The organism is Compostibacter hankyongensis, assembly GCF_039541075.1.
Taxonomy (GTDB): Bacteria; Bacteroidota; Bacteroidia; order Chitinophagales; family Chitinophagaceae; genus Compostibacter; species Compostibacter hankyongensis.
Genome location: NZ_BAABFN010000020.1, coordinates 1 through 57,070 on the forward strand (window position 1 = coordinate 1; position 57,070 = coordinate 57,070).

Consider the following 57,070-nt stretch of genomic DNA (forward strand, 5'->3'; position numbering starts at 1 on the left):
CTCCAGTTTATCAATTTCAAAAATGGACTCAAAATTTCAAAGATCAAACACGCATTATGTTTTTAATAGCACAAGACGTTAATATTTGATATCGGAATGATTTAGGTCGGTTCTTAGTATTTAGTAGATATTGACGATTGATTAAAAATCGATTTAACTGGTTTTTTCTATAAAGATTTTAAATGAAATGCTATTTTTTTTGGCTATTGATTCTCTAATCATAGAAAATAACTCGGGACCATGTGAGGTTTCAGAATAACTATAATTTCTCTTAAATAACTTTCTTAATTCATCTTTTCCATGTTTTCCTTCATAACTTTTTTGCTTAAGACGGTCTTTTATATATTCTTTCCTTTGTGATAAGTATTCAATATCCGCTAGGTACCAATTTTCAATCATTTTATTAGAGACAACTATATCTGTTATGAGGGGGAGATCCTGTTTTTCTATTTCTGTTTTTAAATCTTTAACAAAACTAGTAATAGACTCCTTTCTGCATTCAAAATCTAAAAGAATAATAGCTCTTTTGCAATTCAATGCTTTTAACATTGATACCTGTTTACGTGACTTTGAAATTATGTCACAAACCTGTGAACAATGGCCTCTAGGGCCGTCTGTTTTTAATACTTTAAATTTACCGGGATATCTTTTCTTTATAGAAAGTAAATCAGCGGCTCCATCAACTATTATACCGAGTTTCTTCATGGCTTAATAATATTATTATTGGGGGACAGCACCAATCCCTCCACTAACCCATAAATCCCCTAATCTAAAATCAGAATTTTTTAAAAATCCAGTTATCTCCTCTTCTTCTTCAATTGACTTTATTTTGGTGCCATCCTTTGTAGATTCAACTATTCTTATTTCGTTTGGATTACATCCATTAAGGAGCGTAATTGAATGGGATGTTAAAAGGAAGATTGTATCGCTCTCATGTGCTTGATCTCGCATGATTTGTATAAGTTTTTGTTGCATCCAAGGATGTAAAAAGTTTTCTGGTTCCTCAAGTAAATAGATATTTGAGAAACCAACATAAATACTTGTTACAATGCATAACCATTTTATAGTCCCATCCGATACCTCGTCGGGATAAAAAGTATTTTTACTTGTGTTGAAAACGACATATCGCCGACCGGTTGAGTTATCTATTTTTACAGAAACATTGGAGATTGGTTTAACAGCGGCAGAGAGTTCTCTATTAATTCTTCCAAAGGCAGACTCAATATTTTTCCGATCTTTTCTGGTCATAAAGCCGCTACCAAAATAGTAATCTCTAAAAATTGGGAATTCGTAATCATCAATATCATAAATTTCATTTACTATCGAAAGTTTGTGGAAATTCCTTTTCTCAAGAGCATATATTACTTCACTTATTCCAAAGCCATTCGATTCCATTTTTGAATATGGAAGTTGTTCTGTTGCTTGTCGTGCTCTTTCAGGGATGATATTATATTCATTAAGAGAAGAAAAGAAAGAAAAGAGCTTTGCTAATGATCTATCTTCGAGCCATAATATTGACAGCAAACTTTTATCTCCATTTTTTTTTAACTTAGCTAAAATTCCTTCAATATGGACTCTCATATTTTCAAATAGATATTCTTTTTTCCTATCAAATCTATTTCGTCGAATATCTAAGATGTCCTTTCCAGCGACGGTCGTGTTTAGTTTGAAGTTTGAGATAGGTTTGTCAACATTTTTTCTGTCGATTTCAATATTAAGTACATTTTCTATATTGCCCCCTATTTCGCAATCAATTGAAATTCCTTCATAGGAAATTGTGGCAATTTTCTCCCGCCCCTTTTGTTCAACAGAGAGAGTCCAATAACATGTAGTATCCCGTTTACGGCTATTTATTACTCGTTCCCCATAATCTAGTTTAATTCGGAAGGTGATTTTTCTTTTTCCCCTATGATAAATTCTGGATGGCCCGCCTCCACGTGCCATAGCTAAGCCAACTCCTTTTGTCAAAATGTCTTTTATGAATTTGAGGCTGTATAGAGTACAGGTTTTTCCGGCACCATTTTGACCAATTAAAATATTGAGACCTTTTTGGAGTTCCAGTTTAGTTGAAACTATGGACTTGAAGTTTTCTATTTCAATATTTATATACATACATTGATTGTTACTGATAGTTTCAAATGTTCAATTTCAATAGACATCGTAACTTTATTTGAAACCCTTGTTTCTTGTGGTTAAACGTTTATGTCAACTCGCTTCTCTGTTTTAAAGCTTTGGAACCTTACAGTTTACAATTATGACCGCTTATCAATTGCATTAAGTGAGGAGTATATGTCAAAAGTTTTATCACATCAACATAATAGATCTGCCTTGTATTGACTTTGTTTTAAGAAGTATAAAATTTGATGAATTATTAGAGTGGTGATCCATATTGAGAAGGACCTAATACTCATTGTAAAGGGATGTCTGGCTGTCAGAGAAAATTTAGGTTTATAAATAAGTTAAGAATTACGTCGCTCTAATATAAAATCGTTTCTTCATTTATGCAATATATTAATTCTATTAATTAATAATTAGTTGATGATTAATGTATTTTATAAATCAGGATACTTTTGCCCGCCTATTAGGAAAAGTAGCTTAATCCACTTACCCTGCCTTAATGGCCGACCCCATTCCTTAACGGCCTGGTTGCCTTACATTTGCGTAGCCTTGAGATGCTGTCCCGAAGGCCCGGCTGATTTTTCGAAAAACAAGCAAAAAGCTCACCATTATGGCCAAACTGCTCAGCTTCCTACTCTTTCTCCTATCCATAGGCCTCCATACGAAGGGGAGCGCCCAGGACATCGACACCTTGATCGACGTGGGAGGCTACAAGCTGCATTTTAAGGTGGTTGAAGGGCGGGGCACACCCATCCTTTTTGAATCCGGGGCAGGCAATGACGGCAGTGTCTGGAAGGACCTGTTAAAGCCCTTGGATGACTCCTTAGGGGCGCCTTTGATCACGTATGACCGGGAGGGGTTTGGGAAGAGCGGGATCGACACGGCCGGCTTGAGTGTCATCAATGAGGTCAAGGGGCTGGAGGCCGGGCTGAGGAAGTTAGGATACGGCAAGGGCTGCTTTGTGGTGGCGCATTCTTTGGGCGGGGCGTATGCCATGGTCTTTTCATCCAGGAATGAGGATAGGGTTCAGGGTGGGGTGTTTATAGACAATGTATCGCCCTGCTTTATGACCGCGGAGAAGGCGCATGAAGTCAGGATGTTCTTTAGCGACAGCCTGGAAAGCATAAAAAGGCAAAGCCTGGGTTTTTATTTCATCGCGCGCAATTATGAATATACCAGCAGGGTGATGCGGGAGGCCGCCCCTGCATGGGATGCTCCTCTGACGGTTATCTGCTCTGACGATACACCCTTCGAAGGAGCGGATAGCATAAGGTGGAAGCGGTGTATGCAGGAGTTTGCCCGGGTGCGGCCGAACCGTAAATATATCTTTGCGAAGGGTTGCAGCCATTATGTTTTTGATGATAACCCCGGACTGGTGATAAAGGCGATAGTGGATCAATACCGGGCCGTTGATCACGTGCTATAGATGAAGATTAACTATGAATAATTTGCCCTAATTTTATAGAAATTGCAATATGGAAATCGCCGTTTTATTATTTGAAGACTTTGAAACCTTAGATGTTTTCGGGCCGGTTGAGATCTTTGGCCGGTTGGATGGCTTGTATACCCTTAGATTTTTCTCCCTACCTGGCGGCGCGATAAGGAACAAGGACGGTGTAGCTATTTTGACGGAGGAGTTATCGGCTATCCCTGACCGCGTGGACATTTTTCTGATCCCCGGCGGCCTGGGGACGCGCAAAGAAGTCAATAACGAGCCGCTCATTGACAAGATCAGGGCGATATCCGGCATCAGCGCGTATGTATTGACCGTTTGCACGGGGAGCGCCCTACTGGCAAAGACGGGTTTGTTGGATGGAAAAGGCGCAACGACCAATAAGCGCGCTTTTGATTGGGTCATTACCAACGGCCCCAATGTACTATGGAACAAGAAAGCGAGGTGGGTGGTCGACGGAAAGTTCTATACCTCCTCCGGCGTGAGCGCAGGAATGGATATGGCGTTGGGGTTTTTAGGCGATCGCCACGGCGTTGATGTTGCGAGAAAAGTTGCGGTTGGAATTGAATATAACTGGACGGAAGACAAAGATAACGATACATTCCAAGCCTCTTGATGAAGCCAATTTAACATTAAGCCCTTTAAGGCAAGTCCACGAAAGTCTAAATTTGTGGGGAAGGGGATGGTTAAATTGTAGTCCCTAAAAAAATAGATGTCATGAATATGAAATTATGGCTTGGGACCTGTCTGATGTTTCTGTCCACCATCGTACAGGCACAGACGAAAAGCACTATTTATCCGGGTGCTATATGGCAAGACAATGAAGGCAATCATATTCAGGCACATGGTGGCGGCATTATTAAGCTGGGTAAAGATTATTACTGGTATGGTGAGCAACGTGCCAAGGGATTGGATACGGGCTACCGCTATGTAAGCTGCTATAAATCCCGGGATCTGGTTAACTGGGAGTTTAAAGGGAATGCGCTGCAATTGTCAGATCCTGAAAACCTGGGGAACCGGTGGGTATTGGAGCGGCCCAAGGTTTTCTATAATAAGAAAACCAAAACCTACGTAATGTATTTTCACCTGGATGATGCCCGGTATCGGTTTGCGCGTGTGGGGGTAGCTACCAGTAAAAAGCCCGAAGGCCCTTTTGAATATGCGCATAGTTTTCGCCCCTTGGGGAAAGAAAGCCGGGATATTGGTCAATTTATTGACGATGACGGCACGCCTTATCTCATCTTTGAAAGCAGGCCCACCAAAGGGTTTTTTATCGCAAGCCTTACTGCTGATTATCTGAACGTGGATAAAAAGGTTTGCCTGGTGCAGGCGCCCCTGGAGGGCGGCGCTATTGTAAATTATAATGGATTGTATTACGCGATAGGCTCTGCCTTAACGGGTTGGCGACCCAATCCTAATAAATATGCCACTGCAAAGTCGCTATCCGGCCCCTGGTCAGCGTTTAAAGACATTGCTCCGCCGGAGGCCAATACTTATGGCTCGCAATCTACCATGATGGTTAAAGTTGTCGGAAGTAAAAAAACCACTGTACTGTTTTTAGCAGATCAGTGGAAGCCTGCTCAACAATGGGATTCAAGGTATTTGTGGATGCCGCTGGAAATCGGTAATGGCAAATTGCGGCTACCCAAACCCTCACCTTTTTCTTTGAACGTCAAAACAGGAGAAACCCAACTCCTACACTAAAAGGAATTAAGTCTATTAATAAAGAAGCCCCATTTTTAGAGAATGAAAAATAAGGGCTATCTCGATAAGTGTGTAAACTTTAACCGGCTCGTATTGCGTCATAGCCTTATGCTATTATCAAAAATAGTTACGTAAATTCTGCGGAATCCGACCCGGTATTCCGGGTGATGTCGCCTCCTAGTTAGCTTGGGGATTCTTCTTCAGGGCCTTTAAAATAAAATGCATAAAACGACTAATTTTATTGTATAAATTTGTTTTTATGCAAGACATAGAAATTATAACGCAACGTCTCCTGGAATTCAGGGATGCTCGGGACTGGGACCAGTTTCATAATCCTAAAGACTTGGCCGTGGCCTTAAGTGTAGAGGCCGGGGAGCTGCTGGAGATCTTCCTCTGGAAGCAGCCGGAAGTGGCTGATCGGGATAAGGTAAAGGAGGAACTGGCAGATGTGCTGGCTTATGCCTTTTTGCTGGCCAATAAATACGGGTTTGATATAAAGGAAATATTGTTGGAAAAAATAACCGACAACGCAAAAAAATACCCTGTGGATAAGGCTAAAGGCAATGCCAAAAAATATAATGAACTGTAATGAGTGAGCCGGAACTGGAAATAAAAGAGATTGCTTTTAATAAAGCCATCTTTTTACAATTGGAAACACTTTCACAGGCGCGGAACTTTTGGCCGATTGTGTATATTTTGAATGACGGTACCCTAAGAGAAGCCTACGTAGGGGAGACCACGGACCTACTAGCGCGCATGGCCACGCACCTGAGCAATGGAGAAAAAAGCAGATTAACTGAGGCTCATTTTATTACGAGTAATCGGTTTAATAAATCTGCTACGCTGGATATTGAAAGTAACCTTATAAAATATATTGCTGCAGACGGGAAATTCCGGTTATTAAATTGCAATGTCGGGCTGTCAAATCACAATTACTACCAAAAGCAGTGGTATTGGGAGTTGTTTAAAGATATTTGGAGCCGGTTAAGGGGCTTAGGTATTGCCCGGCACTCTATTAAGGATATTGATAATTCTGCTCTCTTTAAGTATTCGCCCTATAAGAGCCTTACAAAAGACCAGAAGCGAGGTATTATTCTTATCCTGCAAATGCTGCTCAACCCGTACAAAAGAAATATTGTATTGGAAGGAGGGGCCGGAACAGGAAAGACGGTTTTGGCTTTGTTTTTATTTAAGCTGTTACATACGCCACTTGAAGAGTTTAATTTTGCAACGTTTGGCGAATATGAGGAAAAAATACTGGATCTGACAAGGGCTGTAAAAGGAAAGTACCCCGATCCTCAAATGGCATTAGTGGTGCCAATGACTTCTTTTAGGGCTACCCTGACGCGTGTTTTTAAAAATGTTAAAGGGTTAAAACCGAGCATGGTTGTCGGACCTTCTGATATCGCAAAAAAGCATTTTGATATTATTATAGTAGATGAGGCGCACCGGTTGAGGTGGAGAAAATCACTTACCAATTACCTCAGCTTTGATACTGCAAGCCGGCAGTTGGGCTTTGACAAGCATCGGCATACCGAGCTGGACTGGGTGCTGAAACAATCAGATAAGACGGTACTTTTTTATGACAAAGAACAGTCTATAAAACCCGCCGATGTACCTGCTGAACAATTTACGTCATTAAAAGCACGATCGGATACAATTGTAACACCCTTGGTTTCTCAACTGAGGGTAAAAGGTGGTAATGACTATGTATCTTTTGTGCACCGGTTATTGCATACACAATTACCGAAGGAATATGGTAGATTTTACTCAAAAAGATACATATTACGGCTTTGTAATTCAATTGAGGAGCTAATACAGCATGTAAAGCAGCATGATGATGAATCCAGTTTGTCGCGCATGATAGCGGGGTTCTCCTGGCCCTGGAGATCTAAAACCAATCCGATGCAGGCGGATATTGAAATTGAGGGAAAATGGCTGAAATGGAATGTAACCAATAGCGACTGGATAAACTCTGCTAATGCAGTTAATGAAGTAGGTTGTATTCATACTACGCAGGGCTACGATCTGAATTTTGCAGGGATTATTTTGGGGAAGGAAATTTCCTATAATGAGAAAACAAATGAAATTGTTATTTTAAAACAACATTACTATGATAGTAATGGTAAAAAAGGCGTTGAGGACGATGCGGAATTAAAAGAATATATCATCCATATCTACAAAACATTGCTGTTGCGCGCCATTGAGGGATGTTATGTATATGTAGTGGATGATAAACTACGTGCTTATTTTGAGAAGCACTTGCCGTATATTGAACCACAGCCAAATGAAGCTTCAGATCCGGCGGATACCATAGCCGATAAAAGTATACTGCGAATACCTTTATATAACCTACAGGCTGCTGCCGGAGCTTTCAGCAATGAACAGCAGGTAGATAATGTGGATACGGTTCCCTTGCCCTCCAAATACAAATCGACCGAAGGGTTGTTTGCGTGTGCTGTAGTTGGCGAGTCTATGAATAAAGTAATTCCTAATGGATCTATTTGTTTATTTAGAAGAGACGATGGCGGGTCGAGAAACGGCAAAATTGTGTTGGTAGAGCTGACGGATATGCAGGACCCAGATTCCGGTTCTTATTATACGGTAAAGGAATATCACAGTACAAAAAACACTACTCCTGAAGGCTGGCAGCATGCCACGATTACTTTGAAACCTTTAACCCATGCTGAAGGTTATAAGGTGATAAAGCTCACAGGTAACGAAGCTAAGAACTTACGTGTGATTGGTCTATTTGAGCAGGTATTGTGACTATCTTTTTGTGAAGGATTAGGGGCTATTGCGAGCAGCATTTATTTTTTATCTCCCTTCTTCTGCAAGCACGTATTCAATCCGGCTTCATTCCCTTATAATGTGTATTGTCCGGCAGAGGGCCGTCATAATCGAAAAGATCAGCAAGCGGTATTTCCAAAGCGGTGGCAAACCTGACAAGGGTGGAAAAGACGATATTTATTTGTCCGCTTTCATAACGGCTTATTTCTCCGGAGTCTATATCGGTCAAGACGTTCAGATCCAGCTGACTCAGCTTCCGGTGCTTTCTTACCTCATACAAACGCAGGCCCAGCGCTTTCTTTTCAAAAGCCAGCCGCTTTGGCATACTCCGCTTCTGTTTTACGGGAACCACAGCGGCGTCTTCTGCAGCAAAGAAAGTATGCAGCTCAGCTTTGAAGGCCATGCCCAAGCGGGTAAGGGTCAGCAGTTCCACATTATTCTTGCCGTGTTCGATCCGGCTCACCTCCGTGCGGGAGATGCCGCAAAGCGCTTTCAGGTCTTCCTGCTTTAAGCCGAGGGATTTTCTGATCCAGCGGATCCGTTCTCCAAACAGTTGAATTTCTTCATTGTAGCGCTGCTCCCAAACCATAAAACTGACTTTCAGGAAAAGTCAGCCAAATCAGAAAAAATAAAATTGTGTTATACCTCACATGATTAAAAATATTTCCTTACCTTTAGGACAGCATTTCCGGAGATACTCATCCGGTAGTGCCGAAATGACTAAATTTGCGATTCTTCAAAAACTGATTTGAAGCCATTCGCTTAGAGTCTCAACTGGAAACTAGCACTTTTCAATTGTCATGGGACGATAAGTGGATAGCTCACGACCCGGGCGTGGGCTAAACTTATCATGACAAGGGTGTGCTAGCCCTCCAGTTGATAGGTGGATGCCTGCGCCCTCTTATTTCCGCAAGTTCCCAGGCGCCGCTTATCCGCAGACTTCTTAAGCAGCTTCATTATTTCAATATTGGCTTAATGGAGTTGATCTATCAGAACATAGAACTTTACTTATTACAGACTAAGTTTTGTGTTAAGCCCAAAAATCCGGTATAGTTTATTATTTCTCTTCACGCTCGAAGCCGTGTCTTACTGGTTTTCCTAAGTAAGATATAGCCGTTTGCCGGAGCTGACCTGCACTTTATTGTTTCACGAACACGTAGTACATGAAGAAATTTACCCTGCTGTGGGCAGGCCTGATGGGCTTGTCTTTTACTGTACAGGCCCAGCGTCCTTCAGGCCGGAGTATCTCCGGCGGGATATATGACAGTCGGAACGGTCAGCCCCTGGCCGGGGCTACTGTGCATCTCTTGCATGGCGCCCGTGGCGTCCTTACGGATGCCTCAGGCCATTTCACATTGCCCGGTATTTCTCCGGGTGATACCCTGCTCATATCCTCGGTAGGCTACCGCCCGGAAAAAATAGTACCGGGGGAGAGGACTATGCTGGAGATCCGCCTCCAACCCGCCCTCAATACGCTGGATGAAACGGTCGTCATGGCCTACGGCACCACCACCCGCCGCCTCAACACCGGCTCCATCAGCAGGATCACAGCCGAAGAGATCGGGAAGCAACCGGTGACGAATGTGCTGGCAGCGCTCTCCGGCCGTATGCCTGGGGTGTTTGTACAGACCACCAACGGGCTGCCGGGTGGGAATATAAAGATACAGGTGAGAGGGCGGGGATCTATTGCCGCCGGCACGGATCCGCTATACATCATAGACGGAGTGCCCGTCACTTCAACGCCTTTAAATTCGCTGGCCAGTAATTTTCAGAATATCAACGGCTTGGTCAGTCCCTTAAACAGCATCACGCCGGATAATATTGAATCCATAGAGATCCTGAAAGACGCCGATGCTACCGCTATATACGGCTCCCGGGGTGCAAATGGTGTTGTCCTGATCACGACAAAGAAGGGGACGTCCGGTAAAACCGAGGGGCATGTCAATGTATACTATGGATTTAATAAATCCGTAAGGCTTCCCCAAATGCTTGGCTTAAACGACTACCTGCAATTAAGAAAAGAAGCATATGTCAATGACAATAAGGAGCCTTCCCCAGCAGATGCGCCTGATCTTTTGGTATGGGATCAGCGTCACTATACGGATTGGGGCCGGTATCTCCTGGGAGGAACCGGGCGCGTTATCAATACCGAGGTGACGCTTTCCGGAGGGTCCATGAATACCCATTTCCGATTAGGGCTAAGCTATCGCCGGGAAGGGACCATATTGCCCGGAGATCAGCGATATGATCGCGGGTCCGGATATTTCAATCTCGATCATTCTTCTGCAAACAAGAAATTCTCTGTTCAGTTATCAAGCCGCTATAGTTCGGATAAAAATAACCTGATCAAATCAATCGATTTTGCAGGCTTATATGGGTTGCCGCCTAATTATCCTATATACAATAAAGACGGTAGCTATAATTGGACGCTGACCAATCCGGTCGCCTGGCTGGGGCAGGAGTCAAAAAGTAAAACTGAAAACTTCATCGCTAACGGGGTTTTTCGTTACACGCTGATAAAGGGGCTTGATCTTAAAACCAGTATCGGCTATACCAAGATAAATATGGACATGTTTTCTTCTTTGCCGGCATCCACGCAAAATCCGGCCTTTAGCCCGGTAAGCTCTGCCAATTTCGGCAATAATTATAATGAAACTTACCTCGTAGAGCCTCAGATCGAATATCGGCGTTCGGTAGGGAAGAGTAAATTTTCTGTCTTATTAGGGGGAACCTGGCAAAAAGTCACCACAGAGGGATATTACATTTTTGCTACGGATTATACCAACGAAGAGCTGCTTGAAAGCCTGGCTGCGGCTGGGACCATAAGCGCCAAAGGGAGTAGTTATTCAGAATATAAGTATGCGTCGATGTTCGGGCGTATAAACGTGGTCAACAGGCAAAAATACTTGCTTAACATGACCTTTAGACGGGATGGCTCGTCCAAGTTTGGCCCCGGCCGGCAGTTCGGCAATTTTGGAGCAGTAGGGGTGGGATGGATATTCAGTGAAGAACCGTTCTTCAAAAACAGATTGCCGTTTTTAAGCTTTGGGAAATTAAGAGGCAGCTACGGCATAACCGGAAATGACCAGATCAGTAATTATCAATATTTATCTTCTTACAAAAATGGCAATGTATACCAGGGCATTGCTACGCTGCGGCCTTCCATATTGGCCAATGATGCATTCGGATGGGAGACCACGAAAAAGTTGGAGTCGGCCCTCGAGCTGAATTTCCTTAAGGACAGAATTGCCTTAACAGCGGCTTATTTTTATAACCGTAGTGGGAATCAGCTCATAGCCTATAAGATTCCATATATAAGTGGACCGTTCGGCAGCTATCAGGCCAATTTTCCGGGCGTCGTTCAAAACACCGGTTGGGAACTAAGCTTAAATACCGAGAACATAACGGGCCAGGCAATAACCTGGCAGACTTCGTTCAATATCACATTCCCGCATAACAAATTGATCAGCTTCCCTGGTCTTGCACAATCGAGCTATGCCAATACTTATGAAGTAGGGGAGGATTTGAGCATAGTAAAGGGATATCGTTTCCTGGGAATAGATGCCGGTACGGGCGTCGCCCGATTTCAGGATATCGATAAAGACGGCAGCCTGACCTATGGATTGGATTATGTAGTTATCGGAAAGACAAGCCCGGATATTTTCGGGGGATTACAGAATAGTTTGTCCTTGGGATCTTTTTCCATAGACCTCTTCTTTCAGTTTGTAAAGCAACAATCCAGGATCAATCCCCGGTTGTATTCGATTGCCTCACAAAGCAATGTGCTTCAATACGGGCTTAACCGGTGGAAAGAACCGGGCGATATCACGAACGTTCAGAAGCCAACGGCCACCTACGGCACGCCGGCCTTTGCTGCTATGCAGAATTTAACAAACTCAAGTGCCGGATTGATAGATGGATCCTATATACGTTGTAAAAATGTCAGCCTCCGGTATTTGATAAGCAAACCGCTTTTGAAGAAACTGCATCTAAAGCAAGCGATGATTTACCTACAAATGCAGAACATATTTACCTTATCTGATCCTGAATTTTCCGGATTAGATCCGGAGACGGTGAATGGAATATCTGCCTCAGTCCCTCAGATGAAGTCTTATGTCTTGGGTATTCAATTATCATTTTAATTCTTTGAGATATGAAAAGTGCAATGCAATCAAAAATATTCTCGTTGATATTGTTTTGCTGCTTTAGTTTTTCCTGCAGAAAAATGATAGAAGTATCTCCGCCTAAAATGTCTATTCCGACAAGTAGCATATTTACGAATGCTAAATTGTTGGAATCGGCGTTGCTTAACTGTTGTTATACTTTGGACTATGAAGGCTCCTTCTTGAACTATCTGGGTTTATATGTAGACGAGCTTTCTACATCTTCCTTGAGCACAAATATTCCTGATTATCTGAATGGCGAAATAAATAGCGAGGTGGTTAGCGGAAATTATACGGTTTGGAAAAGTTTATACTCGGTCATTTATCAGACCAATTTAATAATAAACGGACTGCCTTTTGCTGATATAGCAGATTCGATTAAAGCAGGGGCAGAAGGAGAATCCCGGTTTTTAAGGGCCTATTGCTATTTCTATCTTGTCAATATCTGGGGTGGAGTTCCGCTGATTACTACAGCGGAGGTTGATATAACCTCCCATCAGCCAAGAAATACTCCCGATGAGATATATGAACAGATTGTCAGTGACCTGAAGGAAGCAAGGGGCAAACTTAAGGGGGTTAATAATACCGGAGAAAAGATAAGGGCCTCTGAGTACGCAGCCCTGGCCATGCTGTCAAGGGTATATTTATATAATAAGAGGTGGGGAGAAGCGATAACCGCTTCGACTGAAATAATTAATTCAGGACTTTTTACTGTAAATGCCAGTCTTCCTGATATAGAGGGGGTATTTAACTCAGACTCAAAAGGAGCCATATTCCAGCTATGGAATCAGAATGGCTATTCAAAGATCGGGCTCACCTTTGCTGCCAATTCAACAACCTCTCCCCCTTCATATTACATTTCAAATGATCTCTATAATTCTTTTGAACAAAACGACAGAAGGAGGTCATATTGGTTAAAGCCGGTCATCATTGATGATAGTTCCTACAATGCGGTTTATAAATATAAGCTAAGTACAGCAGGTGCCTTTAAAGAATTTAGTACGCTTTTAAGGATAGCGGAGCAGTACCTGATAAGAGCCGAGGCCCGTGCAGAAACCGGGGATTTGAAAGGGGCAGTTCAGGATGTCAATATGGTTCGGGAAAGGGCCGGGTTGGCCCCGCTATCAGAATCGCTTGATGAAGAGGAGGTCGTGGATGCTATTCTTCATGAAAGACGCATAGAATTTTTTTGTGAAGGAGGACATCGGTTTTTTGACCTTAAGCGAATAGGAAAAATAAATGCCGTGATGAAATCTTTAAAGCCGGCCTGGAAAGCAACGGCTGCCTTGTTTCCTGTTCCCCAGGGTGAGATTGATGCAAATCCCTTTCTTACTCAGAATCCCGGGTATAATTGATTTACTAAAAACTTTCTTTTATGAAATATAATATCGGAATATATAGTCTCTGCTTGCTGATGTGGTTGATCCCGTCGTCATTAATTGCCCAGGATAGGAAAACTTTGAAGATAGGAGATCATCTGCCGGATATATCTGTATATATTGATGGTGATGCTGTAAAGCTATCTTCCTTCTATGAAGGGAAAGTACTTATATTGGATTTCTGGGCAACCTGGTGCGCACCTTGTATTAAAGCATTGCCCAAATTAGCGGCATTAAAGTCGGAGTTCCCGGATAAGTTGTCGGTATTGCCGTTGACCTATGAACGAAGAAATACGGTTGAAACATTCTTTACGAAGCATGAGGATCTAAGGCGGTTGGATTTACCTTATTTGTTTCATGATTCCGTTCTGCATGCATTATTTCCCCATAGGACGATCCCTCATGAAGTTTGGGTGAATTCAGCGGGCGTGGTTATCGCGATTACCGGGAGCGACGATATCACAAAGGAAAATATAAAAGCAGCAATTCTTAATGATAAAGTGGACTTACATGTTAAGCGGGATGTAATGAATTTTAATGCGCAAGAACCTTTCAAAACGGGAGACAGCGACTTCATATTCAGATCCGTATTAACCGGTTACCGGCCGGGACTCCCGGGGGGAGGTTCGGCTGATATTAAATATAATGGGCTTCCTATGCTTTCGCATTTATCAGGAGACTATAAAATCAGAAGGATATTCCGGTTTAATAATCTTCTTTCCGGACTTTTCTTATGGGCTGCCTTCGAGGGCAAAGTAGCTTATGCCAACAGAAATAGGATTGTTTTTGAGGTAAAGGATTCTGCTGATTGGGTGCCGCCCAATATATATAAAGGATCTCCTTACAAAACGATGGATGAATTTTCACTCAAAGGGAAAGGGACATATTGCTATGAATTGTCGCTTCCTGGCTATGTATCCCCCGAGGAATTTTATTCCCGTATGCTCAATGATCTGAATAAAGCTTTGGATGTTACTGGGCGCATAGAAAGTCGTGAAATGGATTGTTATGTGCTGGTTAATAAAAGGGAGGTCAGCAGACATCTCAAGAGTCATACTGCACAGAAGGATATATTGGCGAAGTTTGGCGTTGTTAACGGGTTCAGAAAAATGACTATTCAGGAGATTGTTGATTTTATTAATTTTGATAACTTTTATGACCCGATCTTGAATGAAACCGTGAATTCTGAGCCGGTGGATATAGATATTAACTACAATATAGACTCGCAACATGGAGTTCTGAATATAAAACGGCTCCAGGAAGGTTTTGCCAGGCTTGGGTTTGAATTGATTAAAGCCAGGCGAAAGGTTGAAGTAGTAGTCATTCGGGACAAATAACTTTTGCTGAACGAATGAAAAGGCCGGTTCATAGCAACCGGCCTTTTTCCTTCGACTTTCTTAATACTAATCGTTAAGAAAGATGTCCTGGCTTGGTTGTCTGTGATTTCCATCGCCGGCAAATCCGGGATCATATGCCAAAGCACATATATTGGTCTGGCCATGGCAATCATAATTGTCCTGTGCTTGTTCCCTGGTTCCCGTAAAATTAGGGCTTCCGGATTTTACATAGGAGAACTCATCCAGCTGACCAATGGGCTGGCTTGATGTGGCGGCAAATGCCCCGGCAACTCCGGCCGTCAGGGCCAGTGCAGTGAGGCTTACTTTTAACTTTTTCATAATAAATGGATTTAAAGTGAAATGATGGAATGAATAACCCCGCTTTTACAGGAGCGGTACCTGTTACGCGCGCGAAAAAGGTGATGCTTTATCGAAAGGGGAAACAAACGCTCCTTGTCGTTTTATTTTTTGGTGTAATAAGATGGCCGTCAGGCTGATCAGGATAAAGAAAGCATTGAATATTAGATGCTGGGGCCAGCTCATACGGGAAATCAATCCCCCGCAGGTACAGGGAAGGTCCAGACCGGATAACAGCATTGTAGTGATATATCCCTCGAAGATGATCATCAGGCATAAAGAAGCGTATAACCCTGTCACCCGCAGACGTGGGATCAGGAGGAGCGCTACAATGCCTAATTCTGTGATGGGGACCAGCCACCCCAGTACAGGAGCGTATGTTTTCAGCATATGCCAGGGAGATAATTGCATCTGGAATACGAACTTGTCGTAATCCAGCATTTTGCTCAGTGCCGCGTAGGAGAATAACAATAAGAGTGCTGCGATGATGGCTTCTATGATCCAGGAACGTTTCATAAGGGCACAGGTTAAAAAACAGGAAATAAAGCTTGCTTTAAAGGATGAATACCGATTTGGATTGGAGCCGGTCTGAAGCGTGAAAGCCGTAGCGGAGGAAAAGCCTGTCTGGCGTCTGCGGTAAAGGTAAGGCCGGAGAGGCCCTGCTGCCAAGGGAATTCGCTTGTCGAAAAGAGAAGGATTTGTTTAAACGGACGGATCGTTGTTCAAACCGGTGGATCGTTGTTCAAACGAAAGATCATTTTCCGCCTTTGTCGCGATAGACGCTGGGGATACAGCCGTATGCTTTCCGGAAAGCATGGTTGAAGCTGCTAAACGAATGAAAACCTACCCGCAGGGCGATGTTCTTCAACGGCAGGGGGGTACGCCGCATCATCCGGGCCGCCTTCCGCAATCGCATCCTGCGGATAAAGACGTGCACGGAAAGGCCCGTAGCCGCACGGAAGGATTGCTGCAGCAGGTAGGGGCTTACCGCCTGCATCCGGCACAGGGAATCGATGCTGAGCCGCTCGTCCAGGTGAGTAAGGATATAGCTGCTGGCGCTATCGTAAATTTTTTTCCATCGGTAAGGTAAAGACATGACGGAGTAACAAAGGGTGTCAGTGTGCCATAACGGCGTATACCCAATATACAGCCTTATGCCCGCATCAGCAATAAAAAAATGCATTTGAATAAAAAAATATTTGTCCGGAGCACAAAAAAGTTGTTCAAAAAGCAAAATCGTTGTTCAAAAGGAAGATGATTTTTTCGGGGCGGCTCATTTTTTCTTTTCGAGGCTGAGCTGCGTCACGATGGGATAGTGGTCGGAAAGCCTGCGGGGCACCCGGTGAAAGGCCTCCACCCGGAAGCGGGCGTCCGCAAAGATATAGTCGATGCGCAGCGTGGGCGAGATGTAGGCATAGGTGGGCCCGATGCCCCAGCCTTTCTTCAGGAAAGCGTCCTGCAGCTTGCCGCGGATCTTGAAGTAGGCGTATGAGTTAGGCGTGTCGTTGAAATCCCCGCAGAGGATCACGGGGTAAGGGCTCTTGGCGATCTCCTCCGCCACTGTCCGCGCCTGCTGCTGCCGCTTCAGGAATGCCCGGCTCAGCTTTTCGAGGATGGGCCGCGAGGCGGCCAGCGAGGTGTCCTGCCGCTTCAGCTGCTCGATGCGCTGCCGGTCCTCGTGGCTGAGGTAAACGGACTGCAGGTGCATGGTGAACACCCGCAGCGTATCGCTGCCCCGCACCACATCGGCATATACCACGCTCTCGCTGTTGGAGCTTTCCAGGAGCTTCACCTTGCGCGCATGCAGGATGGGATACCGCGAAAAGATGATCACGCCCGAGTGGTTGTTCTGGAAATTGTGATCGCTGCTGAAATACCGGTACGGCAGCTTCATCCGCGCGGAAATGGCCTCCCGGTTGTTGAAATCGTGCGGATCCTCCGAAGTGTAAAACTCCTGCAGGCAGGCGATATCCGGATGCTGCTCCTCCATCAGGTCCAGCATATCGGCGCGCAGCTGCCGGTTTTCCTTGCCGGTGGTGCCCTTTGAAAAATCCTTGAAATAATTAACGTTATAGCTCAGCACCGTGATGGGATCCGCAACACTGCTGTCGGCGCTGCCGGCGCCGGGCAGGCGGAAGGCCACCAGCACGGCGATCGACTGCCAGCCCATGAACAGGGCCACCAGCGACAGCAGGGTGTACTTCAGATCGAAGATGATCCAGAAAAGGATAAACAGGAGCAATATCCCCAGCAGGAACGGGAAGGCCAGCCCCAGGAAGCTGATGGGCCAGAAATAAGCGGCATTCACATAGGGGACCAGGCAGGCCAGCAGGAAAAGCGCCACCACCAGCAGGTGCACGACGATAAAGAAACGCTTGGTGAGGAACCGGAACCATTTCACGTTATTACACCGTTTCGTTGTCCTGCCGGCTGGCCCGGAGCAGGATGTCCTTTTCCTCCTGGCTCAGCGAATCGTATCCGGATTGGTTGATCTTGTCCAGCAGCTCGTCCACCTTCCCGGAAGAAGGGCGGACCGACTTGCGATAGGGCGGCACATGCTGCTTATAGAAGGCCCGCCCTCCTTTCCGTGCCCGCAGCTGCGGCCGGTCCTGCGGATCCAGCAGGTGGCCGGCGCGGTAAAGCAGGCGGTTCAGGCCTGCGCCCGGATCGTGCCCCCGCTGCAGCAGCCGGATAAAAAGGAAGCCTAAGAATGCGCCCCCCGCCAGCGCGGGAAGATAGCTCAGCGGCGCCCGCCCCTGGTAGCCGACCACATCCAGCACCACATAAATGATCGCGACCACATACAGCGGAATACCGCCCCGCAGCATGGGAAATACCTTATAGCGGGGCGCCAGCGTGGTGGCCGCGGCTACGATGGCGATCACGCTGGCCCCGGCCCCGATGCCGGCCGTGTCGGCAATAGTGCGCGTGGCCTGCAGCCCCGGGAAAACGGCATAGGCCGCCAGGAAGAACACCGCGCCCGCCAGCCCCCCGAAAAGGTACAGCGGCAGGATGCGGCGGTGCCCCGCCAATCCCTGCAGGATATCCCCGAACCACCACAGCCAGATGGCCGTGCCCAGCAGCTGCCAGATGCTGATGTGCACGAACATGTAGCTCAGGAGCGTCCAGGGATGGCGCAGCAGCTGGGCCGGCTCTGCCGGCAACACCAGCCAGGGCAGCACCTCGCCCATAAAATGGCCCTCCGCCTGCCCCGTGAGCAGGTAGATCACCTTGATAAAGCTGATCGCGGTAAATACGATGGCATTGACCAGGATCAGCCGCACCACCATATTGTGGTTGCTGCCCAGGCTGAACCTCCGGCGCGCTTCAAATTTTCTGGTCATGGTACGCATAACGCTCGTCTCCCTGAATAATCAACAAATTACGACAATTTTGGATCAACAGGGTTATCAAAAAAACAGGGATGGGTCTCCGCCGCTTAGTAAAAACGATGCCGGTTCCGGCCCCATATCTTCAGCATGATAAAGCCGAACAGCGCCCCGCCCAGGTGCGCAAAATGCGCCACGTTGTCGTGGGGGTTGTTCTGCATGCCGGACCACAGCTCCAGCACGATATACCCGATCACGAACCACTTGGCCTTGATGGGTACAAAAAAGTAAAGATAGATCAGGCTGTTCGGGAAAAGATAGCCGAAGGCTACCAGCAGCCCAAAGATGGCGCCCGATGCACCCAGCGTGGGGGAATACAGGAAGCCCTGCAGCTCCATCGCCGATACCGCGCCCTGTAGGTAACCCTCCGTCAGCCGGTGGTACTGGATGGTCTCCACGCCCAGGAAGCATAGTGCCGCGCCGATGCCGCAAATGAAATAAAAGATCAGGAAGCGCTTCGGTCCCCAGGTGTTCTCGAGGATACTGCCGAACATCCACAGGGCGAACATGTTGAAAAAGATGTGCCCGATAGAGCCGTGCATGAACAGGTGCGTGATCAGCTGGTAGGGGCGGAACAGCTCCGACTGCCAGTAATGCAGCGCAAAGAGGGTTTCCAGCGGGTAATGAAAAACGCGCAGGCTGGCCTCCTGAATGAGGAATACCAGCACGTTGATGATCAGGAGGTTTTTGACGATCGGGGGTAAAATCCGGAAGCCGCCGGGTCTGAACTCTGACATATTTGTTTTTAATTGTGTAAAGGCCGTGACCGTAAAACGCAGCGGGTTCGAAAAAAATGCTTTCAGCATCCGCCACCACCAGGTCAGCAGCCGTTTGATCCGTAAAATTAGGGATTCCATTCCAACAGGGCTACGTTCTCGATATGATGGGTATGCGGGAACATGTCCACCGGCCGGTAACGGCTCACCCGGTATCTTTCGCTCAGCAGCTGCAGGTCCCGCGCCTGCGTGGCGGGGTTGCAGCTCACATACACCACCTTCGGCGCCTGCATCTCCAGCAGCTGCCGCACCAGCTTCTCGTGCATGCCCGCCCGCGGCGGATCGGTGATCACCACATCGGGCAGGCCCTGCGCCGCAAAGAAGTCCGGCGTGCAGATCTCCGCAGCGTCTCCTTCAAAGAACAGGGCATTGGACACTTTGTTCACCGCCGCATTCTCCCTGGCATCGCGCACCGCCTCTCCGATCAGCTCCACGCCGGTGATCCGCGCGGCCTGCCGGCTCAGGAAGATGCCGATGCTGCCGGTGCCGCAGTACAGGTCGTACACCGTCTCCGTGCCCTGCAGTCCCGCAAAATCGCGCACGATACCGTACAGCTGCTCCGCCTGCCGGGTATTGGTCTGGAAAAACGATTTCGGTCCGATCTTGAACGTGAAATCTTCCAGCTGCTCCCGGATATAGCCTTCCCCGTAGTAGGTTACCGGCTCCAGGTCGAAGATGCTGTCGTTGCGCTTCGGGTTGAGGGTATACAGCAGCGTGGTGATGGCAGGCACCTCGCGGAGCAGGTGGTCCAGCAGGGCCTCCCGCGCCGCCTTGTCCTCGTGGTGCAGGCAGAGGTTCACCATCAGCCCGCCGGTGGTGCTGTTGCGGATGATGAGGTTGCGCAGCCATCCTTCGTGGGTGCGCAGGTTGTAAAAGGGCAATCCCTGCGCCAGCGCGTAGGCCCGCACCGTGTTGCGGATGCGGTTGCTCGGCTCTTCCTGCAGGTGGCATTCGGCGATATCCAGCACCTTGTCGAACAGCCCGGGGATATGGAAGCCTAAGGCCGGAGCGGGCGGCGTGCCCGCTTCCTGCTGCCGGGCAAAGGCTTCGGCGTCCAGGTAAGCCCGGTCGCTGAAGGTGAATTCCAGCTTGTTGCGGTAGCGGACGGTCTCCGCGGCGCCGCAGATGGGCTCCGCCGGGGGCAGCGTTAGGTGACCGATGCGCTGCAGGTGCTGCTCCACCTGCTGCTGCTTGTACCGCAGCTGCGCTTCGTAGGGCAGCATCTGCCACTTGCAGCCGCCGCAGGTCCCGAAATGCGCGCAGAAAGGGTCGGTGCGCTGCGGGGAGTAGGCGTGGAACTGCACGGCATAACCCTCCGCCCAGTCCTTCTTGCTCTTCACCACGCGCACATCCACCACATCGCCGGGAACGGCCCCGCTGATAAAGCAGACCTTCCCGTCCACCCGCGCCAGGGAACGGCCTTCCGCCGCATAATCGCTCACCGTTACGTTTTCCAGTATACGGACTGTTTTCTTTCTCACGCCCGCAAAGGTAACAAATTGTGTGGCTGCGGCCCTTGCGGTTATTCGCGGGCGGGCGGAGGGGCGATGGCTGTCGTGTCGCGGAGCTGCGCCGCGGGTTGCAGCCCGGCCCTCGTTTCCAGGAAATCGGCCGTGGCCCGGAACACGCCGTCCACGTCGCCGGAGCGGATATAGGAGCCGATCACATGATCGCCGGCCCGGGGGAAGGCCTTTTTCTCCTTTTCTCCCGCCGGCGTAGCCAGCGCATCGAACATGTGCAGCTCGGCGGCCACCGATACCGTGCTGTCCTGGTGGATGCTGTCGCGGTAGTAATAGCCGAGGAAAAGGGGGCGGCGGATCTTTTGAAAAGTGCTGTCGTGCATGGTGCTCTGCGCCAGCACCGCCAGGGAGCGGTAAGCGTTCACATGGAAATTCTCCGACCAGTACTGCCGCTCCGCCGCCGTGGGGCGCTCCACATGCTGCTCGCTTTTGCCCTTAAAATTCACGAGCTGCAGCAGCTTCGTGCCCCAGGGCTTGAACAGGAAAGGCAGCTGGTGACCGAAGTCCTCCACCAGCGGGGAATAGACGATCACGGCCTTCAGCTCGGGATGCTCCGAAGCGAGGTACAGGATGAGCGCGCCGCCCATGGAGGTGCCCATCAGGATGACGCTGTCGCCGAGGGCCTCGCCGACGGCCAGGGCCTCCCGCGCCGAAGCCACCAGGCTTTGCGCCGTCAGCCGGCTGAAGGCATCCGGCCGGTCGATGCCGTGCTCCGCCAGCCGGGAGAGGTAGAGGTTGCAGCCAAAGGTCTTCGCCAGCTGCCGGTGCACCGGCGCTCCCTCGGCCCAGCTGGCCCCGAAGCCGTGGAGGTACACGATGCTGTAACGCGTTTTTTGCGGCTGTGCCGGGTCCGCCCAGATGATGCGCGCCTCGTTGTCCGGCTTTAGCCCGGGCACGCGGGCTTCCCGGTTTTGTACAAAGGTGTCGAGCGCCGCCGCCTGCTGCGGCACGGCCGGCAGGGGACCGGAGAGGTCCTGCACATGCTCGCGCGGACCGGCGATATACAGGATGAGGAGCACGGCGACGACGATGGCCAGGATGCGGAGGAACTTTTTCATAGAGGAGCGACCGTTATTCCTGCCGAAGTTACGATTCCGCTCAGAAAAACTCCGGGGTCCGTCGCCGGATGCCGCCTCGGAAACCTGCCGCCGCTGTCTCCCGCCGGATCCCTTTTTGCCTTGCCCGCTTTTGACGTAGCTTTGCGGCGTTATCCGCCATGCGTTATTTTTTTGTCATACTCTTTTGCGCCGGCTTGTTCGCCCGCGTGGCAGCCCAGCAGCCGGGGCATGCCCTCACCGTGCAGGTAGCCGGCTATCACGACAGCCTGCTGTACCTGGGCAATTATTACGGCAGCCAGACTTATGTGCTGGATTCCGCCCGTATGGACGGTCAGGGTACGGCCGTGTTCCGGGGTGATACGGCGCTGCCCGGCGGCATCTATTTTATCCTGCTGCCCGGCAAGCAGCGGTACTTCGAATTCCTGCTCGACAGGCAGCAGCATTTCCGGATACAGGCCGATACGGCCGGGGGCAGGCTGCAGACCCGCTTCTCCGGCTCTCCGGATAACGAATGGTTTGCGGAGTACAACCGCTTCCTACAAAAACAGCAGGCCGCCCTGCGCAACCTGCCGGCGGACAGCGTACAACGGCAACGGCTAAGCCAAGATGCTTTCCGGCAGATCCGCGCGTACCGGCAGCAGTTTGCAAAAGCACATCCCGGCACGCTGATGGCCGCCCTGTTCCGCGCCATGCAGGACCCTGCGCAGGAGGCCGGGGATGGCGCCGCCGGCGACCGGGGCGCTGCCGGACACGACAGTACGGCGCGCTACCGTTACCTGCGCGCGCATTACTGGGACGGCGTTGCTTTTTCAGACAGCCGGCTCGTGCATACCCCCATCCTCGAAACACGGCTGGAGCACTACTTCCGCCGTCTGGTGCCCGCGCAGCCCGATACCATCAATGCGGAGGCCGACCGGCTCCTCGCCCGGGCCAAGGCCAGCCCCGAGGTCTTTAAGTTCACCCTCTGGTGGCTCAGCCGCACCTTTGGCAACTCTCCCTACATGGGCATGGATGCGGTATTCGTGCACCTCGTGGAGCAGTATTACATGACCGGGCAGGCGACCTGGCTGGACCAGGAGCAGACCCGCAAGCTCGTCGACCGCGCGGCGCGGATAGCGCCTAACCTCATCGGCAACAAAGCGCCGGACCTGCTGCTGACCGGGCTCGACGGGAAGACGGTGAAGCTGTGGGATATGCCTTCCCGTTATACCCTGCTGGTTTTCTGGGACCCCGACTGCAGCCATTGCCAGCAGGAGGTGCCCCGGCTCGACTCCGCCTGGCGGACCAGCTGGCGGCAAAAAGGGGTCGGGATGCTGGGGGTGCTGACCGGCGACGACCCTGCCGCCTGGAAGAAGTTTATCGAAACGCATCACCTCGAAGGATGGACGCATGCGCGGGACCCGGATAACCGTACGGGCTACCGCCGCCTTTACGACGTATATATGACCCCGGTAGTGTACCTCCTGAATGCGGACAAAAAAATAATCGCCAAGCGGCTGGGTGTGGACGAGCTGGCCCGGGTGCTGGCAGATGAACCATAACTTTGTATCTTAGTACGGTTAACCGCGAAGCGGGTTATTGTCCATCATCAAAACAACCCTTAAGGAGGTTCCGGTCATGGCTTACAGCGAACATTTAGCAGACAGGCTCCGGCAGGCGCTTGCTCACTTACCCGATGTGGAAGAGAAAAAGATGTTCGGCGGACTGGCCTTTATGGTCAACGGGAAGATGTGTCTCACCGCGGGCCCGGACCGGATCATGTGCCGCATCGACCCGGCCGTTCATGAAGCCGCCATCCAAAGAAAAGGTTGCGAGACCGTCCTTATGGGCGGCCGGAAATACCGGGGATACGTCTATATCAGCGAAGACGCACTACGGACCCAAGCGGACCTTGGCCGCTGGGTGAACCTGGCCCTCGATTTCAATAAAAAAGCAAAGAAAACAAGCAGGAAGCGTTAATCTCCCACCCCTCACATGCTCAGGCCGCCGCAGACGCTGAGCACCTGGCCGGTGATATAGCTGCTGAGCGGGGAAGCCAGGAAGAGCACGGCGTCGGCGATATCCTCGCCCTTGCCGAAACGGCCCAGCGGGATTTTTTCGATATAGCTTTTCGCGGCGTCCCCTTCCTTAAGATACTGGGTCATGTCGGTTTCCACAAAACCGGGAGCCACCGCATTGCAACGGATGTTCCGGCTGCCCAGCTCCTGGGCCACGGATTTGGTGAAGCCGATAATGCCCGCCTTGGAAGCCGCATAGCTGCTTTGCCCCGCATTGCCTTTTATGCCGATGATGGAGCTCATGTTGATGATGCTGCCGCTGCGCGCCTTCATCATGGGGCGGATCACCTGCTTGGTGAGGTTGTATACGCTTTTGAGGTTGATCTGCATCACATCGTCCCACTGGTCCTCGCTGAGACGGAGCAGGAGGTTGTCCCGGGAGATGCCGGCGTTGTTCACCAGTATGTCGATCTTACCAAAGGCTTCCAGCACTTCTTTCACCAGCTGTTCACACTCCGTATATGCGCCGGCGTTAGACTTCCAGCCGCGGGCTTTTACGCCGTAGGCCTGCAGCCGTTCTTCCAGCTCTTTGGCCTTTGCGGCCGAATTGTCGCTCACATAGGTAAAGGCGATGTCCGCCCCGTGTTCGGCCAGCTTCAGGGCAACGGCTTCGCCGATGCCGCGGCTGCCGCCGGTGACCAGGGCCACCTGCTTCTCGAGTAGTTGCATAGTAGGATCAGGTTTAATCGGTATGTGTTATGTCAATATACAATCTCAGACGGCCGGCTGTTTGTTGGTCCGGCTGATAAAATCCAGCACTTCGTCCACATAATGCCGGTCGTTGCTCAGGCGGGGCACCTTGTGCTGCCCACCCAGCTTTCCTTTGTGCTTGAGCCAGCTGTTGAACGTGCCGGGGGCCAGGATATGCACTTCCGGTAGCCGGAGCGCAATATTTTTATACCGTTTGGCTTCGTAGTCGGAGTTCACCTCCTGCAGCACCCGGTCCAGCGCCTGCGTGAAGCGCTGCGGGTCGGCGGGCGGCTTGTCGAACTCGATCAGCCATTCGTGCGCGCCGTTGTCCCCGTCGCTGAAATACACCGGCGCCGCCGTATAGTCGTTCAGCACGGCGCCCGTTTCGGCACAGGCTGCCGCCACGGCCTTGTCCGCATTCTCTACGATCAGCTCTTCGCCGAAAGCGTTGATAAAGCAGCGGGTCCGGCCCGTGACGCGGATGCGGAAGGGATAGCGGGTGGTGAACTGTACGGTATCGCCCACGATATAGCGCCAGAGCCCGCCGTTGGTGCTGATCACCAGGGCATAGTTGACGCCGGTCTCCACCTCGTTGAGCTGCAGGGTCTGCGGATGGTCCTTGCCGTATTCCTCCATGGGCATGAACTCGTAGTAGATACCGTGGTTCAGGAAAAGCAGCAGTCCTTCGTCGTCCAGCACCTGGTCCTGCGCGGCAAAGAATCCTTCGGAGGCGTTATAGGTCTCGAGGTAGCGCATCAGGGGGGAGCGGATCAGCTTTTTGAACTGCTCCCGGTAAGGGGTAAAGCTGACGCCGCCGTGGATATAAAGCTCGATGTTGGGCCAGATATCCGCCAGGTTGTCGGTGCCTGTCAGCTCGAACAGGCGCTTGATCAGCACGATGGTCCAGGTCGGCACCCCGGCGATGCTCATCACGTTTTCATGCATGGTGGCATGCGCCATGCGCTCGATCTTTTCCTCCCACTTGTCCATGAGGGCGATGGAGAGATCGGGCGTGCGGGCCAGCTGCGCATACAGGGGCATGTTCTGCAGCATCACCGCGCTGAGGTCGCCGTAAAAGGAAGCCTCGTTCAGCTGGTTCACCTGGTGGCTGCCGCCGATCACCAGCGTTTTGCCGGTCATCAGATCGGATTCCGGAAAGTTGCGGTAATAGAGGGACAGCACGTCCTTGCCGGAGCGGTAGTGCCCTTCGCTGAGGCTTTCCTGGCTGACGGGGATGAACTTGCTTTTATCGCTGGTGGTGCCGCTGGATTTGGCAAACCACTTGACGGGGGTATTCCACAGGATGTTCTGCTCTCCGGCCATGATCCGCCGGATATATGGCTGCAGCGTTTCGTAATTACAAACCGGAACCTGCCGTTTATACTCGCGGATGGTATAGATCTTGGAGAAGCCGTATTTCTTGCCGTATTCCGTATACTGGGCGGCGCTGATCAGGTGGTGAAAAAGCTGATCCTGCGTCTCCAGCGGGTATTGCAGAAAACGCTCCATGCGCGCCAGGCGCCACCGCGCGAGCCGGGATATAGCAGGACTGAGTAATTTCATAGGATCGTTACACGCATTAGGTTGATGACTGGGAAACGTGATCCAATAAATTCTTCCGCCGCAGCTCAAAGTTCTGGCCGAGGTATACCAGCCGCACCTGCGGATCGGCGGCCAGCTCTTCGGCGGTGCCGGACTTCAGTATCTTGCCTTCAAACTGCAGATAGGCCCGGTCCGTGATGGAGAGGGTTTCCTGCACATTATGGTCGGTGATGAGTATGCCGATGTTCCTGTATTTCAGGCGGGCCACGATCATCTGGATGTCTTCCACGGCGATGGGGTCGATCCCGGCAAAGGGCTCGTCCAGCAGGATGAACTTGGGGTCCACCGCCAGCGCCCGCGCGATCTCGGTACGGCGCCGCTCGCCCCCGCTGAGCACATCGCCGGGGCTTTTCCGGACATGCTCGAGGTGGAACTCTTCAAGCAGGCCGTCCCGCTTCTTCAGCTGCTCCGCCCGCGTCAGCCTGGTCATCTCCAGCACGGCCGAGATATTGTCTTCCACGCTGAGCTTGCGGAATACGGAGGCTTCCTGCGGCAGGTAGCCGATCCCCATCTGCGCGCGCTTGTACATGGGCAGGCGGGTAATGTCCTCATCGTCGCAGAACACGCGTCCCTCATCCGGCTTGATCAGCCCCACCACCATGTAAAAGGTGGTGGTCTTGCCGGCCCCGTTCGGCCCGAGCAGGCCCACGATCTCGCCCTGCGTCACCTCCACCGACACATGGTTGACCACCGTACGGCTGCGGTAGCGCTTTACCAGCTCATTGGTATATATCCTCAAGGGTTACTGTTTAGCAACTACAAAAATAGTGATTTCAAACGGAACGGGGTAACGGGCGCCCCCGGCGGTACGCGGCCCAAACTATCTTTTGCTTTTCGTACCAATTCGCGTAGGTTTGCAAAAAATTTGCCGGGGACAGACGGCCCAAACTTCCTTTGCCATTCCATGAAGATCACCGAACATATCAGCCGGGCGAAAGATACGCTGATCTCATTCGAGGTGCTGCCGCCTTTAAAAGGCAAGAGCATCGATTCGATATACAACCACCTGGACCCCCTGATGGAGTTCAGGCCGGCCTTTATCAACGTCACCTACCACCGCAGCGAATATATCTTTAAAAAGCGCAGCGACGGCACCTTTGAAAAGGTGGAGGTGCGGAAGCGCCCCGGCACGGTGGGCATCTGCGCGGCCATCATGAACCATTACCAGGTGGATGCCGTGCCGCACCTGATCGCCGGCGGCTTCAGCAAGGAGGAGACGGAGAATGCGCTGATCGATCTCAACTTCCTGGGCATCGACAACGTGCTGGTGCTCCGCGGCGACGCCACGCGCAACGAGGCCTTTTTTACCCCCGAGCCCGACGGGCATCACTACGGGGTGGAGCTGCTGGAGCAGGTGGTGAACATGAACCAGGGCCATTACCTCGAAGACGATCTGCAGGACGGGGTAAAGACCGATTTCTGCATCGGTGTGGCGGGTTATCCCGAAAAGCATTTCGAAGCGCCGAACCTCGACAGCGATCTTTGCTTCCTCAAACAGAAGGTGGAAAAGGGCGCCGATTACATCACCACGCAGATGTTTTTCGACAACAAAAAATATTTCGATTTTGTGGAGCGCTGCCGGAGTATGGACATTACCGTGCCCATCATACCCGGGCTGAAGCCCATCACCACCAAACGGCAGCTTTCGGTGCTGCCCCGCACTTTTCATATCGATCTGCCCACCGATCTTACCCACGCGATAGAGGCCTGCAAGACCGATGCGGAAGTGGAGCAGGTTGGGAAAGAATGGCTGCTGGCGCAAAGCCGGGAGCTGAAGAAAGCCGGCGTGCCGGCGCTGCATTACTACACATTGGGCAAGCCACGCGTCATACACGAGGTGGTGAAGGAGCTGGTCTGACCCGGCAGGGGCCTCCCCCGAAAAGAGATCTTCCCCGGAGAACGGATATTTTTTTATACAAAAAACCCGGTCCTGCCCATGGCGGAACCGGGTTCTGTTTTTTTGCTTGCCTGCGCTATTGCTTAGCGGCGGAAGGTATAGCCGACGCTCACCCCGAAAGAGGTATTCCGGAAGGAATTGTCGTTATCGCCGTCCTGTACCAGGTTCAGCAGACCGAGCTCGGTATTCAGCCCGATGTTGAACCCGTTGTTGAACTCATAGCCTACCTGTACGTTGGCGCCCGCGTCGAAACGCTTCAGACCGAATTCGCTGTCGAAGGGATCCTGGTCGCTGGTCGTTTCATCTCCGCCTTTTACTTTCCCGCCGAGGCCGTAACCCAAATACGGACCTACGCCTACGATCCAGTTGCTGCCGTCGCCCATTTCGGGTTTGTATACGAAGTCGATCGGCAGGGTCAGGTAGTTAAGACGGGTGGTTACGTCGAAGTCCTTCGCCTTTCCGCCCTTGCCTTCGTACTGCAGCGCCGGCTGGATGTAAAAATCGGTGGCGATGGGGATATTGGCATATGCGCCGCCAGCCACCCCGGTAATGATCTTACTGGTCTCTTTCTCTCCGTCGACCTTTTGGGTGGCGCTGGAGAAGTTAGGACCCACCCGGAGACCAAAAGTGGTCTGGGCGAAGGTTGTACCTGCAATCAGCATGGCGGCAACCGCTAAATACCATTTTTTCATCATAAATTTTTTTTAAGTTAAAGGTTACAAACAAAAACTGGTTAACAAACAATGGCTGAAAGGCCTAAACAAAACGGTTATATTATTCTTAATTTTTTATCGGCTTACAATAGCGAATACAGTGCCAAGTGCAAATTTCCGGAAAAATTTCCGGGTTTCTGACATTTAGTCATCAAACAGGTAATTTAGCGAAATGCTCCATACCCGGTTACGGCTTTTCCATTCGCTATTGTCGTTATCGGAACCCGAATGAATGTTGGCCAGGCCAAGACCGTAATTGGCCGTTATCCCTACGTTGTCAAATTGAAAGCCGGCCATCAGGTTGGCGCCGTAATCAAAGCGTTTGAGCTTGTTCCAGCCCTGGTTCCTGTCGTCATTTGAGAAAGGGGTGTCGTCATCCCATTCGATAGACGATTTCTCATCCACATCGCCGCCAAGGAAGGTCCCCTTGGTTCTCACGTTGCCGCCTATCCCGAAAGCCGCATAGGGACCTGCGCCCAGCAACAACCGGGTATCGCCGTCGGCGGAGATGGGTATCTTACCGACAAAGTTTACCGGCACTTCCAGGTAAAGCGGATTCATCCGGATATCCATATCGGTGTTCAGCGCCCCGCTGCGGATATTTACCTTCGATCCTTTGCCGTTGAGCAGTATGCCGGGTTGCAGGGCCAGCTCGTCGGCCAGCGGAAGATCGGCAAATACACCGGCGTTAAAAGACGGCAATAGGTGTGAATTATCGGTGTTCCCGTCCTTATCGGTTGTCACATTGGCCAGGTTCAGCCCGCCGCGGATACCGATCCTTGCCTGGGAGCGGGCGGTCATCGCCATCATGCCCATTAAAAGAACGGTCAATCCTGCTCTGACTGCCCAGCCTGCTTTTTTGACACGCATAACGGTTGTCTTTAACACCCCGTTTGCAAAGATGGTGCCACAAGGCGGCTATTGGTGCTTATACATATGATTATCAGGATATAACTATTGCTCCAGCAGGTTTTTGAAGGCGGTCATGCTGCTGAAAATATGATCGTGGATGATCGGGTCAGAGACCCAGCGGGGCACTTTTTTGCTGCGGTCTGTCGTGATGAAATAGGTGATCTTCAGCATGCCGCCGTCCTGCTCGTCGATCAGCCACCGGCCCCGTGTGCCGGTGGTACGGTCCACCCCGTTCATGCGGGGAAAGCGGGGATCTGCAATGCTGCTGAAGGTGATCTCTCCCGAAAGCTGCCCGGCTGCATCCCGGGCGGCATGGAAGCGGAGACAGCAGTCCTGGTCGTCGAAAGGCCAGGGAATATCGTAACGGATATAGGTGACCCAGCTGTCGGTGTCCGCAGCGCGCCGCACCTCGTAGGTTTTGGCGGCCGTATTCCAGCGGATGCCCCGGTCTGCATCGGTCAGCAGCCGGGTAACGGAAGCCGGGTCCGCATGCACGCTGAAAACCGCTTTCAGCTCCCGGACCTTCTCCCCGCTTTTGGCCGGGATCCATCTTTCATACAGCGAAATGGAGCGGTCCTGCTTGACCAGCTTGAAATCCCCCGCGCTCAGACGTCCGGGGAAAAGCCCGGCGATGAGCAGCAGTCCTGCCGTGTAGGGTAAGCGGATATTTTTCATGGTGTAGGCTTTAGGGTGAACAAAAAGGGTGCCGGCTGTCTTTCCGGTCTCAGCTTTTCAGCATGCCCGCTTCGCGGAACCAGGCCACGGCATCCGAGATGGCCTCCCGGACCGGGGTTTGCGGCAGCCCCAGCTCGCGTACGGCCTTCATGCTGCTGTAATAATTTCGCACACAGAGGATGCGCATGTTGTTGTAACGCAGCGCCGTCCGCATGCCCAGCCGGGCCAGCAGGCTCCCCAGCGCCCCCGCGGTAAGCAATACCGTCCGCGGCAGGGTGATGATGAGGCTCCGGCTGTGGGTCACCTCGTTCAGCCGCCGGTAAAACTCCCGGTAGCTCATGTTCTCGTTGGCGAGCAAGTAGCACTCCCGGTTCCGGCCGGCCGTCAGCGCATTACAGATGGCCGCGGCGGCGTCGTGCACATGGATAAAGTTCTTACCGCCCGGCGGCACGAAGACCACCTTTCTTTTATAGCCCCGCAGCACTATCGCGCCGGAGCTGGGCCGGCTGTCGTAAGCCCCGATCATAAAGGTAGGGTTTACCACGATGATATCTCCCCGGTCCTGCTCGGGGAGCTGCAGCGCCCAGGTCTGCGCGGCATGCTTGCTGCGGGCATAGTGCGAGCGGGTGAAGGGGTAACGGAAGCCGAGCGCTTCGGTCCCCGGCGCTTCGGCCGTACCATAGCCCAGGGTGTTGGCGGAGCTGACCAGGATAACACGTTTGACGCCATAGGTCTTGGCCGCCTCCAGGATATGCCGGGTGCCCAGCACGTTGACAAAGGTGTAGTCCGCATACCGCAGCGATCCGGGATCGGTGCAGGCGGCGATATGGATAACGGTATCGCACCCACGAACGGCGGACAGCACTTCGCTTTTTTCGGTGATCCGGCCCGTCCAGGCTTCCAGCCGCTCGTGCCGCAGGGGTATTTTTTTCGCGGACCTGGCCATGCCGCGTACGGCGATGTCCCGGCGGAGCAGCTCAGCGATCACATTGGCCCCCAGCAAGCTGTTGGCTCCCGTAACCAATACTTTCATGATTGATGGTTTTAACCGGTGATAAGGATATTTCCCTTTTTACGATCTGGGTGATCAGGGGCAGCCGGATCCATATGGGAATGGTCTTCATCAGCAGCCAGTTGATCTTGTTCATCCAGCCGATGAGGATGAGCGAGTCTTTTTTAAACAGCTGCCGGATGGACTTTTCGGCGATCACCTCCGGGGCCACCAGGCTCAGCCTCGCCAGCCGGCCCTGCTTCTCGATCCGCATGGCCACATCGCTGTTCGTCTTCATCGGTCCGGGGTGCACCACGCTGACAAATATTCCAGAGCCCCGCAGCTCCTCGTAGAGCCCCCTCGAAAAATGCAGCACGAAGGCCTTTGAAGCGGGATAGGCGGTCTTATAACCGATGGGGGAGAAGGAGGCCATGCTCGACACGTTCAGGATCCAGGCGGCCTTGCTGCGCCGCAGCAAAGGCAGGAGCTGGTGCGTCAGCATCACGGTGGCGCGGACATTCAGCAGGATCATATCGTTGAGAAAATCTGCATGTACCTTTTCAAATTCCGATGTGCCGCCGATGCCCGCATTGTTGATGAGGATGTTGAGGGTAAAGTTTTCTTTTACCCAACGGACAAGCCGGGAAAGGTCCTCTTCCCGCGTGAGGTTGCATTCGAAGTATTCTGCGCGTATGCAGTACTGCGCTTTCAATCCGGTACAGAAGGCGTCCAGTCCTTCTCCCGGCAGCGCGGTCAGCAGCACGTTGATCCCCTTTTTGGCCAGCGCGGTGGCAAAGGCCCTGCCCAGTCCCCGCCCTGCACCGGTGATCAGTGCAAAAGCTTCCGGTCGGTGTTTTTCCATGTTATCGGTTTTTGGATGAGCATACCCGGGTTAGAGCATAAACTTCAGTCCTCCCGCAACGCCGATCCAGGCACCGAGGAAATGATCCCGGCGGCGGGTGCTCCAGAAGTAATGATCGGTCTGCCCGGTGAACTTATCGTCGGAGTAATCGATCAGCAGGTTGACGGTCGGCCCGGCATACAGCGCCAGCCGCCCGGTGAGGTTTATTTCCGGAAGCACGTGCAGCGTATAGCGGAGACTGTTATTGCCTTTGAGATCCATCTGGAAGAGCTGCGTGCCTTCGGCATTGAGCCGGAAGCGCCCGCTGTTCAGCAGATGCGCCCCGATGCCCGCCTGAACGGCATACAGGTCGTAGTCCGTTTTCAGGTTATAGCCGGCTCCCAGTATGCCGTAGAGGACCCTTCCTCCCGAGCGGAAGCTCAGCAGCCCGTTCAGCGTTTCATCGGTGCTGATACCGATGCTTTTATCGCCGGTCTTTATGATGTTGACGAAGCCGATGGGGTAGTCGCTGCTGTCGGCGATATTCAGCAGGCCGGCGATCTGTACGCCTTTTACCTTCCCGGCCTTGTTGACCAGGCCGGCCAGCTGGGCGCGGGCTTCGTCGGCCTTGTTGAAGAGGCCGCCCACCTGAACGGCCCGGCTCTTGCCGCGGATAATGTTGGCTAACCCTGCCGCCTGTACGCCGTTCAGACTGCCGGCGGTATTGACCAGGCCGGCGGCCTGGAAGCCGGTGACGTCTTCTTTAACGGCGTTCAGGATGCCGGCGAACTGCCCGCCGCGGGCGCGACCCCCGATGAGGTTGGCGATACCGGCAAAGACGGCGCCGTCGGCATTCCCTTTGACGATATTGGCAATGCCGGCAAAAGCGCTGCCCTGCACGGCGCCCGATACGCCGGCCAGCGCCTGCAGGGAGAACCTGTTGCTGTATTGCGCAGCCGCCGTGCCGTTGGTGCTCAGCGGATAGATCAGGCCCACATCGGCGGGGCGGGAAATGAGGGTGGCATCATCCTTTTGCTGGGCAACGGCAGTGCCGGAGAGCGCCAGGAAAATCAGCATAAGCCCGGTCTTTCGTGTTGTCATGTTTGCGTGTTTGGAAGTATGACAACACAGGGAATGGTTACCCCTATGTGCGGAAAAAATTTAAAAAAGGCTTATCCCCGCCTGCATACCCCACCATCCCCGGGCATGCCGGGTGATAAAGAGGGAATGAGCGGGAATGATCTTGCTGTAGCCGTCGCCGGGGGGCGTGGCGTCGGGGAAGAAAACGGAGAAAGCCGGCCCTGCGAACACGGCCACATCGCGGCCCAGCCGCCATTCGAGGGCGGGCTGCAGCCGGGTCAGAAAAGGCATGTTCTTCCAGGAGCCGGTATAGACGGCCTGCCCGGTAAGCTCGGTGATAAAGGCGAGCCGCGTGCCCAGTGAAAAGGTATTGCCCAGCCCGTAGCCGAATGAAAAAGCCTTGTTGCGCTGCATATCCGCATTGGCGCCGGCCAGTACAATATTGTAGAGATGTTTGTTTCCCGACTTAAAAGCAAGGTTGATATCCAGCGTCTCATTCCAGGACAGGGAAAGCCGGCGGTATCCGTTCCGGCTGAGGGTGACGAGCCCGAAGCTGTAGCCGGTAGCGCTGTCCGCAATATTGACGGGCGCTATCTGCACACCTTCCTGGTAACGGCTGCGGTTAAAGATGCCGGCAAACTGCAGGCCGCGGCTGCCGCCCAGCGTGATGTTGCCGATACCGGCGCCCCGGAACCCCGAAAAATCCCCGCTGACGTGGTTGAATACCCCACCCAGCTGGAAACCGCGCGCTCCCCCGCCGACGATATTGAACAGCCCCGCCACCTGTGCAAACTGCAGGTCCTTTTTGTCGGTATTGAACAACCCGCCAAGCTGGAAGCCATTCACCGCTTCCTTCACCGTGTTGTCCAGGCCGGCCACCTGCACGCCGCTGACCGCGCTCAGCACCTGGTTCTGCAATCCGCCGAGCTGAAAACCGCGCACGCCGCCGCCCACGGTATTGAACAGCCCCGCTACCTGTACGTACTGCACGTCCTTTTTATCGACGTTGAACAGCCCGCCCAGCTCAAAACCGTTTACCCCCGCGGTATAGCCGCCCAGTATGTTAAAGGAGAACTTGTTGACCACCTGGGCGCTCAGCTCGCCATGGGTGCCCAATCCCGGCACAAGGGAATACTGAAAAGGTTTGTCCGCAAAAAAACGGCTGAGGTTGATGTCCTGTACTTTCTGACGGGAGGAAAGAAAAAAGCGGCCCAGCCGTGTGCCTTCTATCTTGGAGTAGGGGGTGATGGTGACGGGCCGGAGGTAGACAAAGCGCAGCGGGCTGATGGCGATGTCCTGCCTGAGGTTGCTGCCCGCCGGGAGGGAGAGGACGGTATCGTTGTACCCCATCCGGCTTACCGTCAGCAGCGTATGTGCATGACGGTGCCTGAGCCGCAGGCGGTAGAAGCCCCGTTCGTCGGTGAGGACGGCAACGAGCTGCCGTTTTTCATAGACGCTCGCCGAGGGTATTTTTTCCCCGGTGGTCTTGTCGGTGACATAGCCTGATATCGTATATGCTTCTCCGTTATATACCCGCGGACGGATGATGATGTATCCGCCCGTTTCCCGGTATTCATAATCCTCGCCCAGCAGCCCGTCCAGCCCCTGCCGTACCGTCTGGTTGTGCAGGTCGATACCGGTGACGCTGTCTCCGGGAAGGCTGTTGCTGTTATACGAAAAATAAAAGCCGCCTTTTTGCGCCATGGCGGCGAGTATGGTCTTCAGCGGCCGGCCGCTGAGGGTCAGGGATATCTTCCTGCCCAGCAGCTGTTGCGCCCGGAGGGGAAGCGCGAAGCAGCACAGCCCCGTCAGCAGCAGTATGAGGCGGGGTCTATGCCGCATGGATATGGTAGGGGTTGATCATTTCAGCAGGATGCGCGGTCCGTTTTGGGTTATCGTCACCTGGGGAAAGGTCTGGCTGATAATGGCCAGGATGGTATCCAGAGGCTGGTCCCGGAAGGTGGTGGTGATCGGCAGGGACTTCAGCGCGGGGTTGGCGATCTCGATCCGGGCGTTGTAAGCTTCATTCAGGGCGGGAACGAGCTCGCCCAGCGGGGTGTTGTTGCAGACAAAGGCGCGGGTCCGGTAATAATTATACAGTTCGCCGCGCTGCTCCTGCTTTTGCAGGGCCTGTCCGCCGGATACCCGTACTCTTTCGTGTGCGGCAAGCTGTACGGACTGTTTGCGCCGGCTGACCTCCACGCGGCCGGTTTCCACGATCACCTCCGTAGCCGCGCCGCTGCTTTTTACATTGAAGGAGGTGCCCAGCACGGTGACGGATACCTCGCCGGCCTGCACCAGGAAGGGCCGCCCCTCCGCCCGGGCCACTTCAAAGAAAGCTTCCCCGCTGAGCCGGACCTCGCGGCTGCTTCCCGACAGGCCGGCCGGGTAGCTGATTTGCGAATGCCGGTTCAGGGTCACCACGCTGCCGTCCGGCAGGGTATCGGTACGGGGTTGTGCGCCCGAGCTGAAGCTCAGCATCTGCGGAACAGGGCGGTGCAGGAGCCGGTAGAGCAGCCAGCCCCCGGCCAGCACCAGCAGCAGGGTGGCGGCCACCCGGAGCAGCATGCTGCGCCGCAGCAGACGGACAGGCGCCGGCCGGGAAAAGCGTTGCTGCGCCATGCGGCTGCGGAAGCGCTGCCAGGCTTCTTCCTCATCCGGCGCGCCGGGTACGCTCAGCTGCCGGCTGGTTTCCCAGATCAGCCGGAAGTGCTCGAAATAGCGCTGGTGGCCGGCATCGGCACGGATCCATTGCTCCACCTCGCCGCGCTCCGCAGAGGATGCCTCTTCCAGCAGGTATTTTACCAGCAGGTCGTCCATGGCGTTATGGGTATCTTTTTCCGGCACCGGCTTCGTTTTGTTTGTCCATAGGTTTTATCTTAAAGCATCCCTCCCATCCCGATCAGTCCGAACAGCAGCAGGGGTAAAAAATCCGCCAGCTTCAGCCGCAGCAGCCGGAGGGCTTTTCCCATCTGGTTTTCCACCGTTTTTACGGAAATGCCCAGCTTTCCGGCGATCTCCCGGTAGCGCAGCTCCTCAAAACGGCTCATCTGGAAGATGGTACGGCATTGCTCCGGCAGCTCGGCGAGGGCGCGGGCCAGCTTTTCCTCCAGCTCGCGGAGGCGTGCCCCGCCTGCGGTATTTTCTGTGTGCTGCGCCGCATGATGCCGTACATGGGTGGCATGCGTGGCCTTTACTTTCTGGTGTTTGAGATAATTCAGGCTTTCGTGATAGACGGCGCGGTACAGGTAAGCGCTTACCGAACCTTGTATGCTGAGCCGGCCGGCGCCTTCCCAGAGCCGGTAGAAGACCTGCTGCACGATCTCTTCGGCCGTATCGCCGTCCTTCAATATGGAAAAGGCATAGGCATGCAGGGCCTTAAAATGGGCTTTAAAGACCTGTTCGAATGCTGCCTCGGTATTCTCGTACGGCAATGCCGCCTTGTCCGTGTCGTATGGTTGCATGCGTACGGGCTGATAGATCAGGCCAAAGGTAAGCGCTTCTGCCAAAACTCCCGTTTGGGAGTATGACAATTCACGGGGCGTTTACCCCTATGCAAGATCAAAAAATAGGATGCATTGCGCTGTCTTTAGGGTTGGAGTTCTTTTCCATCAGCTTTCATTTATTTAAAATGCTGTAGATTTACTAACGGATAATGGGTCCTAAAATCGTTCTGGAAATATGCGTGACCAGGTCATCAATAAGGAAATCATATTAAATACCCTGCACCGGCAAAGGAAAGAGCTGGAAAAATATGGCGTACAGCGTATAGGGCTGTTTGGTTCATTTGTACGCGGAGACGATACTCAGGAGAGCGACATTGACCTTTTGGTGGATTTCAATAAACAACAGAAAAATCTACGTAACCTGGTCTATCTGGGAGATTTTCTTGAAGGTCTCTTTGATCGTAAGGTTGATCTGGTTACTCCACAGGGCTTAAGTAAATACATAGGACCTCATATTCTGAAAGAAGTTCAGTATGCAGCCTTCCACGCTTGAGTTATTTCTTCATATCAAAGAGGAAGCCGAATTCTGTTTAAAGCAACTGGCCGATAAAAGCTACGATGCATTTATTAATGACGGCGTTTTGTCTCGGGCAATCATCAGGAGTTTGGAAATTATTGGTGAGGCAAGCAAACATGTTCCGCCGGATTTTCGCAATAAATATCCCCTGATCGAGTGGAAGGTAATGGCCGGGATGCGCGACCGCTTAATTCATCATTATTTCGGAATCGACTACGAAACGGTATATGCTACCGTAAAAGAAGATTTACCTCATCTTAAGGAATGGGTGGATATTATATTAGATCAGGAAGCAAAATGATATCCTGTATGCTTAGAAATCCTTGCCCGGGATGTCGGTGCGGAACTGTTCGAGCATCTTGCGGTCCTGGAGGGTGACGTAGACCGTACGCCCGTCGGGGCCGCCGAAGACGAGGTTGCTGCAGTTCTTCCCTTTCAGCGGTATTTCCCGCAACAGCTTTCCTGCGGGATCAAAAACGGCGATCACCCCCTTGCCGTAGCGACATACATAGAGGTTGCCCTGCTTGTCGCAGTGCATGCCGTCCAGCCCGAAATCGGAAAAATCGGTAAAAGGCCGTTTGTTGGAAATGTTGCCCGCGGTGTCGATATCGAACTGCCAGATCCGGCGCTGCGCGCTTTCGTTGACGTACAGGCGCTTTTCATCCGGGCTCAGCTCCAGCCCGTTGGTGGTGCCCATGCCGGCAGCCAGGCGGGTGGCTTTGCCGTCGACGTCGATGCGCCATAGCTGGCCGGTGCTATCTTTCCAGTTGGGATCGGAGGCCAGTATCCAGCCCCGGCTGCTGCGGCAGATATCGTTGGGCTGGTTAAAGGCGTCGTTATGGCAGAATACGCTGACCTTTTTATTCCGGTCCACCTTCAGGATATTGTGCTCCTTGAAGTCGGCCACATACATGTTTCCGGCAGCGTCGAATTTGATGCTGTTGCCGGTGCTGCTGTCGGGCAGGCTGACCCACAGCAGGCCCTTCCCTTCCGGGGAAACGTAAGCGAGGGTGCCGTCGTGCTGGTAATTGACCACGAAGAGGCTGTCGCGGTACACGGCAGGCCCTTCTATGTTGGTGCTGAAGGTATTTTCCGCGGTAAGATCGCTGCTCCGGAACAGGGAATCGGCAGCTGCGGCGTCTCCGCCCGCGTCCGCGGTATTCCGGGGTTGGCTGCCGCAGGCGGCGAGGAGCAGGAAACCGGGGAGCAGGAAATGAAGTTTCATGAGTCGGTATTATGGCTTACGGGTATCCGGATCTTCTTTTTCCGGAGGTCTTTTTCGCTGGGGCTGGCCCTGGCCGCTGCGTTGGGGCCGTTGCTGGCCCTGCCCCTTTGTGGGGCCCTGTCCCTTTCCGGAGGCCTGCGGCTTGGGCGGCCTTCCGTCACGGGGCTGCCGGTCGCGACCCTGCGGCTGGCCCTGGCGGTCCCGGTTCTGCGGCTGGCGATCCCGGTCCCGGGCGGGTTTGTCCCCGCTTTGCGGTTGCCGGTCCCGGCCTTTTTGCTTTTGCTTTTCCCGGCGTTTGCGGCTGTTCCGCTCCAGGGAGCGCAGGCTGATCTGCCCCACCACATCCACAAAGGCGTGTTCTTCCTCCCCTTCTTTGACCACCACCTCCAGCTCTACCGCTTTCAGCTCTTCGGGCTTTTCGCCCTGCCGGTTCATATTTTGTATTTCCTTCACCCGCTCGATGGCCAGGGGATAGGATTTGCTGCTGCCCTGATAGGCATACCACATCAGGTTCTTGAAGATATCCCGCTTCTGCAGGTAGATGATGCCGCCGGCGGTCTCGAGGGTGTCCGCCTCTTCGGGAAAATCCCGCAGCGCATCGAGGTAGGTGTCCAGCTCGTAGTTCAGGCAGCACTTCAGGCGCCCGCATTGTCCGGAGAGCTTGGACTGGTTGATGGAAAGGTTCTGATAGCGCGCGGCGGTGGTGTTCACCGATTTGAAAGCCGTAAGCCAGGTCGAGCAGCACAGCTCGCGTCCGCAGGATCCGATGCCGCCCACCTTACCGGCTTCCTGCCGGGCGCCGATCTGGCGCATTTCCACCTTTACCCGGAACTCGCCGGCATATACGCGAATCAGCTCCCGGAAATCCACCCGCTCGTCGGCGGTGTAAAAAAAGGTGGCCTTCCGTCCGTCGGCCTGGATCTCTACCTCGGCCAGCTTCATCTCGAGCTTGAGCTGCCGGGCGATGGCGCGCGACCGGATGAGCGCGTCTTTCTCCCGGGCTTTGCTGGACCGCTGTTTTTCTATATCGCCCTCCGTGGATCTCCGGAGGATCTTTTTGATATCGGGCGTATCCTGTACGCGATGCTTTTTCATCTGCAGCTTCACCAGCTCGCCCGTGAGGCTTACCTCTCCGACGTCGAAGCCACCCACTCCTTCCACGGTGACCGGTTCTCCTTTTTCAAAAAGATGACGGGTGGTATTGCGATAAAAATCCTTCCGGCTACCGTTATTGAAGCTTATTTCTACAATATCGTAAGGGACGGCCTGGTCGCTCAGGGGAATATCTGCCAGCCAGTCGAACACGTTCAGCCGGTTACAGCTTCCGCTGCTGCAACCGCCTTTGCTTCCGCATCCTGCCGGCTTCCCGTCCGCTCCGGTCCCACAACTTCCACATGGCATATCTTTCGTTTATAGCGAATTAAAAGTAAAATAAGCACTACCGCGCCCGCCGCTTCATCATCTGCCGCCGTACGGCGTTGCCTGCGGGGCTTACGCCGTCGCCGTCGCGGCCTGAACCGCGTGGCGACAAATGCCGCCTTATATGATGTCAGGCATGCGGGGCCGGGTATCTGCCCGCCGGCCGCCGTAAAACGGGGCCGGGCGATAGCTATCCTGTAAAAATAGCAAAATCCCGCAAGGGAAACGTGCAAAGTTATGCTTTTTGGGCCAACCGGCGGGGAAACGGGGCCTGGCGGGCCCATCCGCCCGGGTAAAGGCCGCCGGAAGGCAGGGTCGGGGGAGGACGTGGGGACCCGGGGTTTCCGGTTAAGAAAACCGATCGGGCAGCCGTGGGCCTGTACGGGAAAGCATCGGGGAGGATCCGTTGAAAAACGGGATTATGCCGCCGCCGCGGGGGCCTATACGGGAAGCGGCCGCCGGGAAAAGATATGCTGGAGCCGGATGGAAAGGGCGTGCAGCAGCAGCTTGGCGTTGGCGTTGCGCTCGATATGATAGCAGGCGGCGTCCAGCTCGCGGATGATGGCTGCTATCTGAAGCGGGTCGGCCAGCTTGTTGAGCCGGGTGGCAAAGTCGCGCTCGGCCTCCGGCAGGGACAGCTGCTCCGGGGAAAGAAACTGCAGCCGCAGGGCATGTTCCAGCAGGTTGATAAAATACCGGAGAAACTGTTTTTGCTTTTCCCGGCCGGTCTTTCCGCTGGCCATGCCTTCTATCCATTGCAGCAGGGCCGGCGCCTGCCCGGGTACCAGCAGGTGGTTCAGCCAGTCCCGCAGCTCCTGCATCCAGTCGCTTTCCGCATGCTGCGCCAGCTGCAGCGCCTCGCGGTAGCTGCCCCCGGACATGGCGGCGATGCCCGCCGCCCGCGCTTCGCCGAGCTGCAGCCGGCGGACCAGGGCCGCGGCGATCTCGGCCGGCGCCGGCGCCGGTATCCGCAGCAGCTGGGTGCGGGACAGGATGGTGTTCAGGATCTGCTCCTGCTTTTCGGCGACCAGGATGAACAGGGTCCGGGGCGGCGGCTCCTCGATCAGCTTGAGCAGCCGGTTGCCGTCTTTGCCCAGGTATTCCGGCCGCCAGAGGATCAGTATCTTATAATCGCTCTCAAAGCTTTTCAGGTTCAGCTTGCGGATGATATCCTGGCACTCGTTGGCGGAGATGTTGCCCTGCTTGTTTTCCGCGTTGATGAACTGCAGCCAGTCGTAGGCGGTGCCGTAGGGATACTGGGAGACAAATTCCCGCCATTCGGCGATATAGTCGGTGCTCAGCGGCTTGTCCCCCGACTTCCGGGGGATGGCGGGATAGCTGTAGTGGATGTCCGGATGGACGAGCCGGGCCGCTTTTTTGCAGGCATCGCAATGGCCGCAGGCGTCTTCCGTCCCCTTTTCGGTGCAGACCATGTATTGCGCAAAGGCCAGCGCCATGGGGAGCCCGCCCGCTCCCTCGGGGGACAGGAAGAGCAGCGCATGGCTCAGGCGGTTCTGCGCCACGGTATGGATCAGCTGCTGTGTGACCGCGGTATGGCCGACGATATCGGAAAAAAGCATGGCTATCTGCGCCCTTTCCGGGAAAAGGGCGGGAAAAGTTTACAAGGTAACGGGTATCTTCCGGCTGCGGCTCAGGCCAGGGTAGCCTCCAGGCCGATCTCGGCGTTCAGCGCCTTGGAGATGGGGCAGTTGTCCTTGGCCTCTTTGGCGCAGGCGTCGAACTGCTCCTTGGAGATGCCGGGAACGCTGGCCTTCACGCTCAGCTGCGAGGAAGTGATGGCCCCGTTGTCCAGGGTCACGGCGGCGGTCGTTTCCAGGCTGTCCGGGGTAAAGCCGGCCTCGCCCAGCACAAAGCTCAGCTTCATCGTAAAGCAGCCGGCATGCGCCGCAGCGATCAGCTCTTCGGGGTTGGTCCCTTTTTCTTCGGTAAAGCGCGTCTTGTACGAATAGGGGGTATTGTTCAGCACTTCGCTCTGTGAGCTCAGCGTTCCTTTTCCTTCTTTTCCGGAGCCGTTCCAGACGGCGGTGGCAGTTCTTTTCATCGGTTAATATTTGTTTTTTGTAAAGGGTCGGGTAGCGCCCCGGCAGCTCTTGTCGTGCCGGCTTCTTCCTAAAGCCGGTCTTGTTTTTGACAAAAAATAACCGGCTCATAAAAGTACGTTTTTTTCTGCTTCCGCCCGGAAAACCCCCGTAATTTTGCGCATGCGCTATCAACATATTTTTTTCGACCTGGATCATACGCTGTGGGATTTTGAAGCCAATGCGCGAAACACCCTGGAGGTGCTTTATACCGAGTTTGCGCTGGAGGAGTTAGGCGTTCCCGGCTTCGACCGGTTTCACTCCACCTATTCCGCCCATAACGAACGGCTGTGGGAGCGGTTCCGCCGGGGAGAGATCAAGCGCGAGCTGCTCCGCTGGAAGCGGGTGTGGCTGACGCTGCTGGAGTTCAAGATCGCCGACGAAGCGCTGGCGCGCCGTTTCGGCGCGGCGTTCATCGACCTGCTGCCCTCCCGGAAACAGCTTTTCCCCGGCACCCTGGAGGTGCTGGACTACCTGCAGGGCAAGGGCTATCCCCTCCACCTCATCACCAACGGTTTTGAAGAAACGCAGCACCTGAAGCTGCGGCATGCGGGGCTTTCCGCTTATTTTACCCATGTAGTGACCTCGGAGTCGGCGGGCAGCCTGAAGCCCCATCCCGGCATTTTCCGGTATGCGCTGGAGCTGGCCGGCACCCGCGCCGTCGATGCGGTGATGATCGGGGATGCGCTGGCTGTGGATATCCGCGGCGCCCGGGATGCGGGCATGGACCAGATCTATTTCAACCCCGCCATACCTGCGGAAGGAATCACGCCCACCTATACGATCAACAGCCTGCTGGAGCTGAAGGATATTTTGTAATGAAAGCGCCCGGAAACGGCGCTATGCCTTAAAGAGAATCCGCCCGCCCTAACCTCAGGCGAGTTCCGCCAGCACCGTCTGTCCGCCGCGGACCGTTTCGTTGAGCTGTACTTTCACCGGGGTGCCCGGGGGGAGGAATACATCCACGCGCGAGCCGAACTTGATAAAGCCCATCTCCGCATTTTGCTTTACCTGCATGCCCGGCTGCAGGTAGTTGACGATCCGGCGGGCCACGGCCCCGGCGATCTGCCGCACCAGGATATCCCCGGTGGCGGGGTTGCCGATCACCACCGTGTGCCGTTCGTTTTCCGTGGAAGACTTGGGATGCCAGGCCACGAGGTACTTACCGCGGTGGTAGCGGGAGAGCTTTACCTCGCCGGCGATGGGGTTGCGGTTTACATGCACGTTGGCCGGGCTCATAAAGATGGATATCTGCAGCCGCCTGCCGCCGAAATATTCCGGCTCCTCGGTTTCTTCGATCACCACCACCTTGCCGTCTGCCGGTGCGATCACCCGCTTTTCCCCGGTGGTCATCTGCCGGGCGGGCACCCGGAAGAAGGATACGATGAACCCGAAAAACAGCAGGGAGGCGGCCAGGATGACGAGGTTGACGACCCCAAAGGGGACAAAATAGCCCGCTGCCCCGTTGAGCAGCACCAGCAGCACGAGGGTGATCAGGATAGTAGGGTAGCCTTCTTTATGGATAGTCATATGCTATGCGGATAAGCGCCTGCAAAGGTAAGCAGGAATAGGTTTATAACCATAGCGGCACACAGATGCCCCGCTCCGGGCCGCAGCGCCGGGGGCCATGCGCCGGCTAATACCATAGCAGCTGCATAAAGCTCCAGACAAAAGGCGTGGCCAAAAGCAGGGAGTCGAAACGGTCCAGGAAGCCGCCGTGCCCGGGGAGGATACGCCCCGAGTCCTTGACGCCGGCCAGCCGTTTCAGCCGGGACTCCAGCAGGTCGCCGAGAGTGCCCATCACCGCCCCCAGCCCGCCGATGATGATCCAGATCATCGCGGGATAGCGCTGGTTCAAAACGCCGAATACCGTCGCTGCCGCAAGGGTCAGCATGATGCCCCCTATGGTGCCTTCCCAGGTTTTCTTGGGGGAGATGGCGGGGAAAAAGGGGGTACGCCCGATCAGCGAGCCCACGATATAGGCCATCGTATCGTTGATCCAGATGGCGCCGATGAGCCCCAGCGGGATCTGGGGGATGCGGCCGGGATCGTCGAGCCGCAGCTGCACCAGCATGCAGAAGGGCAGGATGGTATACAACAGCCCCAGCAGCGGGTACCCCAGCTTTGTGATACGGAAAGGCCTGCCGGAAAGCGCTGCGGAAAGCAGCCAGAGCGGGAGCAGGATGCCGAAGGCAAGGCGGCCTATCTCCCCGGCGGTCCGGCCGCCGGCCTGAAAATGGCTACCCGACATCCACAGGAAGAGCGCGGCCCCGGCGAGCGCCAGCAGCAGCCGGGGCAGCAGGCCCCCGGGAACAAGACCCGGTCCCATGCGGGCGCCCAGGCGGAGATATTCGAGCAGCGCGCCGGTACCGGCCACGAGAAACAGCAGGAAAAAGGAAGCGGGGCTCCACAGTATGCCGCCCAGCATCACGGCAACGAAGATAACGGCGGTGCCCGTACGGGTAAGAAAAGTGTTCATGTGCGGAACGCTCCGGCCTGTTTAGGAAGCGGGTGGCGAAGATACGGCTTTCTCCGTCGCCTCCGGCCCACGGAGCCCGGCCCTGTCGCCGGACAGCTTCCGGAAAAGCAGGAACAGCGCTATCGTCAGCACGCCGCTGACGGCCCCCGCCGCCAGCGGCGTGGGCGTGTCCTGCGTGATATCAAAGGCGATGTGGTGATGCTGGTGCAGGTAGGTCAGCACGATCTGCAGCCCGTTGTTCAGGAAATGGGCGGTGATGGCTGTCCACAGGCTGCCGCTGAAGTAGAACAGGCAGCCCAGCACGATCCCCAGCGCCAGGCGGGGGAAGAAGCCCAGCATCTCCCCGTGCAGGAGGCTGAAGATCACTGCGGCGATCAGGATACCCAGCCAGGGCCGGCCGGACATGCGGATGAGCAGCCTTTGCAGCACGCCGCGGAAGAACCACTCTTCGGCAATGGCCGGCACGATGGCGATCAGCAGCAGGTTGTACAGCAGCACGCCCACATCCGGCATCACCAGCAGGGAGCGGGTCATATCCGCCGCCCTGCGCTCCAGCTCCCGCAGCGGCGCATCCATCCCCCAGGGGAAGTGGATCTGCCGGTTCCAGTCCGCCAGCACCCCCGCAAAGGGCAGGGACGCCGCCAGGATCACGACGGCCAGTAGCAGCAGGGAGGGGAGCAGCGGCCCGGCCAGCCCGGCATCCGCGAAGGGCTTCCGGGAAAACAGCAGGTTGAACAGCAGGGCGGGCAGCAGGAAGCAGATCAGGGAATAGCAAAGCTGTACCGCCTTTACCCCGGAAAGCACCTGCGGATCGCTGAAGTCTCCCTTGGCCAGCACTGCGGGGGTGACGTGGAACACGCCCGACAGCGCGCCGCCGAGCAGCAGCCCGTTGTAGAGGATCATACAGCCCAGGAAAAGGACGATAAAGCCGAGCAGCCGGACAAAAGGGGTCTGTCTTTTTAGAATTTCCGCCATAGCAGTGCGAATGTACGCAATAAGGATCGACACCGGAATACCGGCCCGGCCCCGTCTGGGCTTGCTGTTCCCAAAAGTTGTAATTTTGCAGCGCAACCCGATGGTAAAGATAGGAGACATATCGCTGGGAGATTTCCCGCTTTTGCTGGCGCCGATGGAGGACGTGAGCGATCCCCCGTTCCGCGCGGTCTGCAAGGCGCAGGGGGCCGATATGATGTATACGGAGTTCATCTCCTCGGAGGGGCTGATCCGGGACGCCATCAAAAGCCGGCAGAAGCTGGATATCTTTGATTACGAGCGGCCGGTGGGGATCCAGATCTTCGGGGGCGACGAGGAGCCCATGGCCATGTCCGCCCAGATCGTGGACGCCACCCGCCCGGACCTGCTGGACATCAACTTCGGGTGCCCGGTAAAAAAAGTGGTCTGCAAGGGCGCAGGGGCGGCCATCCTCAAGGATGTCCCCAAGATGATCAGGCTCACCTCGGCGGTGGTGCGTTCCACCCGTTTGCCGGTTACCGTTAAGACGCGGCTGGGCTGGGACGAGGGCAGCAAGAACATCGAGGAGGTGGCCGAAAGGCTGCAGGACGCCGGCATCCGGGCCCTGACCATACACGGGCGCACCCGTACCCAGCTGTACAAGGGATCGGCCGACTGGACCCTCATCGGAAAAGTAAAAAACAATCCCAGAATAAAAATTCCTATATTTGGTAACGGAGACGTCACAACGCCGGAGGAGGCGCTGACCATGAAAAACAAATACGGCGTGGACGGTGTTATGATAGGCAGGGCGGCCATCGGCTACCCCTGGATATTCCGGGAGATGAAGCATTTTTTTCAGACCGGGGAGCACCTGCCGCCGCCGGACATCGAGGCCAGGGTGGCAGTGTGCCGGGAGCACCTTCGCAGGTCGGTGGCATGGAAAGGCCCCGTGCTCGGTATCCTGGAAATGCGCAGACATTACGGTAACTATCTCAGAGGATTACCCCATATCAAGGATTTTCGCACCAGCCTGGTGATGAGCAAAACATTGGAAGAGACGGAAGAGGTCTTAGACAAAATCAGTGTCTGCTACGAAGGGTATGAGCAAGCGGCTTCCGGAGCGCCGGCAGTAGTTTGATTAACTGCATCCTATGCTTAAAATCATTTGTTCACCAAAACCTTTCAGCCATGATCAAGTTGCGTAAAAACGAGGAGTGGAAAGAGTTGCCTATCAAGTACAAATCCGCTTTGCGGAAGAAATACGCCGTTTCCAGCCAGGGCAGGGTGGTCAGCTATACCGACCGGCTGGAAGAAGGCACGCTCCTGAACGGCTCCACCGTAGAAGGCTATACGGTGATCAATGTAAAGCCGAACGATACCTTTCAGTCGCTGTACCTCCACCGGGAGCTGGCCCGCCTCTTCCTGACGCGGCCGGGCCGCACCTACAAATATGTGATCCACCTGGATCATGATAAGAAGAACAACAATATCCGGAACCTGCGCTGGGCCACCAAGCGGGAGATGGAAGAGCACCAGCAGAACAGCCCGGCCAAGAAAGCCTACAAGGAGCGGCAGCGCAACCGCACCCGCGGACTGAAGCTGACCCTGGCCAACGTAAAGGCCATAAAGCGGCAGCTCCAGCGCCCGGGCCGCAAAACCATGCGGCAGATCGCCGAGCGCTTCGGCATCAGCGAGATGCAGCTTTACCGTATCAAAAGCGGGGAGAACTGGTCGCACGTCACGGTGGATTGACTTTTTAAGCCTCCTGCCGTATCTTGCCCCCCGCTAATCAGCACATCATGGAAAATAAAAAAACGGCCATCATCGGCGGCGGAAACCTGGGGGGAGCCATAGCGGACGGGCTGCTGGAAAGCGGCTTCCTGCAACCTTCCCAGCTGATCCTTACCCGCCGGAATGCCGGAGCCCTGTCGCGTTTCAGCGAAAAGGGCGTCCATACCACATCGGATAACCTGCAGGCCATCCAGGCCGCCGAGGTCATCGTCGTAGCCCTGAAGCCGTATAATGTCCGCGAAGTGCTGCAGGAGCTGAAAGCCGCTTTCCGTCCGGATAAGCAGCTGCTTATCAGCGTCGTTACCGGGGTGCCCATGGAAGAGCTGGAAAAAATAGCCGGCGAAGGCATGCCCGTATTCCGGGCCATGCCCAATACGGCGATCGCCATCCGCGAGTCGGTGACCTGTATCTGTCATAAAAACGCCACCGGGCAGCAGGTGGCGTATGTCAGCGAGATGTTCGGCCAGCTGGGCGTGGCAGTACCCATCGATGAAAAGCTGATGGATGCCTCCACGGTGCTGGGCGCCTGCGGCATCGCCTATGCGCTGCGTTTTATCCGGGCCAGCATACAGGGCGGCATCGAGATCGGCTTCGACGTCCGTACCGCCAACCTCATCGCGGCCCAGACGGTAAAAGGCGCGGCTGAGCTGCTGATCCGGGGCAATCGTCATCCCGAAGAGGAGATCGACAAGGTAACCACCCCCAAAGGCTGCACCATTGCCGGTCTCAACGAGATGGAGCACCAGGGCTTCAGCTCCTCCCTCATCAAGGGCATCACCGTTTCCTACAACAAGATTAAAGAGTAAGATTAAGCCGGCCGGATAAAGCGGCTGCCGTAACCGGGCGGCAGGTCCGGATAAAGCGGCGGTGAGCCGGCGCGGAGGACCGTAACCGGTCAGCGGGCCGGGTATCCGAGCCAGCGCAGGGTCTTCTCCGCCTGCCGGAAATTTTTCCAGGAGCCGGAATGGATTTGGAAAAGCGCGCAGCCGCAGGTGGGGAAATGATCCACCTCCGCAGGGCTCAGCGCATCCGCCAGCAGGCCTATCGTAGGATTATGCCCGAACAGGGCCACCGTTTCCAGGCTGTCGTCCAGCGCCGGTATATAGGCGTAATATTCCGCCAGGCCGGCCTCGTAAAGTCTTTCCTCCAGTACGATCCGCTTTTTTTCGTAGTCCCATTCGGCGGCCATCAGCCGGGCCGTCTGCCGGGCGCGCCGGGCCGCGCTGCTGACCAGCAGACCGGGGACAACGCCCTGCTCCAGGATACGTTTGGCCATCAGGGGCGCATCTTTCCGGCCCCGCTCGTTCAGCGGGCGGTCAAAATCTTCCAGGGCAGGATCGCTCCGGTCGGATTTCGCATGCCGGATAAGCAGGAGCTGCTTCATGATGGACTTAAAGATAAACAAATACCGGCGGTTTAATACCCCCGGGTATGTTTCCCTTCCATGAAATTCATAAAGGCCTTGTTGACCACCCGGTTGCCCCCGGGGGTGGGATAGTTGCCCGTAAAATACCAGTCGCCCAGGTTGTTGGGGCAGGATTTGTGCAGGTTTTCGATGGATTGGTAGATAAGGCTCACTTCGGCCCGGGTGCCCGGCGGGGTGATGATCTGTGCGACCTTGGCGGAGAGCTCATCCACCGAAAAGGCCTTGTAGATCTGCCGGACCACGTTCTGCGCGTCCAGGGTATGGGTGCGGGCCAGCTCCTTGCAGAGGCCGTAAGCCTCGTTGAGGATATACAGCTTGCCCCGCTCCTTCAGCAGGGCGATGGCGGCGCGGAAGGCCACGAAGTCGTTCATCCGGCTCATGTCGATGCCGTAGCAGTCCGGGTAGCGGATCTGCGGCGCCGAGCTGACGATGATGATGCGTTTGGGCCCCAGCCGGTCCAGCATCTTGATGATGCTCTGCCGGAGGGTGGTGCCCCGCACGATGGAGTCGTCGATCACCACCAGGCTGTCGATGCCCGGGCGGACGGTGCCGTAGGTGATGTCGTAAACATGCTGCACCATCTCGTTGCGGCTGTTGTCTTCCGCGATAAAGGTGCGCATCTTGACGTCTTTGATAGCGATCTTTTCCATCCGCACCTTGCGGTTGATCATCTCCTCCAGCTTTGCTTCGTCAAAATCCTTGTTCCACGAGAGGATGCGCTGTATCTTGATCTGGTTCAGATAGTCCTGCAGACCTTTGATCAGGCCGTAGAAGGCCACCTCGGCGGTATTGGGAATAAAGGAGAAGATGGTGTTTTTCAGATCGAAATCGACCGCCTTCAGCACGGTCTCCGACAGGGTATACCCCAATGAAAGGCGCTCGCGGTAGATCTTCTGGTCGTTGCCGCGGGAGAAATAGATCCGCTCGAAGCTGCAGGCGCGGCGCTCCCCGGGCTCCAGGATCTGCTCGATGCGGATATCCCCGTCCGGGCGGACGATAAGGCCCTGCCCCGGCATCAGCTCCTGCACCTCGTCTTCGTCCACGTTAAAGGCGGTGCGGATGGCGGCCCTTTCGGAGGCGGCCACCACCACGTCTTCGTTGATATAGTAGTAAGAGGGACGTATGCCGTTGGCATCGCGCAGCACAAAGGCGTCCCCGTTGCCGGTGAGCCCGCCGATATGGAATCCGCCGTCGAACATCACGGCGGCCTGCCGCAGCGCGCTGACGATATCCGGTTCCTGCGGGTTCTTTTCCTCCTCCTGCACCATGAAGTGATGGATCACCTCCAGCATGGCGGCCAGGTCGGACTCGGCATTCCATTCTTCCGGCCGGATGTTGACAAAGTCAAACAGCTCCCGCACGTTCACCAGGTTGAAGTTGCCGGCCAGGGTGAGGTTGCAGGCGGGTATGGGATGGTGCCGTACAAAAGGGTGACAGAGCTCCACGTTGTTCTTGCCCTGGGTGCCGTAGCGGAGATGCCCCAGCAGCAGCTCGCCCAGGAAGCGGATATTGCCCTTCATCAGCCCGGGATAGCGAGTGATCCCCGGCTGGTACTTTTCCACCTCGCGGGCCTCGGCAAACACTTTTTCAAAAAGGTCGGGTATGGGCTGCTGCGCATTGCTGCGCTCGCGGTGCATGAAGGGATAGCCGGGTTCGGTGTTCAGCTTTACGGAGGCGATGCCGGCCCCGTCCTGTCCCCGGTTGTGCTGCTTTTCCATCAGCAGGTACAGCTTGTTGAGCCCGTAGTAGACCGTACCGTATTTTTTCTGATAGTAGGAAAAAGGTTTTCTCAGGCGGATAAAGGCCAGCCCGCATTCGTGCTTGATATCATCGCTCATGAAACCCCCGTGGTTGAGGGTGCAAAGTTACGGTTTTTTACCCGTTAATTGCGCTTTCCCCGCTCATTCGTTCAGGTTGGGGCGCAGCCATTTTTCGGCTTCTTCGAGGCTCCATCCCTTCCGGGCGGCATAATCTTCCAGCTGGTCCTTTTCGATCTTGCCCACGCCGAAGTATTTGCTTTCCGGGTGGGAAAAATACCAGCCGCTGACGCTGGAAGCGGGGTACATGGCCAGCGATTCGGTGAGGGTGATGCCGGTATGCCCGGTGGCCTGTATCAGGTCGAACAGCTTGTATTTTTCGGTGTGCTCGGGGCAGGCAGGATAGCCGGGGGCGGGCCGGATGCCGCGGTACTGTTCGCGGATCAGGTCGTCGTTGCCCAGCTGCTCGGCCGCCGCGTATCCCCAGTAGCTTTTGCGCACCTTTTCGTGCAGCAGCTCGGTAAAGGCTTCCGCCAGGCGGTCGGCCAGCGCCTTGAGCATGATGCTCGAGTAGTCGTCGTGCTCCGCTTTGAACTTTTCCAGCCAGGGCTCGATGCCCAGCCCCGTCGTGACGGCAAAGGCGCCGAGGGTATCCCCGGCTTCGCCCGCCGCCGGCGGACCGTCTGCGGGGCGGATGAAATCGGCCAGGCAGAGGTTGGGCTGTCCCGGTGCTTTTTTGATCTGCTGGCGCAGGAACTCGAGGGCCACCGTCCTGCCGTCCGTATCCTGCACATACACCGTTTCCGCGCCGTTGCTCCAGGCGGGGAAGAGGCCGAATACGGCGTTGGCGCGCAGCCATTTTTCGGCGATGATCCGTTGCAGCATCTCCTGCGCGTCGTTGTAAAGACGGGTGGCTTCCGCGCCCACCACGGCGTCGCTGAGGATGGCGGGAAACTTACCGTGCAGCTCCCAGGCGATAAAGAAAGGCTGCCAGTCGATATAGCCGCTGATCTCCCGCAGGTCGTAGTCCTGCAACGCCCTGACGCCGGCGTGGGCCGGCGCAGGCGGCGTATAGCCGTTCCAGTTAATGGGTACTTTGTTCTCCCGCGCGGCCTCGAGGGAGATATATTGCTTGACCGGCTTTTTATTGTTGAAGTTTTCCCGTAGCTGCCGGTATTCCTCGCCGATCTTTTGAAGAAAGGGCGTTTTGTTGTCTTCATTCAGCAGGGTGCTGGCGGTGGTGACGCTGCGGGAAGCGTCCAGCACATGGATCACGCCGTGGTCGTACTCCGGGGCGATCTTTACGGCGGTATGGGTGCGGGAGGTGGTGGCGCCCCCGATCATCAGGGGGAGGGTCATGCCCCGCCGCTTCATCTCCCGGGCCACATGCACCATCTCGTCGAGGCTGGGGGTGATCAGCCCGCTGACGCCGATGATATCCGCTTTTTCCTCCACGGCGGTCTGCAGTATCTTTTCGGCGGGCACCATCACGCCCAGGTCGATCACTTCATAGCCGTTGCAGCCCAGCACCACGCCCACGATGTTTTTGCCGATATCGTGCACATCGCCTTTTACGGTGGCCATCAGGATCTTCCCGTTGGAGGTCGCGACGCCCCCGTTCCCGGCCATGAGCTTTTCCTTTTCCGCCTCGATATAAGGGGTGAGGATGGCGACGGATTTTTTCATCACGCGGGCGCTTTTCACCACCTGGGGCAGAAACATCTTCCCGCTTCCGAAAAGATCGCCCACGATGTTCATTCCCGCCATCAGCGGGCCCTCGATCACATCCAGCGGGCGCGGATATTGCTGCCGCGCTTCTTCGGTGTCCGCTTCGATATAGTCGGTGATGCCGTTGACCAGCGCATGGCTCAGCCTTTCTTCCACCGTGCCCTTGCGCCAGCTCTCGTCTTTTTCCGCAGTCTTGCCCTTCGCCTTGACGGTCTCGGCAAAGGCCAGGAGCCGTTCGGTGGCGTCGGTGCGTCGGTTTTGCACCACATCTTCGCAAAGCTCCCGGAGCCCGGGATCGATCTCGTCGTAGATCTTCAGCTGCCCGGCATTGACGATGCCCATATCCATGCCGGCGGCGATGGCATGATACAGGAACACGGAGTGGATGGCCTCGCGGACCACCTCGTTGCCGCGGAAGGAGAAGGAGATATTGCTGACGCCGCCGCTGATCTTGGCCAGCGGCATCTTTTCCTTGATGATGCGGGTGGCGGCGATGAAGTCCACCGCATAGTTGTCGTGCGCCTCGATGCCGGTGGCGATGGGGAACACGTTGGGGTCGAAGATGATGTCCTGTGCGGGAAAGCCCACTTCCTCCGTGAGGATGCGGTAGGCCCTTTCGCAGATGCTGACCCGGCGCTCCAGCGTATCGGCCTGCCCGGCCTCGTCGAAGGCCATCACCACCACGGCGGCGCCATAGCTGAGGCAAACCGCCGCCTGTTCGCGGAACCTGTCCTCTCCCTCTTTCATGGAGATGGAGTTGACGATACACTTGCCCTGCACGCATTGCAATCCCGCTTCGATGATGCTGAACTTGCTGGAGTCGATCATCACGGGGATACGGGCGATATCCGGCTCGGCCTGGAGCAGGTTGAGGAAGGTCACCATGGCCTTTTCCCCGTCGAGCAGGGCGTCGTCCATGTTCACATCCAGCACCTGCGCGCCGTTTTCCACCTGCTGCCGGGCAATGGAGAGGGCTTCCTCGAATTTTTCCTCCCGGATCAGGCGGGCAAATTTCTTGGAGCCGGTGACGTTGGTGCGTTCGCCGATGTTGATAAAATTGGTTTCCGGCCGTACGGTCAGGGGTTCCAGACCGGAGAGGCGGAGAAAAGGTTGTATGATGCCATCCTGCATAATCATCTTGTCTTACTGCAGCGTTGCTGCCGTTTCGGGAAGTTTCCGGGGGGCCAGACCGCGGACGGTGGCCGCAAGGGTGCGTATATGCTCCGGCGTTGTACCGCAGCATCCCCCTACGATGTTCAGAAATCCGGCCCGGGCAAATTCACCCAGCGTGCCCGCGGTTTCCGCCGGTTGCTCGTCATATTCGCCCATGGCATTGGGCAGCCCGGCGTTGGGGTAGCAGCTGACATAGCAGGAGGCGATGCCGGACAGCTCCTCGATATAGGGGCGCATCTGGGCGCCGCCCAGCGCGCAGTTCAGCCCTACAGACAGGGGGCGGGCATGCATGACGGAAACGTAAAAAGCTTCGAGGGTCTGCCCGCTGAGGGTGCGGCCCGAAGCATCCGTGATGGTGCCGGAGATCATGATCGGCAGCGCGGGCTTCCCGCTGTCGCGGAAGTATTTTTTGATGGCATAGATGGCGGCCTTGCAGTTGAGCGTGTCGAAGATGGTCTCGATCAGCAGCAGGTCCACGCCGCCTTCGGCCAGCCCTTTTACCTGGGTATAGTAGGCCTCCGCCACCTCCTCGAAGGTCACCGCCCGGTAGCCGGGGTTGTTGACATCCGGGGAGAGCGACAGCGTTTTGTTCAGCGGTCCGATGGCGCCGGCTATGGCGCCGCCCCAGCCCGGTTTTCCGGGCAGGCTCCCCGTGCTGTCGCGGAAAGCTTTTAGGGCTTCCCGCGCCAGCCGGGCGGAGGCCACATTCAGCTCGTAGGCCAGCTCCTGCATGCCATAGTCGGCCTGCGCGATGGCGGTGGAGCTGAAGGTATTGGTTTCAATAATGTCGGCGCCCGCCTCCAGGTAGGCGCTGTGGATGGCCCTGATCACATCCGGGCGGGTAAGGCTCAGCAGGTCGTTGTTGCCCTTCAGGTCGGAAGGCCAGTCTTTGAACCGCTCTCCGCGGTAATCCGCTTCGGTAAGCTGGTATTGCTGGATCATGGTGCCCATGGCGCCATCCATGACGAGGATACGATCCTCCAGACAATCGGTGATGGTTTGCATATGGAAATCCTTCGTTTATTAGTTCTGTTGTTTGCAGGCCGAACAATAAACAAACCAACCTCCTGAAGTAATACGGCATGCCGCATGGGGGGACTCGAAGAAGCTGGGTTGGTTCTCCCGGCCGCCGCGGCGCCGGCCTTGCGATCGGGCCGGGAGCGGGACACGGGAAAATCCGCCTGTTGATCCTGCAAAGTTAGGAAAAACGCCCGAAAAACCGAAAGGGGCACATTTTCTCCGCCCGGCATTGGTTTTTATGTGAAAGTCCACTAAGTTTGTAGACCTTGAAGCCCTCCTTTTAGCTTAGCGCTATTCTTTTATCACTTTTATAAAATAAAGTTCAGTCATGGCAGAAAAAAAATTACGCTTCGAAACCCTGCAGATCCATGCCGGCTATTCGCCCGAGCCCACGACGCATGCGGCTGCCGTACCCATTTACCAGACCACTTCCTTTGTCTTCGACAATGCAGCGCATGCCGCTGATCTTTTCCAGCTGAAGCAGTTCGGGAATATCTATACCCGCATCATGAACCCCACTACGGATGTGATGGAAAAAAGGGTGGCCGCCCTCGAAGGCGGTGTGGCCGCGCTGGCGGTAGCTTCGGGGCAGGCAGCCCAGTTCATCGCCCTGCAGAATATACTGCTGCCCGGCAATAATTTTGTCACCTCTTCCTATCTCTACGGCGGAACGTATAACCAGTTCCGTGTTTCTTTCAAACGCCTGGGCATCGACGCGCGTTTTGCGGACCTGGAGCGGCCCGAGAGCTTTGAAGAAAAGATCGATGAAAATACCAGGGCGATCTATATGGAAACCCTCGGCAACCCGGGTTTTGTGATCCCCGATTTTGAAAAGCTGGCGGCCATTGCACGGAAGCACGATATCCCGCTGGTGGTGGACAACACCTTCGCCGCGGCCGGTTACCTGTGCCGTCCGATCGAGCACGGGGCCAATGTAGTGGTACAGGCGGCCACCAAGTGGATCGGCGGGCACGGCAACAGCATCGGCGGGGTGATCGTGGACGGGGGCAACTTCAACTGGGGGAACGGGAAGTTTTCGCAGTTCACCGAGCCGGATGAGGCCTATCACGGCATGAAGTTCTGGGAAGTGTTCGGCGAGGGCAGTCCCTTTGGAAATATCGCCTATATCATCCGGGCCCGTGTGGGCGGCCTGCGGAGCTTCGGTCCGGCGCTTTCCCCGCAGAACGCGTTTTATTTCATCCAGGGGCTGGAGACGCTCTCGCTGCGGGTGCAGCGCACGGTGGACAACGCCCTGGCGCTGGCCGAATGGCTGCAGCAGCACCCCCAGGTGGAATATGTGAATTATCCGGGGCTGCCCGGCACGCCGAATCACGAGCGGGCCAAAAAATACCTGCGCAACGGTTTCGGGGGCGTGCTTTCCTTCAAGATAAAAGGCGGGAAAGAGACCGCCGATGCCTTTATCAGCCACCTGAAGCTGATCTATCACCTGGCCAATGTCGGCGATGTCCGCACACTGATCATCCACCCCTCCACCACCACCCACCAGCAGCTGTCGGAGGCCGACCAGAAAGCGGCCGGCGTGGAGCCCGGACTGCTGCGTGTATCGCTGGGCACCGAGCATATCGAGGATATCAAGGACGATCTGCAGCAGGCGTTTGAGCAGGTGCGCGGCTGAGTCCCGGTCCCATCCTTCATCAGGCCGGGTCCGGCCCGCGAACCGCGGGCGGAGCCGCCCGGGTAACCCCGCGAACCGACGGTCTGTCGTAATGGCCCGGCCCTGCCGGGAACCGCGGCACCGGCTTTTTTAGCAGAAATATATTTATGAAAAACCAACCGCAAGCCGGTAACGGCATCATCTGTTTCGGAGAGGTCCTCTGGGACCAGCTTCCCTCCGGTCCGGTCCCCGGCGGGGCGCCCATGAACGTGGCCTATCATCTCCGGCAGCTCGGGCGGGACGCGCGCATGGCCAGCCGTACCGGCAGGGACGAACGCGGGGAAAAGCTCACCGGCTTTCTCCGGGAAAAAGGCCTCTGGTCGCCCCTGATGCAGGAAGATGAGAAGCTGCCTACCTGCCTGGTAGAAGTGTGGCAGGACAGCGCGGGCGATACCCGGTACCGCATCCCCGAGCCCGTATCCTGGGATGCCATCCGCCTGACCCCGGCGCTGCAGTCGGCGGCGGGGAAGGCTGCCGCCGTAGTCTACGGCACCCTCGCCAACCGCGATGCACACAGCCGCAATGCCTTGCTGGGCGCGCTGTCGTCTGCCCCGGAGGCCCTGAAGATCATGGACGTCAATATCCGGGAGCCGCATTACGATACGGCGACGATGATGCCCCTGTTCCGGATGGCGGATATGCTAAAGCTGAATGCGGAAGAATATGCGCGTATCGCCGGCGACCTGGGGCTGCCGCCTTCGCCGGAAACGGGGCTGGAGGCCCTGGCCGCGGCGCTGGACTGTAAGGCCATATGTCTGACCCTCGGCGCAGCAGGCGCCCTGTTCTGGCAGGAAGGCCG

At 54.8% G+C, this 57,070-nt stretch carries 53 protein-coding genes (1 of these 53 cut by a window edge); 19 read left to right on the top strand and 34 right to left on the bottom strand.

Annotated elements, in window-relative coordinates; genetic code table 11:
* Positions 1-153 precede the first annotated feature (153 nt).
* Both ABD851_RS14720 and ABD851_RS14725 read right to left on the bottom strand, forming a co-directional pair.
* Positions 154-705 (bottom strand): hypothetical protein, encoded by a 552-nt coding sequence (locus ABD851_RS14720; RefSeq protein ID WP_344980622.1) that lies wholly within the window; start codon positions 703-705, stop codon positions 154-156.
* Positions 706-720: 15 nt separating this feature from the next.
* On the bottom strand, positions 721-2,112 hold the full coding sequence (locus ABD851_RS14725; RefSeq protein WP_344980624.1) for an AAA family ATPase: 1,392 nt from the start codon (positions 2,110-2,112) through the stop codon (positions 721-723).
* A 616-nt stretch (positions 2,113-2,728) separates the two neighbouring features.
* Between ABD851_RS14725 and ABD851_RS14730 the strand changes: the two genes are divergently transcribed.
* The 5 genes from ABD851_RS14730 to ABD851_RS14750 all read left to right on the top strand — a co-directional run bounded on the left by ABD851_RS14730 (position 2,729) and on the right by ABD851_RS14750 (position 8,044).
* Positions 2,729-3,544 carry an alpha/beta fold hydrolase gene (locus ABD851_RS14730; RefSeq protein WP_344980626.1) on the top strand — a complete coding sequence of 272 codons (816 nt, stop codon included), beginning with the start codon at positions 2,729-2,731 and terminating at the stop codon, positions 3,542-3,544.
* Positions 3,545-3,593: 49 nt separating this feature from the next.
* The gene (locus tag ABD851_RS14735; protein ID WP_344980628.1) at positions 3,594-4,187 is read left to right on the top strand and encodes a DJ-1/PfpI family protein; all 594 of its coding nucleotides are present in this window, start codon (positions 3,594-3,596) and stop codon (positions 4,185-4,187) included.
* A gap of 101 nt (positions 4,188-4,288) precedes the next feature.
* A complete protein-coding gene (locus ABD851_RS14740; RefSeq protein ID WP_344980630.1) occupies positions 4,289-5,275 on the top strand; it encodes a family 43 glycosylhydrolase in 987 nt (328 codons plus the stop codon).
* Positions 5,276-5,534: 259 nt separating this feature from the next.
* Positions 5,535-5,864, top strand: a complete 330-nt coding sequence (locus ABD851_RS14745; RefSeq protein WP_344980632.1) for a nucleotide pyrophosphohydrolase — start codon at positions 5,535-5,537, stop codon at positions 5,862-5,864.
* Positions 5,864-8,044 carry a DNA/RNA helicase domain-containing protein gene (locus tag ABD851_RS14750; protein WP_344980634.1) on the top strand — a complete coding sequence of 727 codons (2,181 nt, stop codon included), beginning with the start codon at positions 5,864-5,866 and terminating at the stop codon, positions 8,042-8,044. Before ABD851_RS14745 ends, ABD851_RS14750 begins: the two co-directional genes overlap by 1 nt.
* Before the next feature lie 76 nt (positions 8,045-8,120).
* On the opposite strand, the gene ABD851_RS14755 is transcribed toward ABD851_RS14750, so the two are convergent.
* A complete protein-coding gene (locus tag ABD851_RS14755) occupies positions 8,121-8,654 on the bottom strand; it encodes a helix-turn-helix domain-containing protein (RefSeq protein ID WP_344980636.1) in 534 nt (177 codons plus the stop codon).
* A gap of 574 nt (positions 8,655-9,228) precedes the next feature.
* Between ABD851_RS14755 and ABD851_RS14760 the strand changes: the two genes are divergently transcribed.
* The 3 genes from ABD851_RS14760 (at position 9,229) to ABD851_RS14770 (ending at position 14,944) form a co-directional block, all read left to right on the top strand.
* The gene (locus ABD851_RS14760; RefSeq protein ID WP_344980638.1) at positions 9,229-12,207 is read left to right on the top strand and encodes a SusC/RagA family TonB-linked outer membrane protein; all 2,979 of its coding nucleotides are present in this window, start codon (positions 9,229-9,231) and stop codon (positions 12,205-12,207) included.
* Positions 12,208-12,389: 182 nt separating this feature from the next.
* Positions 12,390-13,583: a RagB/SusD family nutrient uptake outer membrane protein gene (locus ABD851_RS14765; RefSeq protein ID WP_486303615.1), complete on the top strand. Its 1,194-nt coding sequence runs from the start codon at positions 12,390-12,392 to the stop codon at positions 13,581-13,583.
* Between the two features lie 20 nt (positions 13,584-13,603).
* Complete coding sequence (locus ABD851_RS14770; protein WP_344980640.1) at positions 13,604-14,944, top strand: TlpA family protein disulfide reductase; 1,341 nt, start codon at positions 13,604-13,606, stop codon at positions 14,942-14,944.
* A gap of 66 nt (positions 14,945-15,010) precedes the next feature.
* Here the strand turns inward: ABD851_RS14770 and ABD851_RS14775 are convergent, their stop codons facing one another.
* The 8 genes from ABD851_RS14775 to ABD851_RS14810 form a co-directional block, all read right to left on the bottom strand.
* Positions 15,011-15,283 carry a DUF6520 family protein gene (locus tag ABD851_RS14775; protein WP_344980641.1) on the bottom strand — a complete coding sequence of 91 codons (273 nt, stop codon included), beginning with the start codon at positions 15,281-15,283 and terminating at the stop codon, positions 15,011-15,013.
* Positions 15,284-15,346: 63 nt separating this feature from the next.
* On the bottom strand, positions 15,347-15,817 hold the full coding sequence (locus ABD851_RS14780) for a MauE/DoxX family redox-associated membrane protein (protein ID WP_344980643.1): 471 nt from the start codon (positions 15,815-15,817) through the stop codon (positions 15,347-15,349).
* A gap of 238 nt (positions 15,818-16,055) precedes the next feature.
* Positions 16,056-16,397, bottom strand: coding sequence for a helix-turn-helix domain-containing protein (locus ABD851_RS14785; protein ID WP_344980645.1), 342 nt, complete (start codon positions 16,395-16,397; stop codon positions 16,056-16,058).
* Positions 16,398-16,574: 177 nt separating this feature from the next.
* Positions 16,575-17,702, bottom strand: a complete 1,128-nt coding sequence (locus ABD851_RS14790) for an endonuclease/exonuclease/phosphatase family protein (protein ID WP_344980647.1) — start codon at positions 17,700-17,702, stop codon at positions 16,575-16,577.
* Positions 17,703-17,706: 4 nt separating this feature from the next.
* Positions 17,707-18,645, bottom strand: coding sequence for a rhomboid family intramembrane serine protease (locus ABD851_RS14795; RefSeq protein ID WP_344980649.1), 939 nt, complete (start codon positions 18,643-18,645; stop codon positions 17,707-17,709).
* 95 nt (positions 18,646-18,740) lie between these two features.
* The gene (locus tag ABD851_RS14800) at positions 18,741-19,427 is read right to left on the bottom strand and encodes a rhomboid family intramembrane serine protease (protein WP_344980651.1); all 687 of its coding nucleotides are present in this window, start codon (positions 19,425-19,427) and stop codon (positions 18,741-18,743) included.
* Positions 19,428-19,534: 107 nt separating this feature from the next.
* The gene (gene rlmD, locus ABD851_RS14805; RefSeq protein ID WP_344980653.1) at positions 19,535-20,947 is read right to left on the bottom strand and encodes a 23S rRNA (uracil(1939)-C(5))-methyltransferase RlmD; all 1,413 of its coding nucleotides are present in this window, start codon (positions 20,945-20,947) and stop codon (positions 19,535-19,537) included.
* Positions 20,948-20,988: 41 nt separating this feature from the next.
* On the bottom strand, positions 20,989-22,044 hold the full coding sequence (locus ABD851_RS14810; RefSeq protein WP_344980655.1) for an alpha/beta hydrolase: 1,056 nt from the start codon (positions 22,042-22,044) through the stop codon (positions 20,989-20,991).
* Between the two features lie 158 nt (positions 22,045-22,202).
* On the opposite strand from ABD851_RS14810, the gene ABD851_RS14815 reads away from it, so the two are divergent.
* Positions 22,203-23,585 (top strand): redoxin domain-containing protein, encoded by a 1,383-nt coding sequence (locus ABD851_RS14815; RefSeq protein WP_344980657.1) that lies wholly within the window; start codon positions 22,203-22,205, stop codon positions 23,583-23,585.
* A 76-nt stretch (positions 23,586-23,661) separates the two neighbouring features.
* Positions 23,662-24,003 (top strand): TfoX/Sxy family protein, encoded by a 342-nt coding sequence (locus tag ABD851_RS14820; protein WP_344980659.1) that lies wholly within the window; start codon positions 23,662-23,664, stop codon positions 24,001-24,003.
* 11 nt (positions 24,004-24,014) lie between these two features.
* Here the strand turns inward: ABD851_RS14820 and fabG are convergent, their stop codons facing one another.
* From fabG to lptB, 3 genes are read right to left on the bottom strand one after another with little or no spacing between them, the layout of a single operon-like run.
* On the bottom strand, positions 24,015-24,770 hold the full coding sequence (gene fabG, locus ABD851_RS14825) for a 3-oxoacyl-[acyl-carrier-protein] reductase (RefSeq protein WP_344980661.1): 756 nt from the start codon (positions 24,768-24,770) through the stop codon (positions 24,015-24,017).
* 45 nt (positions 24,771-24,815) lie between these two features.
* Positions 24,816-26,354 (bottom strand): GH3 auxin-responsive promoter family protein, encoded by a 1,539-nt coding sequence (locus ABD851_RS14830; RefSeq protein WP_344980663.1) that lies wholly within the window; start codon positions 26,352-26,354, stop codon positions 24,816-24,818.
* 16 nt (positions 26,355-26,370) lie between these two features.
* Positions 26,371-27,132 (bottom strand): LPS export ABC transporter ATP-binding protein, encoded by a 762-nt coding sequence (gene lptB / locus ABD851_RS14835; protein ID WP_344980665.1) that lies wholly within the window; start codon positions 27,130-27,132, stop codon positions 26,371-26,373.
* 165 nt (positions 27,133-27,297) lie between these two features.
* Here lptB and ABD851_RS14840 point away from each other — a divergent pair, with 165 nt between their 5' ends.
* Entirely contained in the window at positions 27,298-28,251 is a 954-nt protein-coding gene (locus ABD851_RS14840) for a methylenetetrahydrofolate reductase (RefSeq protein ID WP_344980667.1), read from the top strand.
* Between the two features lie 122 nt (positions 28,252-28,373).
* On the opposite strand, the gene ABD851_RS14845 is transcribed toward ABD851_RS14840, so the two are convergent.
* The 9 genes from ABD851_RS14845 to ABD851_RS14885 form a co-directional block, all read right to left on the bottom strand.
* On the bottom strand, positions 28,374-28,982 hold the full coding sequence (locus ABD851_RS14845) for a porin family protein (protein WP_344980669.1): 609 nt from the start codon (positions 28,980-28,982) through the stop codon (positions 28,374-28,376).
* A gap of 165 nt (positions 28,983-29,147) precedes the next feature.
* Positions 29,148-29,873, bottom strand: a complete 726-nt coding sequence (locus ABD851_RS14850) for a porin family protein (RefSeq protein WP_344980671.1) — start codon at positions 29,871-29,873, stop codon at positions 29,148-29,150.
* Between the two features lie 84 nt (positions 29,874-29,957).
* A complete protein-coding gene (locus ABD851_RS14855; RefSeq protein WP_344980673.1) occupies positions 29,958-30,590 on the bottom strand; it encodes an SRPBCC family protein in 633 nt (210 codons plus the stop codon).
* 49 nt (positions 30,591-30,639) lie between these two features.
* Complete coding sequence (locus tag ABD851_RS14860; RefSeq protein ID WP_344980675.1) at positions 30,640-31,623, bottom strand: NAD-dependent epimerase/dehydratase family protein; 984 nt, start codon at positions 31,621-31,623, stop codon at positions 30,640-30,642.
* Entirely contained in the window at positions 31,568-32,443 is an 876-nt protein-coding gene (locus ABD851_RS14865) for an SDR family NAD(P)-dependent oxidoreductase (RefSeq protein ID WP_344980677.1), read from the bottom strand. The genes ABD851_RS14860 and ABD851_RS14865 overlap by 56 nt, the downstream gene beginning before the upstream one ends.
* A gap of 30 nt (positions 32,444-32,473) precedes the next feature.
* A complete protein-coding gene (locus tag ABD851_RS14870) occupies positions 32,474-33,523 on the bottom strand; it encodes a hypothetical protein (RefSeq protein WP_344980679.1) in 1,050 nt (349 codons plus the stop codon).
* A 60-nt stretch (positions 33,524-33,583) separates the two neighbouring features.
* Positions 33,584-35,344 carry an STN and carboxypeptidase regulatory-like domain-containing protein gene (locus ABD851_RS14875; RefSeq protein WP_344980681.1) on the bottom strand — a complete coding sequence of 587 codons (1,761 nt, stop codon included), beginning with the start codon at positions 35,342-35,344 and terminating at the stop codon, positions 33,584-33,586.
* Between the two features lie 18 nt (positions 35,345-35,362).
* On the bottom strand, positions 35,363-36,349 hold the full coding sequence (locus ABD851_RS14880) for a FecR domain-containing protein (protein WP_344980683.1): 987 nt from the start codon (positions 36,347-36,349) through the stop codon (positions 35,363-35,365).
* A gap of 32 nt (positions 36,350-36,381) precedes the next feature.
* Positions 36,382-37,011, bottom strand: a complete 630-nt coding sequence (locus ABD851_RS14885) for an RNA polymerase sigma-70 factor (RefSeq protein WP_344980685.1) — start codon at positions 37,009-37,011, stop codon at positions 36,382-36,384.
* A gap of 172 nt (positions 37,012-37,183) precedes the next feature.
* Between ABD851_RS14885 and ABD851_RS14890 the strand changes: the two genes are divergently transcribed.
* On the top strand, positions 37,184-37,501 hold the full coding sequence (locus ABD851_RS14890; protein WP_344980687.1) for a nucleotidyltransferase family protein: 318 nt from the start codon (positions 37,184-37,186) through the stop codon (positions 37,499-37,501).
* Positions 37,482-37,826, top strand: a complete 345-nt coding sequence (locus tag ABD851_RS14895; protein WP_344980689.1) for a HepT-like ribonuclease domain-containing protein — start codon at positions 37,482-37,484, stop codon at positions 37,824-37,826. The genes ABD851_RS14890 and ABD851_RS14895 overlap by 20 nt, the downstream gene beginning before the upstream one ends.
* Before the next feature lie 12 nt (positions 37,827-37,838).
* Here the strand turns inward: ABD851_RS14895 and ABD851_RS14900 are convergent, their stop codons facing one another.
* From ABD851_RS14900 to ABD851_RS14915, 4 genes are all read right to left on the bottom strand, one after another.
* Positions 37,839-38,750, bottom strand: a complete 912-nt coding sequence (locus tag ABD851_RS14900; RefSeq protein ID WP_344980691.1) for an SMP-30/gluconolactonase/LRE family protein — start codon at positions 38,748-38,750, stop codon at positions 37,839-37,841.
* A 9-nt stretch (positions 38,751-38,759) separates the two neighbouring features.
* Positions 38,760-40,151: a regulatory iron-sulfur-containing complex subunit RicT gene (gene ricT, locus ABD851_RS14905; protein ID WP_344980693.1), complete on the bottom strand. Its 1,392-nt coding sequence runs from the start codon at positions 40,149-40,151 to the stop codon at positions 38,760-38,762.
* Positions 40,152-40,609: 458 nt separating this feature from the next.
* On the bottom strand, positions 40,610-41,749 hold the full coding sequence (locus ABD851_RS14910) for a DNA polymerase III subunit (protein ID WP_344980695.1): 1,140 nt from the start codon (positions 41,747-41,749) through the stop codon (positions 40,610-40,612).
* 71 nt (positions 41,750-41,820) lie between these two features.
* Positions 41,821-42,231 carry an OsmC family protein gene (locus tag ABD851_RS14915; RefSeq protein ID WP_344980697.1) on the bottom strand — a complete coding sequence of 137 codons (411 nt, stop codon included), beginning with the start codon at positions 42,229-42,231 and terminating at the stop codon, positions 41,821-41,823.
* Positions 42,232-42,391: 160 nt separating this feature from the next.
* Here ABD851_RS14915 and ABD851_RS14920 point away from each other — a divergent pair, with 160 nt between their 5' ends.
* Complete coding sequence (locus ABD851_RS14920; protein ID WP_344980699.1) at positions 42,392-43,087, top strand: YjjG family noncanonical pyrimidine nucleotidase; 696 nt, start codon at positions 42,392-42,394, stop codon at positions 43,085-43,087.
* Positions 43,088-43,141: 54 nt separating this feature from the next.
* On the opposite strand, the gene ABD851_RS14925 is transcribed toward ABD851_RS14920, so the two are convergent.
* From ABD851_RS14925 to ABD851_RS14935, 3 genes are all read right to left on the bottom strand, one after another.
* On the bottom strand, positions 43,142-43,798 hold the full coding sequence (locus tag ABD851_RS14925; protein WP_344980701.1) for a phosphatidylserine decarboxylase family protein: 657 nt from the start codon (positions 43,796-43,798) through the stop codon (positions 43,142-43,144).
* A 106-nt stretch (positions 43,799-43,904) separates the two neighbouring features.
* Positions 43,905-44,747: a phosphatidate cytidylyltransferase gene (locus ABD851_RS14930; protein WP_344980703.1), complete on the bottom strand. Its 843-nt coding sequence runs from the start codon at positions 44,745-44,747 to the stop codon at positions 43,905-43,907.
* Positions 44,748-44,768: 21 nt separating this feature from the next.
* Complete coding sequence (locus tag ABD851_RS14935; protein WP_344980705.1) at positions 44,769-45,722, bottom strand: CPBP family intramembrane glutamic endopeptidase; 954 nt, start codon at positions 45,720-45,722, stop codon at positions 44,769-44,771.
* Between the two features lie 100 nt (positions 45,723-45,822).
* Here ABD851_RS14935 and dusB point away from each other — a divergent pair, with 100 nt between their 5' ends.
* From dusB to proC, 3 genes are read left to right on the top strand one after another with little or no spacing between them, the layout of a single operon-like run.
* Positions 45,823-46,839 (top strand): tRNA dihydrouridine synthase DusB, encoded by a 1,017-nt coding sequence (gene dusB, locus ABD851_RS14940; RefSeq protein ID WP_344980867.1) that lies wholly within the window; start codon positions 45,823-45,825, stop codon positions 46,837-46,839.
* Positions 46,840-46,889: 50 nt separating this feature from the next.
* Positions 46,890-47,453 (top strand): HNH endonuclease, encoded by a 564-nt coding sequence (locus ABD851_RS14945; RefSeq protein ID WP_344980707.1) that lies wholly within the window; start codon positions 46,890-46,892, stop codon positions 47,451-47,453.
* A 47-nt stretch (positions 47,454-47,500) separates the two neighbouring features.
* Positions 47,501-48,298, top strand: a complete 798-nt coding sequence (gene proC, locus ABD851_RS14950) for a pyrroline-5-carboxylate reductase (RefSeq protein ID WP_344980709.1) — start codon at positions 47,501-47,503, stop codon at positions 48,296-48,298.
* Between the two features lie 89 nt (positions 48,299-48,387).
* Here proC and ABD851_RS14955 read toward each other — a convergent pair whose 3' ends face one another.
* From ABD851_RS14955 to ABD851_RS18055, 4 genes are all read right to left on the bottom strand, one after another.
* Positions 48,388-48,897 carry a SixA phosphatase family protein gene (locus tag ABD851_RS14955; RefSeq protein ID WP_344980711.1) on the bottom strand — a complete coding sequence of 170 codons (510 nt, stop codon included), beginning with the start codon at positions 48,895-48,897 and terminating at the stop codon, positions 48,388-48,390.
* A gap of 11 nt (positions 48,898-48,908) precedes the next feature.
* Complete coding sequence (locus ABD851_RS14960; protein WP_344980713.1) at positions 48,909-50,756, bottom strand: amidophosphoribosyltransferase; 1,848 nt, start codon at positions 50,754-50,756, stop codon at positions 48,909-48,911.
* 63 nt (positions 50,757-50,819) lie between these two features.
* Positions 50,820-53,534 carry a methionine synthase gene (metH, locus tag ABD851_RS14965; protein ID WP_425549956.1) on the bottom strand — a complete coding sequence of 905 codons (2,715 nt, stop codon included), beginning with the start codon at positions 53,532-53,534 and terminating at the stop codon, positions 50,820-50,822.
* A gap of 12 nt (positions 53,535-53,546) precedes the next feature.
* On the bottom strand, positions 53,547-54,581 hold the full coding sequence (locus tag ABD851_RS18055) for a homocysteine S-methyltransferase family protein (protein WP_425549957.1): 1,035 nt from the start codon (positions 54,579-54,581) through the stop codon (positions 53,547-53,549).
* Between the two features lie 343 nt (positions 54,582-54,924).
* Between ABD851_RS18055 and ABD851_RS14970 the strand changes: the two genes are divergently transcribed.
* Together ABD851_RS14970 and ABD851_RS14975 are read left to right on the top strand one after the other, a co-directional pair.
* Positions 54,925-56,232: an O-acetylhomoserine aminocarboxypropyltransferase/cysteine synthase family protein gene (locus tag ABD851_RS14970; RefSeq protein WP_344980715.1), complete on the top strand. Its 1,308-nt coding sequence runs from the start codon at positions 54,925-54,927 to the stop codon at positions 56,230-56,232.
* A gap of 146 nt (positions 56,233-56,378) precedes the next feature.
* Positions 56,379-57,070, top strand: partial view of a PfkB family carbohydrate kinase gene (locus ABD851_RS14975; RefSeq protein WP_344980717.1) — the 5' portion only. It continues 223 nt past the right edge of the window; only the first 692 of its 915 coding nucleotides appear in the window; the start codon lies at positions 56,379-56,381; its stop codon lies off the right edge, out of view.

Excerpts from the sequence above, each read along its gene's own strand:
- ABD851_RS14920 (WP_344980699.1), top strand. The coding sequence starts at position 42,392 with ATGCGCTATCAACATATTTTTTTCGACCTGGATCATACGCTGTGGGAT.
- ABD851_RS14970 (WP_344980715.1), top strand. The coding sequence starts at position 54,925 with ATGGCAGAAAAAAAATTACGCTTCGAAACCCTGCAGATCCATGCCGGC.
- ABD851_RS14910 (WP_344980695.1), bottom strand. The coding sequence starts at position 41,749 with ATGCTTTTTTCCGATATCGTCGGCCATACCGCGGTCACACAGCAGCTG.
- ABD851_RS14875 (WP_344980681.1), bottom strand. The coding sequence starts at position 35,344 with ATGCGGCATAGACCCCGCCTCATACTGCTGCTGACGGGGCTGTGCTGC.
- ABD851_RS14735 (WP_344980628.1), top strand. The coding sequence starts at position 3,594 with ATGGAAATCGCCGTTTTATTATTTGAAGACTTTGAAACCTTAGATGTT.
- ABD851_RS14755 (WP_344980636.1), bottom strand. The coding sequence starts at position 8,654 with ATGGTTTGGGAGCAGCGCTACAATGAAGAAATTCAACTGTTTGGAGAA.
- ABD851_RS14785 (WP_344980645.1), bottom strand. The coding sequence starts at position 16,397 with ATGTCTTTACCTTACCGATGGAAAAAAATTTACGATAGCGCCAGCAGC.
- ABD851_RS18055 (WP_425549957.1), bottom strand. The coding sequence starts at position 54,581 with ATGCAAACCATCACCGATTGTCTGGAGGATCGTATCCTCGTCATGGAT.
- ABD851_RS14850 (WP_344980671.1), bottom strand. The coding sequence starts at position 29,873 with ATGCGTGTCAAAAAAGCAGGCTGGGCAGTCAGAGCAGGATTGACCGTT.
- ABD851_RS14900 (WP_344980691.1), bottom strand. The coding sequence starts at position 38,750 with ATGAAACTTCATTTCCTGCTCCCCGGTTTCCTGCTCCTCGCCGCCTGC.
- ABD851_RS14720 (WP_344980622.1), bottom strand. The coding sequence starts at position 705 with ATGAAGAAACTCGGTATAATAGTTGATGGAGCCGCTGATTTACTTTCT.
- ABD851_RS14945 (WP_344980707.1), top strand. The coding sequence starts at position 46,890 with ATGATCAAGTTGCGTAAAAACGAGGAGTGGAAAGAGTTGCCTATCAAG.
- ABD851_RS14960 (WP_344980713.1), bottom strand. The coding sequence starts at position 50,756 with ATGAGCGATGATATCAAGCACGAATGCGGGCTGGCCTTTATCCGCCTG.
- ABD851_RS14895 (WP_344980689.1), top strand. The coding sequence starts at position 37,482 with ATGCAGCCTTCCACGCTTGAGTTATTTCTTCATATCAAAGAGGAAGCC.
- ABD851_RS14740 (WP_344980630.1), top strand. The coding sequence starts at position 4,289 with ATGAATATGAAATTATGGCTTGGGACCTGTCTGATGTTTCTGTCCACC.
- ABD851_RS14800 (WP_344980651.1), bottom strand. The coding sequence starts at position 19,427 with ATGTCAGAGTTCAGACCCGGCGGCTTCCGGATTTTACCCCCGATCGTC.
- ABD851_RS14830 (WP_344980663.1), bottom strand. The coding sequence starts at position 26,354 with ATGAAATTACTCAGTCCTGCTATATCCCGGCTCGCGCGGTGGCGCCTG.
- ABD851_RS14845 (WP_344980669.1), bottom strand. The coding sequence starts at position 28,982 with ATGAAAAAATGGTATTTAGCGGTTGCCGCCATGCTGATTGCAGGTACA.
- ABD851_RS14865 (WP_344980677.1), bottom strand. The coding sequence starts at position 32,443 with ATGGAAAAACACCGACCGGAAGCTTTTGCACTGATCACCGGTGCAGGG.
- ABD851_RS14860 (WP_344980675.1), bottom strand. The coding sequence starts at position 31,623 with ATGAAAGTATTGGTTACGGGAGCCAACAGCTTGCTGGGGGCCAATGTG.
- ABD851_RS14775 (WP_344980641.1), bottom strand. The coding sequence starts at position 15,283 with ATGAAAAAGTTAAAAGTAAGCCTCACTGCACTGGCCCTGACGGCCGGA.
- ABD851_RS14780 (WP_344980643.1), bottom strand. The coding sequence starts at position 15,817 with ATGAAACGTTCCTGGATCATAGAAGCCATCATCGCAGCACTCTTATTG.
- ABD851_RS14840 (WP_344980667.1), top strand. The coding sequence starts at position 27,298 with ATGAAGATCACCGAACATATCAGCCGGGCGAAAGATACGCTGATCTCA.
- ABD851_RS14915 (WP_344980697.1), bottom strand. The coding sequence starts at position 42,231 with ATGAAAAGAACTGCCACCGCCGTCTGGAACGGCTCCGGAAAAGAAGGA.
- ABD851_RS14930 (WP_344980703.1), bottom strand. The coding sequence starts at position 44,747 with ATGAACACTTTTCTTACCCGTACGGGCACCGCCGTTATCTTCGTTGCC.
- metH (WP_425549956.1), bottom strand. The coding sequence starts at position 53,534 with ATGCAGGATGGCATCATACAACCTTTTCTCCGCCTCTCCGGTCTGGAA.
- ABD851_RS14770 (WP_344980640.1), top strand. The coding sequence starts at position 13,604 with ATGAAATATAATATCGGAATATATAGTCTCTGCTTGCTGATGTGGTTG.
- dusB (WP_344980867.1), top strand. The coding sequence starts at position 45,823 with ATGGTAAAGATAGGAGACATATCGCTGGGAGATTTCCCGCTTTTGCTG.
- ABD851_RS14810 (WP_344980655.1), bottom strand. The coding sequence starts at position 22,044 with ATGAAAAAGTTCCTCCGCATCCTGGCCATCGTCGTCGCCGTGCTCCTC.
- ricT (WP_344980693.1), bottom strand. The coding sequence starts at position 40,151 with ATGCCATGTGGAAGTTGTGGGACCGGAGCGGACGGGAAGCCGGCAGGA.
- ABD851_RS14750 (WP_344980634.1), top strand. The coding sequence starts at position 5,864 with ATGAGTGAGCCGGAACTGGAAATAAAAGAGATTGCTTTTAATAAAGCC.
- ABD851_RS14815 (WP_344980657.1), top strand. The coding sequence starts at position 22,203 with ATGCGTTATTTTTTTGTCATACTCTTTTGCGCCGGCTTGTTCGCCCGC.
- ABD851_RS14725 (WP_344980624.1), bottom strand. The coding sequence starts at position 2,112 with ATGTATATAAATATTGAAATAGAAAACTTCAAGTCCATAGTTTCAACT.
- ABD851_RS14820 (WP_344980659.1), top strand. The coding sequence starts at position 23,662 with ATGGCTTACAGCGAACATTTAGCAGACAGGCTCCGGCAGGCGCTTGCT.
- ABD851_RS14745 (WP_344980632.1), top strand. The coding sequence starts at position 5,535 with ATGCAAGACATAGAAATTATAACGCAACGTCTCCTGGAATTCAGGGAT.
- ABD851_RS14730 (WP_344980626.1), top strand. The coding sequence starts at position 2,729 with ATGGCCAAACTGCTCAGCTTCCTACTCTTTCTCCTATCCATAGGCCTC.
- proC (WP_344980709.1), top strand. The coding sequence starts at position 47,501 with ATGGAAAATAAAAAAACGGCCATCATCGGCGGCGGAAACCTGGGGGGA.
- fabG (WP_344980661.1), bottom strand. The coding sequence starts at position 24,770 with ATGCAACTACTCGAGAAGCAGGTGGCCCTGGTCACCGGCGGCAGCCGC.
- ABD851_RS14855 (WP_344980673.1), bottom strand. The coding sequence starts at position 30,590 with ATGAAAAATATCCGCTTACCCTACACGGCAGGACTGCTGCTCATCGCC.
- ABD851_RS14870 (WP_344980679.1), bottom strand. The coding sequence starts at position 33,523 with ATGACAACACGAAAGACCGGGCTTATGCTGATTTTCCTGGCGCTCTCC.
- ABD851_RS14795 (WP_344980649.1), bottom strand. The coding sequence starts at position 18,645 with ATGACCAGAAAATTTGAAGCGCGCCGGAGGTTCAGCCTGGGCAGCAAC.
- ABD851_RS14925 (WP_344980701.1), bottom strand. The coding sequence starts at position 43,798 with ATGACTATCCATAAAGAAGGCTACCCTACTATCCTGATCACCCTCGTG.
- ABD851_RS14890 (WP_344980687.1), top strand. The coding sequence starts at position 37,184 with ATGCGTGACCAGGTCATCAATAAGGAAATCATATTAAATACCCTGCAC.
- ABD851_RS14760 (WP_344980638.1), top strand. The coding sequence starts at position 9,229 with ATGAAGAAATTTACCCTGCTGTGGGCAGGCCTGATGGGCTTGTCTTTT.
- ABD851_RS14935 (WP_344980705.1), bottom strand. The coding sequence starts at position 45,722 with ATGGCGGAAATTCTAAAAAGACAGACCCCTTTTGTCCGGCTGCTCGGC.